General features: G+C 63.1%; 78 protein-coding genes (2 of these 78 only partly in view). 47 read left to right on the top strand and 31 right to left on the bottom strand.

Features of this window, described 5'->3' with window-relative positions; all coding sequences use genetic code 11:
• Window positions 1–525 carry the final stretch of an ABC transporter ATP-binding protein gene (locus tag L0U84_RS26895; RefSeq protein WP_233854320.1) on the top strand. The gene continues 813 nt to the left of window position 1, outside the view, so 525 of the gene's 1338 nt are visible here — the last part of the coding sequence; its start codon lies off the left edge, out of view; the stop codon is at window positions 523–525.
• 125 nt (window positions 526–650) lie between these two features.
• Here L0U84_RS26895 and L0U84_RS26890 read toward each other — a convergent pair whose 3' ends face one another.
• The 3 genes from L0U84_RS26890 to L0U84_RS26880 form a co-directional block, all read right to left on the bottom strand.
• Window positions 651–1658 (bottom strand): sterol desaturase family protein, encoded by a 1008-nt coding sequence (locus L0U84_RS26890; protein ID WP_233854318.1) that lies wholly within the window; start codon window positions 1656–1658, stop codon window positions 651–653.
• Window positions 1659–1678: 20 nt separating this feature from the next.
• Complete coding sequence (locus L0U84_RS26885) at window positions 1679–2725, bottom strand: YncE family protein (RefSeq protein ID WP_233854310.1); 1047 nt, start codon at window positions 2723–2725, stop codon at window positions 1679–1681.
• 214 nt (window positions 2726–2939) lie between these two features.
• Window positions 2940–3827 (bottom strand): aldo/keto reductase, encoded by an 888-nt coding sequence (locus L0U84_RS26880; RefSeq protein WP_233854308.1) that lies wholly within the window; start codon window positions 3825–3827, stop codon window positions 2940–2942.
• A 55-nt stretch (window positions 3828–3882) separates the two neighbouring features.
• Here L0U84_RS26880 and L0U84_RS26875 point away from each other — a divergent pair, with 55 nt between their 5' ends.
• Window positions 3883–5640, top strand: a complete 1758-nt coding sequence (locus L0U84_RS26875; RefSeq protein ID WP_233854306.1) for a recombinase family protein — start codon at window positions 3883–3885, stop codon at window positions 5638–5640.
• An 18-nt stretch (window positions 5641–5658) separates the two neighbouring features.
• Here L0U84_RS26875 and L0U84_RS26870 read toward each other — a convergent pair whose 3' ends face one another.
• From L0U84_RS26870 to L0U84_RS26820, 11 genes are all read right to left on the bottom strand, one after another.
• On the bottom strand, window positions 5659–5937 hold the full coding sequence (locus tag L0U84_RS26870) for a hypothetical protein (RefSeq protein ID WP_233854304.1): 279 nt from the start codon (window positions 5935–5937) through the stop codon (window positions 5659–5661).
• A gap of 99 nt (window positions 5938–6036) precedes the next feature.
• Window positions 6037–6345, bottom strand: coding sequence for a helix-turn-helix transcriptional regulator (locus L0U84_RS26865; protein WP_233854301.1), 309 nt, complete (start codon window positions 6343–6345; stop codon window positions 6037–6039).
• A gap of 150 nt (window positions 6346–6495) precedes the next feature.
• Window positions 6496–6654, bottom strand: coding sequence for a hypothetical protein (locus tag L0U84_RS26860; protein ID WP_233854299.1), 159 nt, complete (start codon window positions 6652–6654; stop codon window positions 6496–6498).
• The gene (locus L0U84_RS26855) at window positions 6641–7138 is read right to left on the bottom strand and encodes a hypothetical protein (RefSeq protein ID WP_233854297.1); all 498 of its coding nucleotides are present in this window, start codon (window positions 7136–7138) and stop codon (window positions 6641–6643) included. The genes L0U84_RS26860 and L0U84_RS26855 overlap by 14 nt, the downstream gene beginning before the upstream one ends.
• 3 nt (window positions 7139–7141) lie before the next feature.
• Window positions 7142–7471 (bottom strand): hypothetical protein, encoded by a 330-nt coding sequence (locus tag L0U84_RS26850; protein ID WP_233854295.1) that lies wholly within the window; start codon window positions 7469–7471, stop codon window positions 7142–7144.
• Between the two features lie 15 nt (window positions 7472–7486).
• On the bottom strand, window positions 7487–7705 hold the full coding sequence (locus L0U84_RS26845) for a hypothetical protein (protein WP_233854293.1): 219 nt from the start codon (window positions 7703–7705) through the stop codon (window positions 7487–7489).
• Entirely contained in the window at window positions 7705–7917 is a 213-nt protein-coding gene (locus L0U84_RS26840; protein WP_233854291.1) for a hypothetical protein, read from the bottom strand. Before L0U84_RS26840 ends, L0U84_RS26845 begins: the two co-directional genes overlap by 1 nt.
• A gap of 253 nt (window positions 7918–8170) precedes the next feature.
• Window positions 8171–9262 carry a hypothetical protein gene (locus tag L0U84_RS26835; RefSeq protein ID WP_233854282.1) on the bottom strand — a complete coding sequence of 364 codons (1092 nt, stop codon included), beginning with the start codon at window positions 9260–9262 and terminating at the stop codon, window positions 8171–8173.
• Entirely contained in the window at window positions 9255–10142 is an 888-nt protein-coding gene (locus L0U84_RS26830) for a YqaJ viral recombinase family nuclease (protein ID WP_233854279.1), read from the bottom strand. Before L0U84_RS26830 ends, L0U84_RS26835 begins: the two co-directional genes overlap by 8 nt.
• Window positions 10143–10228: 86 nt before the next feature.
• Window positions 10229–10567, bottom strand: a complete 339-nt coding sequence (locus tag L0U84_RS26825; RefSeq protein ID WP_233854277.1) for a hypothetical protein — start codon at window positions 10565–10567, stop codon at window positions 10229–10231.
• 179 nt (window positions 10568–10746) lie between these two features.
• Window positions 10747–10983 carry a hypothetical protein gene (locus L0U84_RS26820; RefSeq protein WP_233854275.1) on the bottom strand — a complete coding sequence of 79 codons (237 nt, stop codon included), beginning with the start codon at window positions 10981–10983 and terminating at the stop codon, window positions 10747–10749.
• Window positions 10984–11643: 660 nt separating this feature from the next.
• On the opposite strand from L0U84_RS26820, the gene L0U84_RS26815 reads away from it, so the two are divergent.
• The 20 genes from L0U84_RS26815 to L0U84_RS26720 all read left to right on the top strand — a co-directional run bounded on the left by L0U84_RS26815 (window position 11644) and on the right by L0U84_RS26720 (window position 22224).
• Window positions 11644–12057 (top strand): YdaS family helix-turn-helix protein, encoded by a 414-nt coding sequence (locus L0U84_RS26815; RefSeq protein ID WP_233854273.1) that lies wholly within the window; start codon window positions 11644–11646, stop codon window positions 12055–12057.
• 12 nt (window positions 12058–12069) lie between these two features.
• Window positions 12070–13086 carry a hypothetical protein gene (locus L0U84_RS26810; protein ID WP_233854271.1) on the top strand — a complete coding sequence of 339 codons (1017 nt, stop codon included), beginning with the start codon at window positions 12070–12072 and terminating at the stop codon, window positions 13084–13086.
• Window positions 13067–13738 carry a hypothetical protein gene (locus L0U84_RS26805; protein WP_233854269.1) on the top strand — a complete coding sequence of 224 codons (672 nt, stop codon included), beginning with the start codon at window positions 13067–13069 and terminating at the stop codon, window positions 13736–13738. Before L0U84_RS26810 ends, L0U84_RS26805 begins: the two co-directional genes overlap by 20 nt.
• Window positions 13735–14064 carry a DnaB-like helicase N-terminal domain-containing protein gene (locus tag L0U84_RS26800; protein WP_233854267.1) on the top strand — a complete coding sequence of 110 codons (330 nt, stop codon included), beginning with the start codon at window positions 13735–13737 and terminating at the stop codon, window positions 14062–14064. The genes L0U84_RS26805 and L0U84_RS26800 overlap by 4 nt, the downstream gene beginning before the upstream one ends.
• Window positions 14061–14552, top strand: a complete 492-nt coding sequence (locus tag L0U84_RS26795) for a RusA family crossover junction endodeoxyribonuclease (RefSeq protein ID WP_233854265.1) — start codon at window positions 14061–14063, stop codon at window positions 14550–14552. The genes L0U84_RS26800 and L0U84_RS26795 overlap by 4 nt, the downstream gene beginning before the upstream one ends.
• Window positions 14549–14797, top strand: a complete 249-nt coding sequence (locus tag L0U84_RS26790) for a hypothetical protein (protein WP_233854263.1) — start codon at window positions 14549–14551, stop codon at window positions 14795–14797. The genes L0U84_RS26795 and L0U84_RS26790 overlap by 4 nt, the downstream gene beginning before the upstream one ends.
• A complete protein-coding gene (locus tag L0U84_RS26785) occupies window positions 14769–14984 on the top strand; it encodes a hypothetical protein (RefSeq protein WP_233854260.1) in 216 nt (71 codons plus the stop codon). Before L0U84_RS26790 ends, L0U84_RS26785 begins: the two co-directional genes overlap by 29 nt.
• Entirely contained in the window at window positions 14981–15193 is a 213-nt protein-coding gene (locus tag L0U84_RS26780; RefSeq protein WP_233854258.1) for a hypothetical protein, read from the top strand. The genes L0U84_RS26785 and L0U84_RS26780 overlap by 4 nt, the downstream gene beginning before the upstream one ends.
• 22 nt (window positions 15194–15215) lie before the next feature.
• On the top strand, window positions 15216–15452 hold the full coding sequence (locus tag L0U84_RS26775; RefSeq protein ID WP_233854248.1) for a hypothetical protein: 237 nt from the start codon (window positions 15216–15218) through the stop codon (window positions 15450–15452).
• Window positions 15449–15907 carry a hypothetical protein gene (locus tag L0U84_RS26770; protein ID WP_233854246.1) on the top strand — a complete coding sequence of 153 codons (459 nt, stop codon included), beginning with the start codon at window positions 15449–15451 and terminating at the stop codon, window positions 15905–15907. Before L0U84_RS26775 ends, L0U84_RS26770 begins: the two co-directional genes overlap by 4 nt.
• Window positions 15904–16650: a hypothetical protein gene (locus L0U84_RS26765; RefSeq protein ID WP_233854244.1), complete on the top strand. Its 747-nt coding sequence runs from the start codon at window positions 15904–15906 to the stop codon at window positions 16648–16650. The genes L0U84_RS26770 and L0U84_RS26765 overlap by 4 nt, the downstream gene beginning before the upstream one ends.
• Window positions 16651–16807: 157 nt before the next feature.
• Window positions 16808–17410 (top strand): hypothetical protein, encoded by a 603-nt coding sequence (locus tag L0U84_RS26760; RefSeq protein WP_233854242.1) that lies wholly within the window; start codon window positions 16808–16810, stop codon window positions 17408–17410.
• A complete protein-coding gene (locus L0U84_RS26755) occupies window positions 17407–18009 on the top strand; it encodes a ParB/Srx family N-terminal domain-containing protein (RefSeq protein WP_233854240.1) in 603 nt (200 codons plus the stop codon). The genes L0U84_RS26760 and L0U84_RS26755 overlap by 4 nt, the downstream gene beginning before the upstream one ends.
• The gene (locus L0U84_RS26750) at window positions 18002–18847 is read left to right on the top strand and encodes a hypothetical protein (protein ID WP_233854232.1); all 846 of its coding nucleotides are present in this window, start codon (window positions 18002–18004) and stop codon (window positions 18845–18847) included. The genes L0U84_RS26755 and L0U84_RS26750 overlap by 8 nt, the downstream gene beginning before the upstream one ends.
• A gap of 13 nt (window positions 18848–18860) precedes the next feature.
• Window positions 18861–19631 carry a 7-cyano-7-deazaguanine synthase gene (locus L0U84_RS26745; RefSeq protein WP_233854230.1) on the top strand — a complete coding sequence of 257 codons (771 nt, stop codon included), beginning with the start codon at window positions 18861–18863 and terminating at the stop codon, window positions 19629–19631.
• Window positions 19628–20302, top strand: coding sequence for a GTP cyclohydrolase I (gene folE / locus L0U84_RS26740; protein WP_233854223.1), 675 nt, complete (start codon window positions 19628–19630; stop codon window positions 20300–20302). The genes L0U84_RS26745 and folE overlap by 4 nt, the downstream gene beginning before the upstream one ends.
• Window positions 20296–20712, top strand: a complete 417-nt coding sequence (locus L0U84_RS26735; RefSeq protein ID WP_233854221.1) for a 6-pyruvoyl trahydropterin synthase family protein — start codon at window positions 20296–20298, stop codon at window positions 20710–20712. The genes folE and L0U84_RS26735 overlap by 7 nt, the downstream gene beginning before the upstream one ends.
• Before the next feature lie 17 nt (window positions 20713–20729).
• The gene (gene queE / locus L0U84_RS26730) at window positions 20730–21380 is read left to right on the top strand and encodes a 7-carboxy-7-deazaguanine synthase QueE (protein ID WP_326491202.1); all 651 of its coding nucleotides are present in this window, start codon (window positions 20730–20732) and stop codon (window positions 21378–21380) included.
• Between the two features lie 2 nt (window positions 21381–21382).
• Window positions 21383–22054: a hypothetical protein gene (locus tag L0U84_RS26725; protein WP_233854219.1), complete on the top strand. Its 672-nt coding sequence runs from the start codon at window positions 21383–21385 to the stop codon at window positions 22052–22054.
• 23 nt (window positions 22055–22077) lie between these two features.
• Complete coding sequence (locus tag L0U84_RS26720; protein ID WP_233854217.1) at window positions 22078–22224, top strand: hypothetical protein; 147 nt, start codon at window positions 22078–22080, stop codon at window positions 22222–22224.
• A 124-nt stretch (window positions 22225–22348) separates the two neighbouring features.
• Here the strand turns inward: L0U84_RS26720 and L0U84_RS26715 are convergent, their stop codons facing one another.
• Entirely contained in the window at window positions 22349–22648 is a 300-nt protein-coding gene (locus tag L0U84_RS26715) for a hypothetical protein (protein ID WP_233854214.1), read from the bottom strand.
• A gap of 270 nt (window positions 22649–22918) precedes the next feature.
• Here L0U84_RS26715 and L0U84_RS26710 point away from each other — a divergent pair, with 270 nt between their 5' ends.
• The 25 genes from L0U84_RS26710 to L0U84_RS26595 all read left to right on the top strand — a co-directional run bounded on the left by L0U84_RS26710 (window position 22919) and on the right by L0U84_RS26595 (window position 45097).
• A complete protein-coding gene (locus L0U84_RS26710; protein ID WP_233854212.1) occupies window positions 22919–23431 on the top strand; it encodes a hypothetical protein in 513 nt (170 codons plus the stop codon).
• A gap of 27 nt (window positions 23432–23458) precedes the next feature.
• Window positions 23459–25534, top strand: a complete 2076-nt coding sequence (locus L0U84_RS26705; protein WP_233854204.1) for a phage terminase large subunit family protein — start codon at window positions 23459–23461, stop codon at window positions 25532–25534.
• A gap of 57 nt (window positions 25535–25591) precedes the next feature.
• On the top strand, window positions 25592–25831 hold the full coding sequence (gene gpW, locus L0U84_RS26700) for a gpW family protein (RefSeq protein WP_233854202.1): 240 nt from the start codon (window positions 25592–25594) through the stop codon (window positions 25829–25831).
• 12 nt (window positions 25832–25843) lie between these two features.
• The gene (locus tag L0U84_RS26695; RefSeq protein ID WP_233854200.1) at window positions 25844–27574 is read left to right on the top strand and encodes a phage portal protein; all 1731 of its coding nucleotides are present in this window, start codon (window positions 25844–25846) and stop codon (window positions 27572–27574) included.
• A gap of 46 nt (window positions 27575–27620) precedes the next feature.
• Window positions 27621–28523, top strand: a complete 903-nt coding sequence (locus tag L0U84_RS26690; protein ID WP_233854198.1) for a S49 family peptidase — start codon at window positions 27621–27623, stop codon at window positions 28521–28523.
• Complete coding sequence (locus L0U84_RS26685) at window positions 28511–29197, top strand: hypothetical protein (protein WP_233854197.1); 687 nt, start codon at window positions 28511–28513, stop codon at window positions 29195–29197. Before L0U84_RS26690 ends, L0U84_RS26685 begins: the two co-directional genes overlap by 13 nt.
• 34 nt (window positions 29198–29231) lie before the next feature.
• Entirely contained in the window at window positions 29232–29609 is a 378-nt protein-coding gene (locus L0U84_RS26680; protein ID WP_233854196.1) for a head decoration protein, read from the top strand.
• 98 nt (window positions 29610–29707) lie between these two features.
• The gene (locus tag L0U84_RS26675) at window positions 29708–30919 is read left to right on the top strand and encodes a major capsid protein (RefSeq protein WP_233854195.1); all 1212 of its coding nucleotides are present in this window, start codon (window positions 29708–29710) and stop codon (window positions 30917–30919) included.
• A complete protein-coding gene (locus tag L0U84_RS26670; protein ID WP_233854194.1) occupies window positions 30916–31251 on the top strand; it encodes a head-tail joining protein in 336 nt (111 codons plus the stop codon). The genes L0U84_RS26675 and L0U84_RS26670 overlap by 4 nt, the downstream gene beginning before the upstream one ends.
• A 9-nt stretch (window positions 31252–31260) precedes the next feature.
• On the top strand, window positions 31261–31959 hold the full coding sequence (locus L0U84_RS26665; protein ID WP_233854193.1) for a hypothetical protein: 699 nt from the start codon (window positions 31261–31263) through the stop codon (window positions 31957–31959).
• 23 nt (window positions 31960–31982) lie between these two features.
• Window positions 31983–32234, top strand: coding sequence for a DUF2635 domain-containing protein (locus L0U84_RS44250; protein WP_442794050.1), 252 nt, complete (start codon window positions 31983–31985; stop codon window positions 32232–32234).
• Window positions 32231–33715, top strand: a complete 1485-nt coding sequence (locus L0U84_RS26660; protein WP_233854192.1) for a phage tail sheath subtilisin-like domain-containing protein — start codon at window positions 32231–32233, stop codon at window positions 33713–33715. Before L0U84_RS44250 ends, L0U84_RS26660 begins: the two co-directional genes overlap by 4 nt.
• Window positions 33716–33725: 10 nt before the next feature.
• Window positions 33726–34100, top strand: a complete 375-nt coding sequence (locus L0U84_RS26655; RefSeq protein ID WP_233854188.1) for a phage tail tube protein — start codon at window positions 33726–33728, stop codon at window positions 34098–34100.
• 13 nt (window positions 34101–34113) lie between these two features.
• Window positions 34114–34392 carry a phage tail assembly protein gene (locus L0U84_RS26650; protein ID WP_233854186.1) on the top strand — a complete coding sequence of 93 codons (279 nt, stop codon included), beginning with the start codon at window positions 34114–34116 and terminating at the stop codon, window positions 34390–34392.
• A 156-nt stretch (window positions 34393–34548) separates the two neighbouring features.
• Window positions 34549–36633: a transglycosylase SLT domain-containing protein gene (locus L0U84_RS26645; protein WP_233854185.1), complete on the top strand. Its 2085-nt coding sequence runs from the start codon at window positions 34549–34551 to the stop codon at window positions 36631–36633.
• A gap of 12 nt (window positions 36634–36645) precedes the next feature.
• Entirely contained in the window at window positions 36646–37968 is a 1323-nt protein-coding gene (locus tag L0U84_RS26640) for a DNA circularization protein (protein WP_233854180.1), read from the top strand.
• An 18-nt stretch (window positions 37969–37986) separates the two neighbouring features.
• On the top strand, window positions 37987–39072 hold the full coding sequence (locus L0U84_RS26635; RefSeq protein ID WP_233854178.1) for a phage baseplate assembly protein: 1086 nt from the start codon (window positions 37987–37989) through the stop codon (window positions 39070–39072).
• A 1-nt stretch (window position 39073) separates the two neighbouring features.
• Window positions 39074–39679 carry a phage baseplate assembly protein V gene (locus tag L0U84_RS26630; protein ID WP_233854176.1) on the top strand — a complete coding sequence of 202 codons (606 nt, stop codon included), beginning with the start codon at window positions 39074–39076 and terminating at the stop codon, window positions 39677–39679.
• Complete coding sequence (locus L0U84_RS26625) at window positions 39672–40106, top strand: phage GP46 family protein (RefSeq protein WP_233854174.1); 435 nt, start codon at window positions 39672–39674, stop codon at window positions 40104–40106. Before L0U84_RS26630 ends, L0U84_RS26625 begins: the two co-directional genes overlap by 8 nt.
• 52 nt (window positions 40107–40158) lie before the next feature.
• Entirely contained in the window at window positions 40159–41271 is a 1113-nt protein-coding gene (locus tag L0U84_RS26620; RefSeq protein WP_233854172.1) for a baseplate J/gp47 family protein, read from the top strand.
• A 3-nt stretch (window positions 41272–41274) separates the two neighbouring features.
• Window positions 41275–41871 carry a YmfQ family protein gene (locus L0U84_RS26615; protein WP_233854168.1) on the top strand — a complete coding sequence of 199 codons (597 nt, stop codon included), beginning with the start codon at window positions 41275–41277 and terminating at the stop codon, window positions 41869–41871.
• 12 nt (window positions 41872–41883) lie between these two features.
• On the top strand, window positions 41884–42795 hold the full coding sequence (locus tag L0U84_RS26610; protein ID WP_233854167.1) for a gp53-like domain-containing protein: 912 nt from the start codon (window positions 41884–41886) through the stop codon (window positions 42793–42795).
• Window positions 42796–42798: 3 nt separating this feature from the next.
• Complete coding sequence (locus L0U84_RS26605; RefSeq protein WP_233854166.1) at window positions 42799–43224, top strand: tail fiber assembly protein; 426 nt, start codon at window positions 42799–42801, stop codon at window positions 43222–43224.
• Between the two features lie 322 nt (window positions 43225–43546).
• The gene (locus L0U84_RS26600) at window positions 43547–43738 is read left to right on the top strand and encodes a hypothetical protein (RefSeq protein ID WP_233854165.1); all 192 of its coding nucleotides are present in this window, start codon (window positions 43547–43549) and stop codon (window positions 43736–43738) included.
• A gap of 246 nt (window positions 43739–43984) precedes the next feature.
• Window positions 43985–45097, top strand: coding sequence for a hypothetical protein (locus L0U84_RS26595; RefSeq protein ID WP_233854164.1), 1113 nt, complete (start codon window positions 43985–43987; stop codon window positions 45095–45097).
• A gap of 420 nt (window positions 45098–45517) precedes the next feature.
• Here the strand turns inward: L0U84_RS26595 and L0U84_RS26590 are convergent, their stop codons facing one another.
• The 16 genes from L0U84_RS26590 to L0U84_RS26515 all read right to left on the bottom strand — a co-directional run.
• Window positions 45518–45751, bottom strand: a complete 234-nt coding sequence (locus L0U84_RS26590; RefSeq protein WP_233854163.1) for a hypothetical protein — start codon at window positions 45749–45751, stop codon at window positions 45518–45520.
• Between the two features lie 187 nt (window positions 45752–45938).
• Entirely contained in the window at window positions 45939–46382 is a 444-nt protein-coding gene (locus tag L0U84_RS26585) for a hypothetical protein (protein WP_233854162.1), read from the bottom strand.
• Window positions 46379–46621: a hypothetical protein gene (locus tag L0U84_RS26580; RefSeq protein ID WP_233854160.1), complete on the bottom strand. Its 243-nt coding sequence runs from the start codon at window positions 46619–46621 to the stop codon at window positions 46379–46381. Before L0U84_RS26580 ends, L0U84_RS26585 begins: the two co-directional genes overlap by 4 nt.
• Before the next feature lie 23 nt (window positions 46622–46644).
• Window positions 46645–46917, bottom strand: coding sequence for a hypothetical protein (locus L0U84_RS26575; protein WP_233854158.1), 273 nt, complete (start codon window positions 46915–46917; stop codon window positions 46645–46647).
• Window positions 46917–47204 carry a DUF7249 family protein gene (locus L0U84_RS26570; RefSeq protein WP_233854156.1) on the bottom strand — a complete coding sequence of 96 codons (288 nt, stop codon included), beginning with the start codon at window positions 47202–47204 and terminating at the stop codon, window positions 46917–46919. Before L0U84_RS26570 ends, L0U84_RS26575 begins: the two co-directional genes overlap by 1 nt.
• A 12-nt stretch (window positions 47205–47216) precedes the next feature.
• Window positions 47217–47453 carry a hypothetical protein gene (locus L0U84_RS26565; RefSeq protein ID WP_233854154.1) on the bottom strand — a complete coding sequence of 79 codons (237 nt, stop codon included), beginning with the start codon at window positions 47451–47453 and terminating at the stop codon, window positions 47217–47219.
• Window positions 47453–47701 (bottom strand): hypothetical protein, encoded by a 249-nt coding sequence (locus tag L0U84_RS26560; protein ID WP_233854152.1) that lies wholly within the window; start codon window positions 47699–47701, stop codon window positions 47453–47455. Before L0U84_RS26560 ends, L0U84_RS26565 begins: the two co-directional genes overlap by 1 nt.
• Window positions 47702–47722: 21 nt before the next feature.
• Window positions 47723–47980: a hypothetical protein gene (locus L0U84_RS26555; RefSeq protein WP_233854151.1), complete on the bottom strand. Its 258-nt coding sequence runs from the start codon at window positions 47978–47980 to the stop codon at window positions 47723–47725.
• A 191-nt stretch (window positions 47981–48171) separates the two neighbouring features.
• A complete protein-coding gene (locus tag L0U84_RS26550) occupies window positions 48172–48594 on the bottom strand; it encodes an antirestriction protein (RefSeq protein WP_233854150.1) in 423 nt (140 codons plus the stop codon).
• Window positions 48595–48669: 75 nt separating this feature from the next.
• Window positions 48670–49071: a hypothetical protein gene (locus L0U84_RS26545; protein ID WP_233854149.1), complete on the bottom strand. Its 402-nt coding sequence runs from the start codon at window positions 49069–49071 to the stop codon at window positions 48670–48672.
• The gene (locus L0U84_RS26540) at window positions 49068–49427 is read right to left on the bottom strand and encodes a DUF3846 domain-containing protein (protein ID WP_233854148.1); all 360 of its coding nucleotides are present in this window, start codon (window positions 49425–49427) and stop codon (window positions 49068–49070) included. The genes L0U84_RS26545 and L0U84_RS26540 overlap by 4 nt, the downstream gene beginning before the upstream one ends.
• A 21-nt stretch (window positions 49428–49448) precedes the next feature.
• On the bottom strand, window positions 49449–49754 hold the full coding sequence (locus L0U84_RS26535) for a hypothetical protein (protein WP_233854147.1): 306 nt from the start codon (window positions 49752–49754) through the stop codon (window positions 49449–49451).
• A complete protein-coding gene (locus L0U84_RS26530) occupies window positions 49751–50164 on the bottom strand; it encodes a hypothetical protein (RefSeq protein WP_233854146.1) in 414 nt (137 codons plus the stop codon). The genes L0U84_RS26535 and L0U84_RS26530 overlap by 4 nt, the downstream gene beginning before the upstream one ends.
• Window positions 50161–50856, bottom strand: coding sequence for a YkgJ family cysteine cluster protein (locus L0U84_RS26525; RefSeq protein ID WP_233854145.1), 696 nt, complete (start codon window positions 50854–50856; stop codon window positions 50161–50163). The genes L0U84_RS26530 and L0U84_RS26525 overlap by 4 nt, the downstream gene beginning before the upstream one ends.
• Window positions 50843–51445 (bottom strand): hypothetical protein, encoded by a 603-nt coding sequence (locus L0U84_RS26520; RefSeq protein WP_233854143.1) that lies wholly within the window; start codon window positions 51443–51445, stop codon window positions 50843–50845. Before L0U84_RS26520 ends, L0U84_RS26525 begins: the two co-directional genes overlap by 14 nt.
• Window positions 51442–51596, bottom strand: partial view of a hypothetical protein gene (locus L0U84_RS26515; protein ID WP_233854141.1) — the 3' portion only. 130 nt of this gene lie beyond the right edge of the window; only the last 155 of its 285 coding nucleotides appear in the window; its start codon lies beyond the right edge, outside the window; the stop codon is at window positions 51442–51444. The genes L0U84_RS26520 and L0U84_RS26515 overlap by 4 nt, the downstream gene beginning before the upstream one ends.

The raw sequence follows: 51596 nt of genomic DNA, 5'->3' as shown, positions 1-51596 counted from the left end.
CCCACCGGCACCGCCGCCAAACGCGAACTCGAACCCGGCAGCTGGTTGCCGAACGTGTCGACGAACCTGATGGCCGGTCTGATCGAAACGCTGGCGGCCGCGCCCTACAATGGCCGCGCCGACATGCCCGAGATTGCGCGCACGCTGCAACTGGAAGTCGACGAACTGTTCCCGATCGCGGAAATGCTGCAGTACCTCCGCTTTGCCGAGCTCAGCGAGGGCGACATGCTCCTCACGCCGCCCGCGCATCGATTCGCCGAGGGCAGTACGCAGGAGCGCAAGATCATGTTCGCCGATCATCTGTTGCAGTGCGTGCCGCTCGCCGCGCGGATCCGCAAGGTGCTCAACGAGCGGCCCGGACATCGTGCGCCGCGCGTGCGCTTCGAGCAGGAGCTCGAGGACCTGCTGTCCGACAGCGCGGCGCAGGAAACACTCGATGCGGTGATCGACTGGGGCCGCTACGCGGAAATCTTCTCGTACAACGACAAGACGGAGACCTTCAGTCTCGCGGACGTCGAGACCTGAGCGCGTGCCGAAACGAAATTGGCCGCGGAGAACCCAAGGTACTCCGCGGCCATTTCGAACCACGCGGAACTTGATGGATCGAGCTACCCGCCCATGCCGGGCAGCTTCGCCATCGATTCCTGCTGTTATCGGGCGCCGACTCCGCCCGCACCGTGCCGTGCGCGCAGACGCGCGGCGATGCGCCCGAACGCGTACCACTGCTGCGCGATGAGTCCATCCCCATACGAGCGCGCGGCACCATGCGGCGCGGGCAACTGATCGCGGATACCGGTCGGCTCGACGGCGCGGTCCCACGACGCGGTCCTGAATAGCATGTCCCACCACGGAAACAGCACGCCAAAATTGCAGCCGTAGCGGGTGCCTTCGTGGCCATAGCCGATCGCATGATGACGCCGATGAAACGCGGGGCTCACGATCAGGCGTTCGAGCAGCCAGCCATAAGTGAGGCGCGCGTTCACGTGCTGCACGCTCTGCATGAAATTGCCGAGCGCCACCAGCACGACGAACTGGCTCGGCTGCACGCCGATGAACAGCGAAATGGCCGCAAAAAAAGCCGCCTGCAAGACGTCGTCGAGAAAGTGGTTGCGGTCGTCGGCCCACAGCGACATCTGCCGCTGGCTGTGATGAACCGCATGCAACTCCCACCACACGCCGAACCGATGTTGCCAGCGGTGATACCAGTAGCCGGCGAAATCGAGCACGACCAGATAGATCAGAAACGACACGAGCGGTTGATCGGTGACGCCCGGCCACAAATCATCGACGTCGATGTTGGGCACGTCGTGGATCGCCATCAGGCTCTGCCAATGGTTGAAGAACGGCTGCAGCACAAAGAAGAACGCGATGTTGATGATGCCGAGCTTGGCGATCCATGTGTAGATCACGTCCGCGCGCAACGCCTTGCGGTCCGTCCAGGTCTCCACCGGGCGAAGCGCTTCGAGCGGCCGCAACAACAGATACGACACGACTATCTGCAACGCGCCAACGATCACCCAGTAGAGTGCGTCGTAAGTGTCTTCGTCATAGCCCATCAGATTGAAGCGGTAAAAGATCGGCTGGACGACATCGACGTACAGCAGCGTCTGCAGCGCTGAGATGCCGTTGTCGAGTTGAGCGACGAGTTCGTGGATCATGTAAAGCCTTTCGGGTTGCCTCAGTCCGGATTGGGCGCGTAGACCGGCGCGCGGTTGGCGAAATACAGGCCGTGCGGCGAGCGCCCCACCGCGATCGTATCGACCAGCCGATGCGTGCTCAGGTCGATGACGCCGACGTGCCTCGCGAAGCGGAACGTCACCCATAGATAGCGCCGGTCCGCCGATAGTTCCATGTCGTCGGGACCGGGCATCAGGCCGGTGATGTCGGCCACTTTGGTCAGGGTGTTGTAGTCGAGGATGCTGATCGTGCTCTCCACGCGATTCGACACGGCGATGTGCTGGCCATCGTCGAGATTGCGGAAGTTGTGCGCGCCGCGGCCTGTGTGGATTTTCTTCACGAGTTGGCGGTTCCTCCAGTCGACCACTGCGACATTGTCTTCGCCCGTCATGCCGACGAGCAGATAACGATCGCCCGGCGTCATCCAGAGTCCGGCTGGCGTCTTGCCTACATGCAGCTTCCACGAGACCGACTGGGTGGGCAGATCGATCGCCGCGACTTCGCCGGTGTCCTGCAGCGTGACGAACACGGTGCGGTTATCGGATGCAAAGGTCAGGTGGCTCGGTGTTTTCGCAAGCGCAATCCGCTTCGCGAGCGTCACGTTCGTGCCATCGTAGTGATAGATATCGACGCGATCGAGCCTCAGGCCCGCGGTCACGAACCACTTGTGGTCAGGCGAAAAGCCAAGCTGATACGGATCTTCGATGTCCTCGACGCGGCGTTGCACACGCCCGCTGTGAGGGTCGACGAACATCAGGTCGTTCGAAATCGAATCCGCGACGATCAGCGAATTGCCGTCGGGCGTGATCATCAGATGGTGGGGTTCCTTGCCGGTCGGCTCGGTGCCGATCACTTTGCGCGTGGCGGGATCGATCAGCGTGAGCTGCGCTTCGCCCGAGTCGAGCACGATCACGTTGTCGGCCGCGTGGGCGAAATGCGGCAATGTCAGCGAACAGCAAGCCAACGCCACGAAAGCGCCGGCTTTTGTAATTGAATCGAATGAAAATGTCACGAACTGGATAGGAGTCTGAAATAAAACGCGAGACATCGGCATAGCCGATGCGAAAAAGACCTGCAGTGTGAAGTCTACGCGCAATCGCGTGACAGATGTGAGGTTCGTCGCGGCCACGCGAGCATGAAACTGGCGCGGCGCGACGATGACGATTCAGGCCTCTTCGAGCGATGCGATGCGACGCCGTTTCCTGCGCCGGGCGCCGGCCCTCGCCGCACGTCCGGTCGGCGTTCGCCAGTACGCGGTGGCGCTACCGCGGCACGCCGTTGCGCGCGTCAGCCAGTTGCTGCCGACGTTGCTCCCCCTGCCGCTCCAGCATCCAGCCCGGATACTCGGCGGGCAGCGTGCTGACCTCGGCGAGCTTCGCGAGCTCATCGGCGGATAGCGCGACGTTGGTCGCCGCGATGTTGTCGTCGAGCTGCTCGATCTTCTTCGCGCCGACGATCACCGTGCTGACGACACGCTGATGCAGCAGCCACGCCAGCGCGATCTGCGCGACCGACACGTTTTTCACCGCGGCAATCTCGCGCATCACGTCGATGCAGTCATACGCGCGCTCGCGATCGACCGGCGGAAAATCGAAGCTGGTGCGGCGGCTGCCCGCCTCGGCCTGCTGCTCGCGTCCATATTTGCCGCTCAGCAAGCCGCCCGCGAGCGGACTCCACACCATCAGGCCGAGGCCTTCGCTTTGCAGCATCGGTACGAGTTCGCGTTCGAGATCGCGGCCCGCTAACGTGTAGTACGCCTGCAGCGTTTCGAAGCGCGCGGTGCCGAGCCGCTCGGCGATGCCGAGCGCCTTCGCGATCTGCCAGGCGGCCCAGTTCGACACGCCGACGTAGCGCACATGACCGTGCTGCACGAGCGTATCGAGGGCGCGCACGGTTTCCTCGATCGGCGTGGCCGGATCGAACCCGTGGATCTGATACAGGTCGACGTGATCGAGCTGCAGACGCTTCAGGCTCGCCTTGATGCCGTCGAGGATGTGATAGCGCGACGCGCCGCGCGCGTTCGCGAACTCGCCGGTCTGGCCGAACACCTTGGTCGCGATCACGACCTTGTCGCGCGGCACTTGCAGATTCTTCAGCGCCTGGCCCGTGATCTGCTCGGACAGGCCGCCCGCGTAGACGTCGGCCGTCACCTAGACTACTCAATAGTTACCCACGTATCCCCCACTTTTTGCAAGGTTACACCCGATGAAAAAAACCAACCCTATGAAGGCCGCAGCCAGCGCTGGCGCGGTTCCCCGGCTGTTCGTGTATGGCCGATTCTCCAGCGCCCGGCAGGAGAAGGGCGACAGCTTTGAGCGTCAGATGAACTACGCGCACAAGTGGGCAGCGGATCACGGCTACACCGTGGACGAAAAGCTGACCATGTTCGATCCGGGTCTCAGCGCCTACAAGAACGAGCACATCACCAAGGGGGCGCTTGGCGTTTTTTTGGCCGCGCTGCGTGACCCGAAGCTAAACGTGGTCCAACCCGGCGACGTGCTGCTGGTCGAGTCGCTGGACCGCTTGAGCCGCGCCGAACCGATCGACGCACAGGACCAGTTCAACGACATCGTTCGCGCGGGTGTCACCATCGTGACCTCGAACGATAATCAGATTTACAGCCGCGACGGCCTTGCGCGTGACCCGAACCGCCTGTTTCTCGCGCTCGCCGTGATGATCCGCGCGCACGAGGAAAGCGCATCGAAAGCCAAGCGTATCCGCAGCGCGTACCACGCGAAGTGCGCGAACTGGCAGAAGAAGCCCTGTCGCATCAAGTTGGGCAGCGACCCGGATTGGGTAAGGTGGAACGAGGAGACCCAAGCCTTCGACCTGATACCCGACCGCGCGTTCGGTATTCGAGCGCTGTTCGATCTCTACCGCGACGGTTACGGTCCGCGCCGCGCCTTTGAGCTGATGCGCGAACGGAACATCCCGATTCCCAAGGGCATCTCCGACACGTACCGCCTCTATGCGGTGATGAGCAAGCGAGCGCTCATTGGCGAGAAGACAGCCACCGTTCAAGGGGTCGAGGACCAGGGGATCGAGACAACGACCTACACCCTCCCCGGCTATTACCCCGCGCTGCTCACCGAGGCAGAGTTCGCGTCGCTCCAGTTCCTGCGCGGACAGCGGGGTCGGCGCATCACCAAAGGTGACACAGTCAACATCCTGAGCGGCCTCGGCATCACCTTCTGCGCGCATTGTGGTTTCGCGATGGCGGGACAGAATGTGCAGCCATATGTGCGCATCAGATCACCCGGAAGCAAACCATCACCGCACGCCGGTTTCCGGCGCATCATGTGTAGCGGATTGCAGAAGCGAGGCAACGCGTGTCCTGCGGGGGGCTGCAAGGTCGATATGCTTGAGCGCGCGGTGATGAAGTTCTGCAGCGATCAGATGAACCTCTCAGCGCTGTTCCGGGATACCGACGCGAAACAGCGCGACATGGCGGAGCGGCTGGTGATCGCCCGTCAGACCGTCGCCGAGACCGAGGCGGCGATCAGAAAGTTCATGGACGCAGCGGGAATCGATGACCAGGAGACACCCGAGCTGCTGGTGGCGCATACGCGCAAACTACAAGCACAACTAGGCGCTGAACGGAACAGGGTCACCGAGTGCGAACACGAACTCGAAGCGCTCCAGCGGCTGTCGCATCCCGCCGTGGCTCAGGTATGGGCAGAACTGCGCGAGGGTGTGGAAGCGCTCAACACGGATGCGCGGATGAAGGTGCGCCGGATGATTAGTGACACGTTCAAGCGCATCGAGATCGCGCTGCCCGCAGACCGGACGCGGATCGGTGTGCGCTTTGTCTCCAAGCACGACATTCAGGCGATTGTGTGGCTGGACCGCAAGACCGGTGAATACCTCACCGATCCGGTGTGTGAACCTGTGGAAGTGGACGACCGCAACCACGCCGCGCTCGAAAACGATCCGCGTCCGCGGCGAACCCGGCGCGCTGCCTAACGATACATGGCGCGAGACCTACTCGCGCTCCTCAAAAAGCCCTGACGGTTCGGACCAGACCTTCAGGGCTTTTTCCTTGATGAGAAAACGCCGGTACGACATCACCGCCACCGCCCACAACTCGGACACCAGTTCGGGGCCGCTCTCGATAATCTGCCCGCGTTCGTCGACCACCGCCAGCGTCGCCGGGTGACCGTCATCGGTGGTGATCGTAAAACCTTCCCACCCCTGAGCCGCGATAACCGCGTGCTCCAGCACGCCGCCGTCCAGCTTTTCACCACCCTTCGCTGTCGCCATGCTCCTCTCCCTGTCACCCTGCGGCCCCGTGGCGGCTACGCGCGCACGGGCTCGCTACCAGTGCATTCACCAGCCGGTGCCAGCCGCCTGTAGCCGTTTCTACCTGCCCGCCGTGCTTATCATCGCCCGGATACTGTCCGCGCGCCAGTAGCGGGTCTTGCGCGTCAGCGACGCTGAAGGTGCGGGGAAGCGGCCCGCGCGCACCCCATCGGTCCAGACGCGGCGACTGATGTCCCACGGTAGCAGCGCGAGCACCTGTTCGACATTCAGCAGCCTTTCCCCCGGCATGTTCTCCAGCGTCTCGCCGACCGCGAGCGCCGGGGCCATCATGTCAGGGGGCAATGACGCGCGGTGACGCGCCAGGTGCTCACGCGTGCCCACGCTAATCACCCTCGGGATGGTCTGCATTATCGTTCACCGGCATCTCACCGTAGGTATCAAAGCAAACCTCGCACAGACCCGAAATCTGCGTTTCCAGCCAGCCCGCATCGCTGAACACGTTCGCGTCGCTGAACGGCAGACCACAGCAGCGGCAGTGGAAACGGCGCGGCTGTTGCTCTACCCAGTAATCCACGTCGCGAACTGACGCGCGAGATAAACGATGCCCGCGAGACATGCCAGAACCTGTATCAGAAACAGCATGAAGGAAAGAAGCAACGCCAGCGGAACGACCGCGCGCACTGCCGCGCTGATCGCCACCAGTTCACTCGTCTCCATCACCCTCATGTGTGGTCGCCGCGGACATGTCCTGCGTGATGCGTACCTCGGCGTGCATAAGCCCGAACAGGCGGCCCGCGTCCGCTTCGTTGGGTTGGACTCGGATATTCCACACGAACGCACAGGTGCCTCCTTCCTTCGGTTCAAAGGCGATTTTCGAGAGTCGCGTCTCGCGAAACACCATGTCGTCTTTCGCGGAGCGGCCACTACCGTGAATCTGCAACACCACCGGGCGAAACTCACCGGCCCAGTGCTGCACACCCAGTTCGGGATGCTTCAGGTGTTTCAGGTGCCCGTGCATGTCGGGCTGCGGACCCGCGCAGAACAACGCCTCGCGCAGCGTCGGCGAGAAGCTGTCGAGGATGGTGTTCGACAGGTCGGCCTTGAGCTTGATGTCGATGAACTTCACTTCCTCGGCACCGTGCATTTCAGGCTTCGGGTTCAGGTTGTCCACCCGTGCGGTCTGTTTGGTCAGGTCGAACATGGTCTACTCCTCGCGCCGCCGAAGCAATACGAACACGCCGCCAACACCATCGCCACCCAGCACACGTCCCGACACCAGTGCATCACCGAGCAGCGCGGCGATACGTTCACGCTCGTAAAGCCGGTATTCGTCGTTCAGGTTCTCCAGCGCCAGCAACCCCACGGCGGGCGTGTCGGCTGTGCGCTTCACCTTGTCCACCATCCAGAGCGTCGAACCCACGCCCTGATAGAACGCATTACGCAACACCGCCACCGCCTCCGGTGACATCTCCTCGGGTAACTCGGTGGCGCGGTATCGCTCGAAGTTCTCGGCAATGCTCGGCAGGGAATCCATGTCGTGTTTCTCCTGTTAGCTGTTACGCCCGAAGGTGCGCACCTCGTGGTAGTACGAAGCGAGGTACACGGATTCAGCGTGATCGTCCAGCGCGCGCAGTTGCGAGATAGCGTCGAGCATGGCACCGACCCCGCAATAGAACGCGAGATGGACTTCGGCGACCTGCACCGGAGAGGCGACCGGAGACAGCCGGTTCTGTCTGAACTCCGTCCAGTAGTCCTGTATGCTTCTCATCACCAGGCCCCCTCCGGCTCAATCCGTGATTCAACGATGTAGCGCACCAGCGCCGCTTCGAGCGAAGCAACATGGTCACCGGCTGCGCACGGCAGATCGAAGTCGCGGAGCGCCGCGAGCGTTTCTTCGAGTGCGCCGTCCAGTGCATTGTTCTCGTCCGTCACGAGCAGTTCGCGTGCTGCAAACCACTTGTGGTCCTGATCGGTGAGCATGGTTATCCCCCCACCAGCATTCTGTGACCGAACACCAGCGCCATCTGCGCACGTCTGCAAAGCGGGCTGGCGCGTATCCATCTGGTCTCGTCAGCGTTCGGCCTGCGCAGCGTGAGTTCATCCGTGAAGACGGAAAAGAGCGCACAGTACGCGCACAGTGACACGTCACCCGGTTCTGGCGAGGCGTCACCCTCGATTGGCGTGTTGCCGCTGTTATTCCTGCCGCAGTGCGAGCATTCCTGAGCGGTGAGCATCACTGGCTCCCTTCGTCGTCGAACTTCGCGGCGAGCGTCGAATACAGTTCGGACAGTTCGCGCCGCTGCTCCTCGTTGGCGACCGAGCGGATCAGGTCACCCGCGAGATTCAGCGCTTCCATGCTGCCCGCCATCTTGAGCGCGTCGGCCACGTCCGCATACGTGCTGACAGGTGTCGCCTTATCACGTGGTTCATCGGCGCGCGGGGCGGCGGACGGCTTCGATACCGGTTCGCGTTTCTTCGCGTTCGCCTTCATCCGGCTCTTGACCGATGCGGTGCGCGACGAACCCACGGGCTCGGCCACGTTCGCGGCGGGGTCGTCGGCGGGCATTTCAAACCACTCTGCGGGCGTGCTCATACCGTCGCGCAGTGATGTATAGATACGGCGCAGCGAACCCACGTTCGCGGGTGTGATTGCGTCGATACGGCGCTGAATGCGCTTCTCCACCATCTCACGTGTGACCCCGAAGGCGGCGAGCCGGTTGAGCATGTCCGCCACCAGTTCGGGCGTCAGTTCAATCTTCGTGTTGACCGTGTACTCACACTGGCGCACCGCCGCGTCGGTCACGTCCCCAGGTATCAGCGCGAGGATGCAGGCGCGCTTGCGGCGGGAGCCGATGTTTAGCTCCAGCTCGCTGATGTCGCGCTCGTCGCGCAGCGGGTAGCCGCCCTGCTTGGTGTCGCGCCAGTGGCGCACCGTGAAACCGCGCTCCTCGCGCACGTTCGATTCGAGATCCCAGCAGAACGCGAGGCATTCGGAGACACCATCGCGCCGCGACAGTACCTTGACGCCCGCGACCATGTTCCGCCAGTTGCGCGCAATCGTCTCGGCGAGCCGGATCGACGGCCCCGTGACCTCGGTACCACCACGGACATACGAGTATGTGGCTTCCTCGGCGAGCGTTGCACGCTGGCACTCGGTGAGGATCGCGTCCATACACCTGCGCGGGTCGCGCGGCGAGGTGCGCGCAAAGACGAGCGCGGCCTGCACCTCGGCAATCGCGCGCTGCTGCTCGGCGGCGACTAGCGCACCCACGACCGACGGCGGTCCCTCGTTGCCGAACGGGTTCGACGCAAGAACTTCACTCATTGCCGCCTCCCTTCTTCGAATAGCGGAAGTCAACGTAAGTCGTGTCCTCCACCACATAACCGCCGCGCTTCACCAGCTTGCGCCGGTACGCACCGCCGTTCGGTAACAGCCCGATACTGGCGTCGCCCATCATGTCCATGAGCCGCGCCTTCGCCGCGTCGGAGCCTTTCTCCATCAGCTTCGCGTGCTCATCGAAATCGAGCCGCGCATAGTGCAGCGCTTCCGCTTCGGGGGGAAGGTTGACCGTCTGACCGTTCGTGTTGCGGTAGAGCCTTTTCATCAGGCCGAGCGCCGTGGGGTGCTGGTAGTCGAGAGGTGGTGGTGTACCGCGCTCGATGTGATGCCAGAAGTCGAGTTCGCCTTCGCGCAGAAGGTCGATAGCTTCCTCGTCGCGCTCGATGACATAACACACCAGGCGTGAACCACCGACACAGGCACCGAGATGCCAGCGCTCGTAGCCCGACACCATCAGGTAATGAACGCATTGCAGGTAGTACTCAGTGGGCACCATATCGGTTCCGGGCTCGCCCCACTCGCCGAGCCGGAACGCCATCGAATCGACGTTCTTTGCTTCAAACCCTTCGGGCCTGCCGATCAGCGTGCGGTCGTAGTGCGCACAAAGTTGCGGGTGTGTCGCGTCATGCGCGAGCTGGTGATGGCGGCGCAGTTTCACCCTGTAGCGCTCGGCGAACATGTCGGCAATGACCGGCTCGATAGCCTGTCCGAATGCCATGCGCTCGCGCGCCGTGTCATCGAACAGGCTTTCCGGGTCGAGTAGCCCGAGCTTTTCAAGCCCGAGCTGGTACGCCGTCTTGAAGCGTGACTGACCGCACGCAGCCGCGGCGTCAGAACCACCCACGTACTGCTGCCGCTCGTTCACCGCGAGCGCTGTGTCGTTCTCCATTTGATGTTCTCCCTGAAGCCTGCCCTGACGCCCTGCCTGACAGTGCAACTGCTGGTGCTGCCTTAGTGCCTTGTTCTCGTGTACTGCGACAGCAGCGCAACGCGGGTTAATGCCGTAAGCCGGGGCGTCATCGGCAAACGGGCTTCCAGACGTTCAATGTCACGCATCATCTGGTCGTGATCCGGGTGAACGCGCAAGACGATCCCGAAGTGGCGGCATACTTCCCGCAGGTTCGCGTGGACGCTGGTAATGAACTCGCGCATCTGCTGGATTGACGGGTCCGCCGTATGCAGCACGAGGCGCAGTATCACGTCGTGCTCGGTGGGACGGGTCTCACGGTTCGCAATCGCATCGCATAAAACCTGTCGCCATTCTTCCTTGCTCTGCGGCGGCTCTTGCATCGGTGTTGTCCTCGTGTCTGTTATTGTGGGGAATAGCTTGCACGCGCATCCAATCATGATGCGCGGTGCGTCGTACCGATAACGCAACGTCAACCACTGTCGCCGCAACGGTTTAGGTAGCGACCGCAGTACCCGCCGGTACGACATCGGCGTGCGCCCGGTGAAGTGGTAGGCAGCGCTCATGCTGTGCGTCTCGTGCGCACGGTCACGCTCCACATGTCACGCCGCGTGTTGTAGCGTGCGCGGGTGATTTCGGGAGTGCGCTCTACCGGAATAACGTTCTTGACCGCAATCGCTGCTTCAAGCAGCGAATCAATATCGCGTGCCTGAAGCGTGACGCGAGTGAGATAAGGCGCACCGCTTTTTAAAGTCAGCGGCAACAGCAACGTATCAAACGGGTCATGGACGCGCTTCATGATTAAGCACTCTCGGCTTTCGAGTAACGGAGTTTATGAAATTAAACAACCGGTATCAATTGCCGCAAAATGCGTTTTATATAGATCGCTATCTCATATAGATATGACTTTAAGTTATAAGTCGGATTTGGCGGGTTGCGCCCTACCAGCGCCATCCCGAAAAGTCCGATGAAATAGGGATTTGAAGGGCATCTTTAATTTCGAGAGCCACTATGTGGGAGCGGTTACATGTGAGGGTTTTTCCTATGCAAGAACAATCGGTGCCAGTTTGAGTAAGGGAATATCCTTAGAGTCGCTGGCAAACGCCGTGCACTACCGCGCGAAGTTGGTGCATCAGTTCATCCGGCTACAGGTGCAACCCTGTGACAACCCTGTGACACGAACCCGTAACGCTACTGAAAGAAAAGGCGTCGCAGATAGCCCGATAAACTGGCGGTGAGCGTTATGCGGTGGGTTTTACAACGAATTTAATTACGTAACTTGAAATTACAACTTTTACACGTTTTCGCCGCATTAGACGCATTCGAGGTATTGCACATTTTCGACTTTTAATCCGTTTTAAACGCATTCGACGTTTTATACGTTTTCAACGTTTCGCACGTTATTTGATTGCTGTCTTATTGCGGATTATTGTTATTCCCGTTAAGGGAGATAACGAACATGGCACCTGTCCGTCCATCGGCCACGCAGCGCCGTCAGGCGCGTCGTGGCCTCGAAGCGCTCGACCTCGCGTGCGATCTCGCGGGCACGCAGTTCGTGCTCGCCGAAGCCATCGGGGTGAGCAGCGCCACCATCAGTTCTTGGCGCAACCGCTATGAGCGCGTGCCCCTCACCCACGTGCCGCACATCGTGGAGTTCGCCAACGATCCGCGCGTCACGCCGATGACGCTGAGACCCGATTACCAGCGCGGCTGGCTACTGCTCTCGAAGCAGCTCGCGACCCTTCGACCACCCCTGCCACGCACCCGGTTGCGCAAGCCGCTCCCGAGCGGTGAGACGGGTGACGTGGACGAGACCGGTGATACGCCACCGGCACGAACCCACGCCGACGAGACAACTGGCCTGCCCGTCTGAACGGTGACGGCCATGACCCAGCGCTCGCGAACCGTCAAGGGCAAGTTCTTTTCGAACGAAAGCCTCGGCATGATGCCGCCTATCGGACGGCTTCTTTTCATCGGCCTGTGGACGCTCGCGGATCGGGCCGGACGACTGGAGGACCGCCCCGCGCGTATCGCTGCGGAACTGTTCGCGTATGACCACGACGTGGACGGTACGACGGTCGATATGCTGCTCGCGACGCTCGACCGCGAGGGGTTGATCGTGCGCTACGAGGTGAACGGCGCGCGGTTCATCGAGGTGGTGAAGTGGACGGACCACCAGCACCCGCACCCGCGCGAGGTTGAGAGCGTTATCCCGCCGTCCGGCGGACAGCGCCGACATACCCCAACCCATGTCGCGGGCGCACCAGGGCAGAACCTGAGCAATGGTGCAGCCGCGCCCACGCAACACGTAGGCAATGCCAAGGACATGCCCAAGGACATACCTGAGCCTGTCCCAGGCAATACCAAGGACATGCCCAAGGACATGCCTGGGCATGACCAAGGTATGGTCGAGCCGGGCAGTGTCCTTCTGGGACCTTCTGTGCCTTCTGGGGCCTTCTGGGACCTTCAGTGTCCTTCTGGGCCTTCTGAGGCTCCGCCACTCCGTTCAACCTTATCGCCAGCGCATAGCTTGGAGCCGCGCACAAAAAAAAATGCGCGCGGCGAACGACTCGCGGACGGGTGGCAATTGCCGCCCGACTGGGGGCAATGGGCGATGCGCGAGTGCGGCATGACGCGCGATCAGGTGGCGGACCAGGCGCTTCGCTTTGCCGACTACTGGCATGCAAAACCCGGACAGCTTGCCAGCAAGCTCGACTGGCTGGCGACGTGGCGCAACTGGTGTCGCAAGGCGCGTGATGAAGGCGCATACCGCGTTACACCCCGTGCCGCTGCGCTGGGTGATGCGCGCCGCCGCACCGCGCGAGCGTTCGGCGTTGGTCCGCGTGACCGCGACGTGATCGACCTGCCCGAGGAGGACTGCCATGTCGTCCCAAAGCACTGAAAGCCGGGGCGCGTGGCTCTGGCACAAGCAGGCCGCGATCTTTGGCGCGAGGTTCCTCGACATGTGGGCAGACATCGACGCGCAGGACGTGCAGGCCGAATGGACGCACGCCTTGCAGGGGCTATCGCGTGAGGCGCTGCTACACGGTGTTGCTGCGTGCTACCACATGCGCCACGTACCCACGTTGCCCGAATTCCTCGACGCGTGCCGCATTGAACCCATGTATCGACCCTTCACCGGGTTGACCGACCAGCGGCAGGCAACGCCCGAGGTGGTGGAGCCACAGCTCGCGAACATGCGCGCGGTTCTCGCCGGGGCGGGTCTACCGAAACGCGGGGTCTCCGGCGCACAGACGGGCATCGAGTGGGCGGTGAGGATCGAGCAGCAGGCCGACAGCGACACGCAGGTGCCGTTGCTCAAGCTCGCGCTCGCACGCGAAGCAATCGACCTGTGGTGCGCTTCGCAGCACTGCACGCGCGAAGACCTCGACGAGCACGGTGGCTGGCGCGGTGGTTCGCGCGCAGCGGCGGCTCGCGAACGCGTGGGCGTGGGCGTGATGGCGCTACCGCCACGCGTACCGAGTCCGCACATCGTGGGCGACGACGCGCCCGTGCGTGAACCGGGTTGCGATGACGAGGAGGTGTCGCAATGATCCGCTTCGAGAATGATCTCACCACCGTCGCCGAGCGCCGACTGCTCGCGGTACTGCTGCGCGAGCCGGATAGCATCCGGCACGTGCAGAAGCTCGCACCCGGCGAGTTCTCCCATGCGCTGCATGGTGAGCTGTGTCGCGCCATTCTCGCGGTGATCGACGCGGGCGAAACGATGAACTATGCGAACGTCGTGAAGCACCTGCATCACCGCATGAAGCGAGTACCAGCGGGCTGGCTGTCGTACCTGCTCGATCTCGGCCTGTGCTATTGCGACCCGATCAATGTGGGCTACTACGCGGCGGTGATGCGCTGGGGCACGAAGTGAAGATCGCCTTCGTCATCCTCGGCGAGCCCGCGAGCAAAGCCAACAGCCGCGAGATCGTCACGCGCCGTTTTCGCAGCACGCCCGATGGTCCGCTGAAGACGCGTCCGGTGTCGATCAAAAGCGACAAGGCACTCGCGTATGAACGCGACGCGCTGCGACAGGTGCCACCGAAAGCACGCGTGCGGCTCGAAGGCCCGGTGCGCGTCACGCTGCGCATCTGGTACGCCACCGAGCGCCCCGACCTTGACGAGAGCGTGATTCTCGACGTGTTGCAGGACCGCTATGAACGCAAGCCGGATGGCAAGCGTGTGCTGGTGCATCGCGGGGTCTATCGCAACGACCGGCAGGTGCGGCAGAAGTTTGTATTCCACGGCATCGACCGCGCGAACCCGCGCGCCGAAGTCGTGGTTGAACCGTTGCAGGCGCAACAGATTGCGCTGGCGCTCGACAACCCCGAATACGATCCGTTCGAAGAAGTGAGCACATGAACCACCTGCATATCTCGAAGACCACGCTTCAGATGCGCGCGCACCTTGCGCACGAAAACGAACGCATGCGCGAAGCGCTTCGCCTGATCGCGACAATGGCTGAAACCGGTGGTAGTGCCATTGCGATGATCGACATCGCACGTATCGCGCGCAATGCACTCATCAGCGTACCCGCCGAGAACGTGGCATTGCGCCCAGTACCCGAGGGAGAGAACCATGAACACGCAAAAGGCTCCGAAGCCTGACCCGCGCACTGTCCACGAGGTGATGGTGCGCAACCGGCGCTGCGAACGCTTCACGCTCACCAGCGGGAAATTCGTCTACATGGCGGCGGTCGATAACGGCTTCGGCACCATGCGCAAGGTTCCCTCGCGCGAGCAGCGCCTGCGCGATGCCATCGACGCGGCCATTGCAGCGAGCAAGCATTCATGAGCCATCGGATACGGTTTTATGACGAAGCCGAGCCAATGCCGGGGGCCTGGGGAATACATGTGCTGTCGTTTGAATACGATGCCGATGGCGAGCGACAAGCGATTGATGAAGTGATGATAAATGGGCATATCACGGCAGTACCTTGCGTCGTGATTGCACAGCCGGGCCGAGAACGACAGTGGGAATACTTTGGTCCTTTGTATCTCTGATTCTCTCTACGGAGCCGCAACCATGAATCACCGTTGTCCGTGGCCGGGATGCACCGAACAGGTCAGCGAAACGAACTGGGGTTGTCGCGCGCACTGGTATCGCTTGCCGAACAACCTGCGCGCGTGGATCGGTCGCGCGTATCGCATTGGCATCGAGAACGGTACGCACCCGACCCAGAGCTGGCGACGCGCACACACGGCAGCGCTCGCGTGGGCCGCGCATGAGGAGCATGGCGACCACACCGGGGAAGCTCCATGAGGATCGACCTCACGTGGCCGGAAATGCTCAACGCGGCAATAACCGGTGTCATCCGCCGCATGTCGAGCATGGACAAGGGACTCAACAAGAACCGCCATGCAAGCAAGAGCGACTACCAGACCGATGTGACCGGGGCAATCGCTGAAGCCTGTTTCGCGAAGTTCATGGACCACTACTGGTCATGCTCGGTGAACACGTTCAAGGCTCCCGACGTGGGCGACTGGCAGGTGCGGTCCACTGAATACCGTGATGGTCACCTCATCGTGCGGCCCAATGATCGCGACGGCGAACGCGTGGCGTTTCTTGTCGTCGATGGCTTCGGCGCAACGCTCATTGGCTGGATCAGCGTGGCCGACGCGAAGGTTAAATGCTTCTGGCGGGAGGAGTGCAATAGCTGGTGGGTGCCGCAGGATGCGCTCGCCCCATTCGACGAGCAGATTGCACACCCGGCATGATCCATTACCACGGTCTGCGGATCAACCCATGCACTGCCGCCGCGCGTGCGATCAACGCGGGGCACGCGTTCATTTCCATCATCGACGTGGCGCAGTTCTCTCTCGCGCTCGACGTGTGCCAGAGCTTTGCCGTTGACAATGGCGCGTTCAGCGCATGGATAGCAGGTAACCCGGTCGCCGACTGGGAACGCTTTTATGCGTGGGTACAGATGATTCACCGCTTCCCGTCGTTTGACTTCGCCGTGATACCCGATGTCATCAACGGCAGCGAAGCGGATAACGATGCACTGCTCGAAGCGTGGCCCTGGTGTCATCACGCGCCGTGGGTCGGTGCGCCCGTGTGGCACCTGCACGAATCGCTGGAGAGGCTGGAACGCCTCGCCACCCGGTTCCCTCGGGTGTGCCTCGGCTCAAGTGGCAACTACCGCACACCGGGGACACCGGGCTGGTTTAACCGCATGGCCGAGGCGATGGACGTGGTATGCGACCGCGAGGGACGACCCGCGTGCAAGCTCCACGGACTGCGCATGCTCAACCCCGACATCTTCACGCGGTTCCCGTTCGCGAGCGCCGACAGCACAAACATCGCGCGCAACATCGGCATTGACTCAAAGTGGCGCGGCCCGCTCAGTCCGCCGAACAAGGAAGCTCGCGCGCAGGTACTGCGCGAGCGCATCGAATCGCAACAGAGCCCGACCCTGTGGCACCGCGAACATGCGCCGATACAGGTGGCGCTGATATAGCCGTCCCTAATTCCGAAAATGCGAAAAACCTTGACAAGTGACAAAACGTGGCTATTTTGGACTATTAACGAGGACACTCCCTCGGTGCCCCCTCAGTCCGAAAGCCCGCCACGCGCGGGCTTTTTCACGTCTGTCTCCCCTCCCGGAAAAGCTCACCATGCGTGACTGTTACGCAGCCACAGGCGCGGCCCTGCGCGACGCCCTGCGCTATTCGGTCGAACGCGGTGGCGGCTGCTCGCTCTCGGTACTTCACCAGGGCGTGCCGTCAATGGCGACCCTTTTGGGCGACTCGGCCACCGCACAGGTGGGACGCATCCGCCGCCAGCTTGACCGCCTGCCCACCGTGCAGCGCGCGCTCATCATCCTCGCGCATGCACCACGCGATCTCGACTGCAACTGCCGCGCGCCCTGCTGCGCGGGGCGCTACCCGAACCCCGAATGGCGCGAAGCGCTCGACGTGATCCTCCTGCATACCGCGCCACTGCTGGTGGGCCATGCGCCCAATATCCGGCTACGTTCGGCGATCATTGCCAACCTCCTGACGCACACCCACGAGACCGCCGTAAGCCTCGCCGCGCGCTGCGGCGTGCATCGTAAGACCATCGCCGAGCACACCACCATTCTCGAAGCGGCGTTGCTCGGTACGCGCCAGAAGGCGGGTGAACTGGACGCGGCATTCTCGCGCATCGACAGTCTGCTGCGCGCGGCGCATATCGTGGGCACCACCCGCGACGAAGTGGCGAACGAGGTGGCGGCATGATGGTCAATGCGAACCCGCTGATACCAGCGACGCTCACCGACAAGCTGGAGCGCTGGCCGCTCTCGCGACTGCGCGAAGCCGAGCACAACCCGCGCACGCACTCACCCGCACAGGTGGAGCAGATTGCCGCGTCGATGCGCGAGTTCGGCTGGACCATCCCGGTACTGGTCGACGAACATGGTGAACTGATCGCGGGTCACGGGCGGCTCGCCGCCGCGCGTCTGCTCGGGCTCGCCGAAGCGCCGGTTCTGGTGGCAAAGGGTTGGACTGAGGTACAGAAGCGGGCCTATCGCATCGCCGACAATCGCCTCGCGCTCAATGCGGGGTGGGACGACGAACTGCTCAGTGCGGAACTGACGGGGTTGCGCGACGCGGATTTCAACCTCGACCTGCTGGGCTTCAGCGCGCCGGAAATGAGCGTGATTATCGAAGGCTGGACCGCTGACCTCGGGCTTCTGCAGAAGTACTCGAACCGCGACACGGTGGAGACACCCGGTTTCGAAATCACCGTTCACGGTGTGGACGTGGCGAAGAAGGCCGATGTGCTCGCCGTGCTTCGCGACGCGCTCGCCGACGTTGAGGGGGTGGAGATTGAGTGACAAGCCCTCGCTCCAGATTCTCTGCTCGTATGCGTACCTGCAAACCAAGCCGCCGATGCTCCAGCACCTGTGGCGCTTTGACCGCGAGTATCCCGGCAAGCTCGACCTGCTGGTGGACAGTGGCGCATTCACCGCGTGGAACAAGGGCTTTGAACTAACGCTCGGCGGCTACTGCAAGTTCCTCACGACGCTACCCGTGAAGCCGTGGCGCTACATTGCACTCGACGTGATCGAGAACCCGGAGCGCACGCGGGAGAACCTGAAGCGCATGCGCGATGCGGGCTTTGACCCGATACCGGTGTTCACCCCTGGCGAATCATTCGATCACATCGAGGAACTGTACGACGGCACCGACCTGATCGCGTGCGGTGGTGTGGCGGGCAAGTATTCGAGCTATGGTCAGAGCTATCTCGGTCGCGTCATGCGTCAGGTGGGCGCGCGGAAGATCCACCTTCTCGGCGTCACCCACACGGACATCATCAAGCGCTTCCGACCGTACTCGTCGGACTCCTCCTCATGGGAGGTGGCGCGTCGCTTCGGTCGCGTGAACTTCTATGCGGGATACGGGCGCATGAACATCATGGACCGCGAGGACTTTCTCAAGGCACCCTCGGATGCCATCTTCGCGCAGGCGGGGCGCGCGGGACTCGACCTGTCGGGGCTCACCCGCGAGAAGTGCTGGCGCGGTCGCAAAAGCCTCACTTCGCAACTCACCGCGGCGAGTTGGGTGAGCATGCAGCGCGACACGCGCAAAAACATCGGCACGCAGATTTTTCTTGCGGCGGTGGACCCTCATGCGGTCAACCTGCTCATCGAAGCGTGGAAGGCCGTCCCCTGATGGACACGACACCATGACGCAGATGATTACCCACCAGCGCGAGCAGTGGCGCGGAAAGTCGGTGCTGCTCTTTTCGGGCGGCATGGACAGCCTGTGCATGTCGCGGCTACTCACTCCCGACATCCTGCTGTGCGTCGATAGCGACACACCTTACTCGCGCCGCGAGCGGCAGTGCATTGAGCAACTGATCGACACCGGGGACATTGACGGCGCGCGGGTCATCAAGCTCGACGGCGTGTTGCGACTCTCGCGCTTTGAACGCGACGATGCGATTGTGCCGAACCGCAATGCGCACCTCGTACTGCTCGCGAGCCACTACGGCGAAACGGTCTTCATCGGAGCGGTATCGGGTGACCGCAGCACAGACAAGGACGACGCGTTCTGCGCGCTCATGAGCACGCTGCTCGACCACATGTGGCAGGAACAGCACTGGACCGAGCGGCGGACGTTTAACGTGGCGGTGCCGTTCAAGCGCATCACCAAGACGCGAATGGTCGCACAGTACCTCGCGCGCGGCGGTACGCCAGCGTCCCTGCTGCGCTCGTTCTCCTGCTATGAGGGTGGCGTCCATCACTGCGGGCAGTGCAAGCCGTGTTTTCGCAAGTGGGTCGCGCTCACGAACAACGACATAGAACTGTCGGCGGGCTACTTCACTCATAACCCGTGGGAAGCCGGGTGGCTACCTGAGACGATGAACGCACTGCGTGCCGGTACATGGCGCGGGGCCGAGGATCGCGAAATTCTGAATGCGCTGGAGCACGTGCGCGCGCGAGGTCTGGCATGAGCGTATCCGAGCGACTGGTGCGCGAACTGGCGAGCATCCGTGCCCCCTTCAGCGCCAATGACAACATCGCGCCATATCTGCGCGACGGTGACCTTGAGGCAATACAGGCGGAAGCCGAGCAGCACGTGCGGGCGCTGCTGCGCTCGCTGGTGATCGACACGGACCACAACACCACCGACACACCCGCACGCGTGGCGCGCATGCTGGTGCAGGAAGCATTCGCGGGTCGCTACCAACACCCGCCAATGGCGACCGCCTTTCCGAACGTGCGCGAACTGGACGAGCTGTACACCGTTGGCCCCGTCACCGTGCGCTCCACCTGTGCGCACCACCTCGTGCCAATCATGGGTGAGGCGTGGATCGGTGTCATACCGGGCGCGCGCGTCATCGGCCTGTCCAAGTTCGCACGGCTCACGCGCTGGGTCATGGCGCGCCCGCAGATGCAGGAGGAGGCGGTCGTACAACTGGCCGACGCCATCGAGCAGGCGATCGAACCACAGGGTCTGGGCGTGGTGATCCGCGCGACGCATATGTGCATGGTGACGCGCGGGGTGTGCGACCACGCGAGCAGCATGACCACCAGCGTCATGCGTGGGGCGCTGCGCGACAACCACGCGGCGCGCGACGAGTTTCTGCGCCTGATCGGCGCGCAGGGGTTCGGACCATGCTAACCGTCACGCGCTATCACGACATTTCCTGTGGTCATCGCGTCCACGGGCACGAAGGCAAGTGCGCACACCTTCACGGGCACAACTACCGCATTCACTTCACGTGCGAAACCGCCGAGGTGGATGCGCTGGGGCGCGTGATCGACTTCGGGGCCATCAAGCTGCGGCTGTGCGAGTGGCTGGAGCGCCACTGGGACCACCGCTTTCTCATCAGTTCGCGTGATCCGTGGTCGGGCTCGCTCGGGCTGATGGACGAGAGCGTGGTGAAGCTGCCGTTCAACCCCACCGCCGAGAACATGGCGCACCACCTCGTCACGGTGGTCGGTCCCGAGGTGCTGGCGGGCACAGGGGTGCGACTGGTCGGTGTGACGGTTGAGGAGACGCGCAAGTGCTCCGCCACATTCACTCTCTAGGGACCGACGTGTATCCCGTGAACGAGCTTTTCGAGAGCATTCAGGGCGAAGCCTCGTTCACCGGCACACCCGCGTTCTTCGTGCGGCTGCAAGGCTGTCCCGTGGGGTGCCCGTGGTGCGACACGAAACACACGTGGGAGATTGAGTCGCGGCACGAAGTCGCGCCCGCGCAGATGCAGGCGAAAACGGTGGACGCACCCACGTTCGCGGTGATGGACGTACACGGTCTCGTTGACGCCGCCAGCGGCTCGCGCGCGGCTCATGTAGTCATCACGGGGGGTGAACCCTGTGTGCATGACCTGGAGCCGCTGACGGCGGCGCTGCTCGCCACAGGCCGCACGGTGCAGGTGGAGACCAGCGGCACATTCGACGTGCGGGTCGCGGACGGTACATGGGTCACTGTCTCACCCAAGTTCGCCATGCCCGGCGGACTGGCGGTGCGCGGTGACGCGCTGTATCGGGCCGACGAGGCGAAATGCGTCGTGGGCCGCGCGCGGGACATCGACACCGTACTGGAGAGCGTCCTGCCGCACCTGCGGCCACACGTACCGGTGTGGTTGCAGCCCGTGAGCCAGTCACGCACCGCGACCACGCTGTGCATCACCGAGGCAGCGCGCCACGGCTGGCGGCTCTCGCTACAGACTCACAAGTTCATCGGGGTGCGCTGACCATGCTCGCGATCTCGGTGGAGTCGAACCTCGCGGCGGTTTCGCTGGCGCTGTCTGACCTCGCGGTTCGACAGCTCCCGTTCGCTACGGCGCGCACGGTCACGGCGCTGGCGAAACTCGCTGGCGAGGCTGAGAAAAAGGCCATGCCACAGGTGTTCGACACCCCTACACCGTTCACCGTCAATTCGGTGGCGGTGCAAAGCGCGAAGAAGGCGTATCCCGAGGCGCGCGTCTATATCCGCGACATTGCCGCGCAGTACCTGTCCCCGTATGAGTTCGGCGGTATGCAGTTTCTCGGCAAGAAACCGGGTGACCTCGTACCGGTCAATGCCGCGACGAATGCGTATGGCAACCTGCCGCGCAACCTGATCCGCCGCTACATGGGTCGGCCTGACGTGTTCATGGGGAAGGTGAAAACGAAGCACGGCGAAACCTATGGGCTGTGGCAACGCCCCACGGTATCGCCCGCGAAACCGGTCAAGGGTGCGAAGCGCACACGCGGCGGCAAGCTCGCCAACAAAACCGGACACCTGAAGCTGCTGGTGTCGTTCGCTGCACCGGTTGAGACGAAAACGCGGCTCGAGTTCGGTGACCGCGCTCAGGCGGTGGTGTCGGCGAACTTCGACAGTGTGTTCGATGCGGAAATGGCGAATGCTCTCGCCACCGCGAAGTAATGCTCTTTTACAGGAGAAGCGCCATGCTCTCGCTCGCCCTGCTGGTCGCTGCGTTCGTTCTGTTTCTCATGGCTGCGCTGTCGGTGCCGGTGCCGCGCATCAACCTCGTGGGCGCGGGGCTGGCCGTGCTGACACTGGTGCAGATCGTCGCGGTCTTCGTGTCGAAGTGACGCGCGAGCAGCACCTGCGTTGCGCCCGTGTGTTCCTCGCGGAGGCACGTCGCCGCCGCGATCAACCCGCGTTTCATGCGGTGCTGCTCAGGTGGGCCGCGCATCAGCGCCGCATGGCGATGGATCAGACACCGGGCCTGCACCACCACGACTGACCATAGGCCACGTCGCCGATGAATTCGATACCGGTCAGGACAAAGCCAAGCGGACCCATCCACGACACCTCGACATCGTGCAGTGGCGGGAGTGGTTGCGCATCCGCTGCGCCCGATTGCTGGAAGCTCGCGACCTTCGTCATGCGCCCGTACTGCTCGGACTGCTGCTGACTGATGGTCATGTCACCGCGTACCGGGATGGCCGCTTCAATGTCGCGCTTCGGGCGTGGTTTGCCGCGCTCGCGCATCGGCACTACTTGAACGTTCATCGGCTGGCGTGGGGTGAGGTGAGGAAACCCGTAGCCTACCAGCCCGCGCAGGCGGCTCCCACCATCACCGACCCGCGTGAGACCCCGGCGAAGCGGCACGAGGCGCGCCACGGGGCTCCTGCGGGGTCTCCCCACCGTTCCCGTGGGACTCCGGGACGACCCCGGCACCGGGGGGGGTGTGGGGCGGGTCCTTCCGGGGGGGTGCAAGGCACACGGGGATTGCGCGCCGCGATTCTTCTCTAGCTCTGACCCCCAAAAGGTCTACGCATCATGGCCGACACAATCTCGATCCGCGAGTTCGCGCGGCGTGAAGGTGTATCCGACACGCTCGTTCATTTCGCGCTGAAGGAGGGACGGCTTACCCGAGCGGGCGACGGGCGCATGGACCCGGCGCTCGTCGGCACGCGCTGGCGCGCGAGCGCGACCTCAAACGACGATGCAAAGCTCCCTTTGCAGGCCGCCACCGAACCGGCCAAGGGTGTCGCCTACGGTGAAGCGCTGCGACTCAAGGAGAACTGGCTCGCGCTGCTGCGCCGCATCGAGTACGAACAGAAGTCCGGTTCGCTGGTGGAACTGGCGGTCGCGCAGGACGTGCTCTTTGACGTGTTCCGCTCACAGCGCGATGCGTGGTTGAGTTGGTCCGAACGGGTGGCCCCGCTGATCGCGAGCGAACTGGGCGTCGATGACACCGAGCGCCTGACGCGAATATTGCACGCGCACGTGTTGACACAGGTGCGCTCGTTCGGCGAGCCGTCTTCCGACATTTTTGTGCGTCACCCCTAGCCACCGGGTTCGAAGTCATGGGCCGCAATGCTCTCCCTCGCCGACAAGATCAGAAGCCTTCGCCAAGCCGTTCGACGCGCATGGACACCACCGCCGCAACTGAGCCTGCCGGACTGGGCCGATCAGTACCGCGGACTCGCGCGCGCCGCTGGCAGTCTTTCCGGTCGCTGGCAGACCTCGACCGTGGAGGTGGCACGCGGTGCAATGCTCGCGGTCACCGAGCCCGGCGTCCATGTCATCACCACGATGGTCTGCACCCAGCTTCTCAAGACCGCGCTACTGGAGAACATTTTCGGCTATCACGCGCACCTCGACGGCTGTCCAATCCTGTTGCTGGAGCCGAAGGACGACGCAAGCGCCCAGTTCTCCAAGGAGCGGCTAACACCGATGATCCGCGCGACCCCGGTGCTGCGCGAACTGCTGGGTCCAGCGCGCACGCGTGACGCCGATGACACGCTCTCTTACAAGTCATTCCCCGGTGGCTTCATCGCGCTCGCGGGTGCGGGGAGCCCCGACAACCTTGCGCGCCGACCCATCCGCATCGTGCTCGCGGACGAGATCGACAAATATCCGGTGACGCGGGAAGGTGACCCGATCCTTCTCGCCGAGGAGCGTACCGCGAGTTTCGTGAACTGGCTGTCGGTGCGGGCATGCTCTCCCACCATCGCCGAGGAGAGCCGCATCGAGGACAGCTATGAGCTATCGGACCAGCGCCGCGCGTCGTTCGCATGTCCTCATTGCGGGCATCGGCTCTTTCCCGATTTCTTCAAGCACGTGGAGTGGACGAAGACGCGCGACGAAGCGGGTAACGTCACGGCGCACGAAACCGCGACGGCGCGAATTTACTGCGAGCGCTGTGGCACCGCGTGGAGTGAGGCCGACCGGCTTAATGCGCTGAAGACGATTCGCTGGCACCAGACCCGCCCCTTCGACTGCTGTGGTGCCCGCCACGCGCCGATCATCGACTACGACAAGGGGTGGCGCGAGACCGGGGACGACGCGGCGCTCGCCGCCGTGTGGGACTGGTGGGAAGACGCAGTAGAGGGACGCTATGCGGTGTATCGCGCCCGGTGTCCCACGTGTGGTGACTGGGGTGTCGATAACGCTCACGCGGGCTTTCAGGCGTCCAAGCTGTACAGCCCGTGGATGCGCGACCGCCCACCAGAGATAGCGAAGAAGTGGATCGAAGCACAGGGTGACGAGGAAAAGCTGCAAGCCTGGTGGAATACGCAGATGGGACTACCGTACCGCGCACACACCGGCAGACGCGTTCAGGTGGAGGTGCTTCTCTCACGCGGTGAGAAGTGGGCCGCTGAGTTACCCGACGGCGTTGCGGTGGTCACGGTGGGCATCGACGTGCAGGACTACCGCGTGGAGTGCGAGACGGTGGGCTGGGGGCGCAACGAGGAGAGCTGGTCACTCGACTACGAGATTATCGAAGGCGAGTTCGCCGACACCCCGGTGCAAGACCTCGTTGACGAGTACCTGCAACGCACGTGGACGCGCGCCGATGGACGGCCATTCGAAGTCATGGCGGCGTGCATCGACTCGGGCGGTCACCACACCCAGTCCGTCTACGAGTTCTGCAAAGCGCGGCTCGGGCGACGCGTATGGGCCATCAAGGGCGAGAGCGCACGCGGCGGTGAGCGCAACCCGGTATGGCCCGCCAAGCGACCCTCGCCACGCACGAAGAAAACCTTTCGCCCGATCATCCTCGGCGTGAACGCAGCGAAGGACACCATTCGCCAGCGCCTGCTACTCGCGGAGCCGGGACCGGGCTACATGCACTTTCCCGGTGACCGTGACCTCGGCTACTACTCGCAACTGACCGCCGAGCGGCTGGTGATTCGCGAAGTGGGTGGCAAGCGCTTCCGTGTGTGGGAGCTACCCGCAGGGCGCGCGAACGAGGCGCTGGACTGTCGTGTGTACGCCTACGCCGCTCTATGTGGACTGCTCTATTTCGGACTCAAGCTGAACGCGCGCGCCGATGCGGTGGGCGCGACCTCGACCCTTCTCACCACCCCGGCACGCGCGCTGCAATCGGTTCCCCCACCAGTGGCACGCGCTGCGGTGGTTCGCTCACTCGTCAACCGTCTCGCCTAACACACCATGTCCGTCTGTCGAACCCCACCCTGTGGATGCAACAGCATCCTCGCCGGGATGGACCCGGCTACGCTGGCGCAGCAGTTACAGAGCATGCAACTCGCGTATCTCCAGCTTATCAGCGGCGGCAAGACGCAATCCGCGTCGTACACGCAAGCTGACGGCTCGCGCTCGATCACCTACACACAGGGCAACATCGGTGCGCTCGTGCAGGGGATTCTCCTCGTGCAGAAGCAGCTCGCGGCGCTCAACGGCTCCTGCTGCAACATCCGCCCGCCTATTACCCCGTTCTTCTGAGAGCACGCCATCATGGGTCTGATCGTTGATCCGTCGGGACGCCCGATGGAGCCGGACGCGCACGCGGGTATGGGTGAGGTGTTGCCACCCGCCACGGGTGGTGCAATCACGCCCCGTGTGCGGATGCGCGCCGAGCAGTTGACCGAGGGACCGCCCCCCGGCTCGCCGCTCGGTCTCGCGCCGTACCAGTTCCCCTACGAGGCTGCGAACTGGATGTCGCAGGAGTTCGGCAACTGGTTGCCGTGGATCCGTTCCCCCGACTCCGAAATCAACCTGTTCCGCGACCGCATGGTGGCGCGGGCGCGCGACCTCTCGCGCAATGACGGCTGGATCAATGGCGCGGTCAACCGCATTCTCGACAACACGGTCGGCACCGCGCTCAAGCTCTCCGCCAATCCCGACTATCGTGCGCTCGCGCTGCGCACCGGTATCACCGCGTTCGACGCCACGTGGGCCGATGAATTCCGGCGCACCGCCGAGGCTCTGTGGCGGGGCTTTGCGGAGAACGTGGACCACTACAACGACGTGGCGCGACAACTCACGGTCGGTCAGCAGTTTCGCCTCGCGATGCGGCACAAGCTGATCGACGGCGAAGGGCTCGGCGTCAACTACTGGCTACCCGATCAGCGCGGCTACGGTGCGGCCGACTACGCGACCTCGCTGCTACTGGTGGACCCCGACCGGCTCTCCAACCCGTACCAGATGATTGACTCGACGTACATGCGCGGCGGGGTGGAGATCGACGACAACGGTGCGCCCGTGGCGTACCACATTCGCGAGGCGGAACAGAACGACTGGTATCTCGCCATCGAGGCCAACACGTGGGAGCGCATCGAGCGCTATGACGACGACGGGTGGCTGCGCGTGATCCACGACTTCGACCGTGACCGCGCGGGACAGCACCGGGGACTCGGCGTGTTCACCCCGGTCCTGTCGCACGCGAAGATGCTCGCGCGCTATTACGGCGTGGAGCTTCAGGCGGCGGCGGTCTCTGCCATCTTCGGCACATACGTCACCAGCCCCTACGACCCGGCGCTGGTGCAGGACGCGCTCGGTGCGGGTGAAGGTGACGAGTTGCCGCTCTACCAGACGTTGCGCGCGCAGTGGGCCAATGAGCGCCCCGCGTATCTGAACGGTGTGCGCATCGCCACGCTCGCACCGGGTGAGTCGCTGGAGAGCGTTCAGGCGGGACACCCGAATAGCAATTTCGAGATGTTCGCGCACGAGATGCAGCGCGTTATCGCCTCCGCGCTCGGGCTCTCTGCCGAGCAGATCACGCAGGACTGGAGCAAGACCAACTACTCCAGCGCGCGCGCCGCGCTGCTCGAAGCGTGGAAGACGCTTCAGCGCCGCCGCGACGAGTTCACGCTGAACTTTGCCACCCCGTTCTACGGCACGTGGCTGTGGGAGGCGTTTGATCTTGGCGAGTTGCCACTGCCAGCGGGCGCACCGAGCTTTGCCGAAATGCGCTCCGCTTACTCGCGCTGTTCGTGGATGGGTGTCGCGCGCGGCTGGATCGACCCGACCAAGGAGAAAGCCGGGGCGGTGATGGGTATGGACGCCGCGCTCTCCACGCTCAAGCGTGAATGCGCCGAGCAGGGACTCGACTACGAGGAAGTGCTCCACCAGCGCGCAATGGAAATCAAGCTCATGAAGGAGCTTGACCTGACGCTCCCCGACTGGGCCGGTGAGGTAGCGGCAGCAGAACTGGGCCGCCCGGAAGTGGCTCCACAGGCGCAATAGGCTTAACGGGGCTTATCGGTCCCTTGACTATTGAGGACGGTCGTATATGAAGCCCAACTACCCACACCTCGCCACGCGCCTGTTTAACGTGCCGCTCGCGATCACACCGGGGAAGATCGAAGTCGTCATGGCGGCGCTTGCTGACCGCTTCGGCCTCGCGCGGCTCTTTCGCGCGGACGGCGACATGGTGATGCTGCTCGATGACGACGAAGACGACTTCGACATGGGCGATGCAGCCGACGAGCGTCCCTATCGCGTGGTCGAAGGGATTGCGGTGATTCCGGTGCTCGGCACGCTGGTGCAGAAGCTAGGCTGTCTCCACCCGTACTCGGGCATGACCGGCTATGACGGCATCCGCGCGAACCTCTCAATGGCACTCGCCGACAGCACGGTGCGCGCGATTGTGCTCGACATCGACAGCCCCGGTGGAGAAGTCGCCGGGTGCTTCGACCTGGTGGATGCGATCTACGACGCGCGTGGTACGAAACCCGTGTGGGCCATTCTTTCCGAGTGCGCCTACTCCGCGGCCTACGCGCTCGCAAGCGCGTGCGACATGGTGACGGTGCCACGCACCGGGGGCACCGGTAGCGTGGGCGTGATCGTCGCGCATGTGGACTTCTCACAGGCGCTCGCGAGCCAGGGCATCACCGTCACGCTCATTACTTCGGGTGTGCGCAAGGGGGACGGCAACGAGTTTCAGCCGCTCGCCGACGAGGCGCGCGCCGCGATACAGGCCGATGTGAACGAGGTGGCCGAACTGTTTTTCGCAACCGTCGCACGCAACCGGGGTCTCCCCGCGTCGAAGCTACGCGCCGCACAGGGCGCAACCTTTCTTGGCGGCGCAGGTGTCGCGGCGGGACTTGCCGATGCCGTCATGTCACCCGATGAAGCGCTCTATACGCTCTACTCATCACTACAGCAGGAGGCTGAAACATCATGGGCTACGTAATGCAAGGCATGCAGAAGCGTGTTCAGAAGGCACTCTCATTTGCGCATCTGTCGGGTATGAGCGCGCGGCGCATGCGCGCACAGGACGATGACAGCGACCGCGAGGAGCGGGATGACGAGCGGGAGAGTGACCGCGACGAGCGGGATCGCGAACGGGAGCAGGACCGCGAGGAGCGGGACAACGAACGCGATGATGACCGCGACGAACGCGACGAGGCGGACACCACCACCGCCAGCGCGCGGGCCGCGAGCGACGACGGTGACGATGACGCGAACCCCGATGACGACAGTGGCAAGGGCAAGCGGGCCCGCAGCCGTCGCGCGCAGGGAGAGGACGAGGAAGCCGAGGACGACGAGGACGACGAGACCGAGATGCGCGGCAAGACCGCTATCGCACAGGCGCGTCGTCGCGAGCAGGCCCGCTGCGCGACGATCTTTGCGTCGAAAGCCGCTGCGCACAACCCGCTGCTCGCCGCCCACCTCGCGTTCAAGACGCGCATGCCGCGTCGCGAAGCGGTGGCGATGCTCGAAGCTACGCCCGCCCCGGTCTCCGGCGAACGGGTGGCACGCAACCCGCGCGTCGGTCCCGGTGGTACGCGCGAGCTAAACAGTCGCCAGGCGATTGCATCGGGTTGGGACGCTGCGTTCAAACGGGCCAACCCGCGCGCGCGCTGAGTCACCTTCTTTCACTTCCTCGGGAGAACCGAACATGAGCAGCACTCCAATGGTCGTCTATGAGCAGTGGCACGACGGCGGGTTCATGGTGTCCGAAGCAAACGGCCACCGCTCGCGCGATCAGGTCACGCTATCCGGTGGCACGAAAGTCCTTGCGGGCACCGTGCTCGGCATGGTCACGGCGGGCGGTGCGTTCGCGCCACTCAACCCCGCCGGTTCTGATGGTACGCAAAACGCAGCGGGCATCCTGTGGGGCACCAAGGACGTGACCGCCGCACCGGCACCCGCCACGGTGGTGACGCGCTCCTGCGAGGTGAACGCGAGCGAGCTTATCTGGCCCGCTGGTGCTACGCCCGCACAGATTACCGCCGCGACCCAGCAGCTCACCGCGCTCGGCATCATCCTCCGCTAAGTCACCACCGCCACACCACCACCGTTCACCACTTCCAACGAAGGCCGCCACCGCTTCACTGCGGTGCGCGGCCTTCGGCTTTTTTGGGGAGACCTGTCATGTCAGGCGAAATCCTTGACGTATTCCACCAGGACCCGTTCACGGCCATCGCCCTGACGGACGCGGTGCAGCGCAACCCGTTCCAGCCGGTCGGGCTCGGTGCGCTGAATGTTTTCGAACCGAACCCGATCCGCACGAAGGCGCTGGCGGTGGAGGAACGCACCGGCAAGCTCGTGCTGATCCCGTTCTCCGAACGCGGCGCAGAAGGCACCGAGCGCACCACCGAGAAGCGCGACATGCGGTATTTCACGGTGCCGCGCCTGATGCACGATGACACCGTGTACGCCGAAGAGGTGCAGGGCATCCGCGAATTCGGTACGGAGTCCGTGCTGATGCAGATCGAGACCGAGGTCGCGCGGCGGCTCTCAGGGCCGACCGGGTTGCTCGCGTCGGTCGAGTACACGAAAGAGTACTTGCGTCTCGCGGCGCTTCAGGGTCTCGTGCTCAACCCGAAGGACGGAAGCATCTACTACAACTGGTTCACCCAGTTCGGCATCACACAGGCCCCCGTCGTGCCATTCAACCTCGCGGCAGGAACCGCCAACACGTTGCGCCCCATCTGCAACGGCATCATCCGCACGATGGCCCGCAAGGCGCAGGGCGCGTTCACCGCCACCACCCGCGTCTATGGCATGTGCGGCGATGCGTTCTACGACGAGTTCGTCAACCACCCGGACGTGATCCGCACGTTCGTGAACTGGTCAGACGCGCGCGCGCTGCGCGATAACTCACAGGGTGCCGCATTCGACGCGTTCGATTTCTCGGGCATCACGTGGTTCAACTATCGCGGCTCGGACGACAACACCACCATCAAGGTGCCGGACAACGAGGTGCTGTTCTTCCCTGTGGGCGCACCGGGCATCTTCCGCGAAGCGAATGCACCGGGCGAGACGGTGGACTGGGTGAACACGCCCGGAAAGCCCGTGTATGTGCTGCCGATCTTCGATCTCTACCGGCGCATGTGGTGGAAGATGGAGACGTATGCGTATCCGCTATTCATCTGCACGCGACCCGAGGTGCTGCTCTCCGGCACCGGGCTCGCCTCGGTGCAGGCTGCGCAGGAAGCACGCGACGCGGCACGCAAGGCACGCGAGGAGCAGGACGCCGAAGAAGCGAAGGAGATCGCCAGCGAACGTGCCGCCAGCGAACGCGGGAGCGCCGGGTCAGGTCACCACGGCAGCGGTGGCGGCGGCAAGGGTAGCAAGCCGTGATCGACTGGGACACGGTGTTGCTCTCGCCCGTTGAAGGCATCTTCGGGCAGGCCGCGAACTACATTGCAGCCGATGGCACCACCACGCCCATCAACGGCGTGTTCGATGAAGCCGTGACCGACGTGGACGTGACCGACGGCATACCGGTGACCACGAAGCTCCCCTGCTATGGCTTCCGCGTGATCCAGCTCGCGACACCCGCCGCACAGGGCGACACGCTGCTGGTGTTCGCAGCATCCCCCGCGCCGCTGGTGGACACGACCTATGTCGTGCGCGAGGTGCGCGTCGATGGTCACGGCTGGTGCTTCCTGCTGCTGAACAACGCAAGCTGACACCCCACCATGCGACGCGACCTGACACCCGTGGCGCTGCCAATGATCGGGCGGCGACAGCTTCGTCTCGCGGCCATTGGCGCGCTGACGAACGCGGCGCTGACCGACCGTGGCACACCGGTCACCATCCAGTCGCCCGGTGACTGGTCGGTGCCCGACACGAAGGTGCCGGTGGTGATCGTCCGCACCACGGGCGAGACCAAGACATCGGCCACGAAGGGTATGGCGCAGTTCACCACCGGTTGCACGCTGGAGGTCAAGGCGGTGGTGGTGGCACTCACAGGCGCGGACGCACAGGACGCCATTGAGGCGCTTTGGTACAGCGTCGAGCAGGCGCTGTTCACCGACTGGTCACTGGTGCGCATCGTGCAGCAGTTCGCCACCGTGGACAGCGCGCTGGAGATCAGGGCGGACGGCTCGCGCCACCTCGCGGGCATCGCCGCCGCGATCCAGTGCGAGTTCTACGAAGCGTTCGACCCGCTCGCGGTCGCGCCTTCTCCCGGTACATGGCCCGCCGATCCGAACGCGACCGCGCCCTTCGAGAGCATCGACATTCACGTTGACATGACCCGACCGTTCGACCCGAACGGCACCTACCCGAACCCACCGTTCCCCGACGCCGTAACGCCCGCCCCGCGCACCCAGGGGCCGGACGGTCGCGACGAAGGTTTCATCGACATCACCCTACCGCAGCCGGACAGCAAATAACTGTTCCGGCGCTGCTCCCCGCCATGAAGACACTCCGCATCTCACCCGTGGAGGGTCGCGTCGTGCGCGACCCCGCCCTGCGCGACCTCGTGACCGCACCCCGCAATGTGCCCGACACGCCGTTCTGGCGCCGCCGCATCCGGGACGGCGACGTGAGCGTTGAGGCAGTGGGAGAAACCGCGCCTGCGCCCGCTACGCCAGCCACAGAGGTATCGGCGCACACCCACCGATCAGCCGCGAAGGGTGGCGGCAAGGCTGAAGGGGAAGCGTCATGATTCCGTTCAAACAGATTCCGCAAAACATCCGCGTCCCGCTCTTTTACGCGGAGGTCGATAACAGCCAGGCGAACACCGGGCAGACCACGCAGCGCGCGCTCATCCTCGGACAGATTCTCCCCACCGGCACCGCGAAGCCCGACGTGCCAGCGATCAGCCAGGGCGCTGACGACGCGATCACCGCAGGTGGTGCGGGTTCCATGCTCGCGCTGATGCTTGACATGTACCGGCGCAACGACTCGTTCGGCGAGGTGTGGTATCTGCCGCTCGCCGACAATCCCGCTGCGCTCGCCGCGACGGGGACCGTGACGTTCAACACACCACCGACCGCACCGGGCACGGTCTACCTGTATATCGCGGGTGTGCGTATCGCGCAGCCGGTGATGCCGACGCAGACCGTCGCGGACATTGCGACCGCGCTGGTGTCGATCATCGGAACCACGCCGAACCTCCCCGTCTCCGCCGCCGCTGCGGCGGGCGTCGTGACCTTCACGGCACTCAACAAGGGACCGGGCGGTAACGACATTGACCTGCGGATGAACTACCTCGGCACACCGGGGGGTGAGGTAACCCCTGCGGGTCTCACCTACACCATTGCCGCGATGGCGGGTGGTGCGACAGCACCGGACCTCACCAATGCGCTCGCGGCGCTGGGTGACATGACGTTCGACTTCATCGTCTCACCCTACACCGACACCACCTCGCTCGATGCACTCAAGGAGTTTCTTGACGACATCACCGGGCGCTGGAGTTGGCAACAACTCCTCTACGGTCACTTCTTCGCGGCGGCTCCCGGCACCCTCGGCACGCTGGTCGCACTGGGGACCGCGCGCAATGACCAGCACGGCTCGATCATGGGCTTCAACGGCAGTCCGACACCCGCGTGGCTGTGGGCGGCGGCTGAAGCGGGAGCCTCCGCGAACAGTCTGCGCGCCGATCCGGCATTGCCATTGCAGACGCTGCCACTCGTCGGTGTGCTTGCCCCGCCAGTCGATTCCCGCTTCTCGCTCTCCGAGCGTAACTCACTGCTCTATGACGGCATCTCCACCTTCACGGTGGCGGATGACGGGACGGTGCAGATCGAGAACTTCATCACCACGTATCAGGAGAACCCGTACGGCCAGCCCGACGACAGCTATCTCGAAGTGGAGACGCTGTTCACGCTCATGGCGCTGCTGCGACACCTTGAGTCGGTGGTCACCAGCAAGTACGGGCGCGTAAAGCTCGCGGACGATGGCACCCGGTTCGCACCGGGCTCGGCAGTGGTGACGCCGAACATCATCCGCGGTGACCTGATCGCGGCCTATCAGGAGGACGAATACGACGGTCTCGTGCAGGGTAGCGACGTGTTCGCGAAGGCGCTCATTGTCGAGCGCAACTCAAACAACCCGAACCGGGTTGACGTGCTGTGGCCGGGCATCCTGATCGACCAGTTGCGCATCTTCGCGCTGCTCGCCCAGTTCCGGTTGACGGCATCTTAAGGGGGCGATCATGGCAGACAACACAAACCGCCTCGCCGGGATTGCCTACGTCTCGGTCGATGGTCAGAGCTACATGCTGGCGGGCGAACTGTCGTACTCGCCCGGTGTGGTGGAGCGCGAATCGCTGATCGGTCAGGATCAGGTTCACGGCTACGGTGAGAAACCGCGCGCGCCGTTTATCTCCGGCTCCTTCCGTGACGCGGGCACGCTCACGGTGGCGGACTTCAACTCGATGACCAATGTCACCGTCACGTGCGAACTGGCAAACGGCAAGACGGTCGTCGGTCGCAACATGTGGACCGTTGAAGCGCAGGAAGTGAAGACCCCGGACGCCACCTTTGAAGCCAAGTGGGAAGGCTTCAGCGGTTGCGTGACCGAACAGTAATGGAGGCGCAATCATGAATGCACCCGACGACGGCATGGGTCGCCACCCCTACCTTGCGGCGCAGACCATCCAGTTGCTTGCACCGCTCGACGGCATGATGGAGATCACCTTGCGCGAGCCTACCGTGGACGAGATCGCGAAGGTGAACGACGACTCGCAGAAACACGGCTCGGTGCGCGCGATGAAGAACCTGATCGCGACAATGGCGCACATCGAGGTCGCGGTCGTGGGCCGCATGGGCGCGCGCGACTTCAACGCGTGCAACAAGTATCTCGCGACTTTTTTCGAGTAGTCCCGCCGAACCTGCGCGACGTGGTGGCTGACGTGACGTGGTTCTATCGCTGGGGACCGCGCGACGCGGGCGCGCTCACTTGGACTGAACTGTCCTACTGGTACGAGCAGGCGAAGCGCATCCAGAGGCAGTTGCATCCGCAGGAAGGTTGAGAACATGGCCGACAAGAAAATACAGTTCACCATCACGGCGGTGGACAAGGCGACGGCCACCATCGCCCAGGTGAACCGCAACGTCGAAAAGATGATGAAGCCTTATGCGCAGTTTGCGAAAAGCGCGAAGGCGATGGCCGACACCTCGGGACTAACCAAGGTTGCAAAGAACCTTGGCAATGTCGCCAGCGAAGCGGAGAAAGCCGCGCGCAGCATCCTGAAAATCGGTGCACCACTGCTCGCGATTGTGGGCGGTGGGACGCTCGCGGGGCTCTCGGAGATGGTGACGCACTGGGAGCGCATCGGGATGGAGACCGAGCGCACCTCGCGACTGCTCGGTATCACCGCAAACGAGCTTACTGCCATGCGCAGCGCCGCGACACTAATGGGTGTATCTACCGACGCGATGACCAGCGGCTTCCAGTCCCTTCAGGACGTGTTGCAGGACGCGCGCTGGGGTCGCAATCAGGCCGCGTATATGGCGTTGCAGGGATTGGGTATTCACCTCAAAACAACCAAGACGGGTGCAATCGACACGCAGGCCGCAATGTATGACCTCGCGGACGTGATCCAGAAGGTACAGAAGCGCGACCCGGCGGCGGCACGCAACCTCGCGCGCCAGTTCGGTGTCGAGCAGCTTCTGCCGATGCTCATCCTCGGGCGCAAGGGTATGCAGGCATACGAGGCGCAGGCGAAACGCTTGCGCGGTGAGTTCACACCGCAGATGGCGGATCGCGCCACGGCTTTCACCCAGGCGGTGTCGGGTCTCGGTCTCGCGTTCGAAGGTCTCAAGGTCTCCATCTCCGACAAGCTCGCCCCCGTGCTCGGTCCAATGATCCAGCAGTTCGCCGACTGGATTGCGGTGAACCGCGAGTGGATCTCGCAGAAGATCGCGACCATCATCGAGAACCTTGCGAACGGGTTCAAGCGTCTGTTTGAGAGCGTGGACTGGCCGACCTTTCTCGATAACGTGGGCAAGGCCGCCGACAAGGTGGCGGACTTTCTTCAGGAACTGCTCAAGGCGGTTGACGCTATCGGTGGGTTCAAGACGGTCGCAATGGGTCTTGCGCTGTACATGGCCGGTGGTTTCGTGACCTCGATGCTCGGTGCAGTCGGGAGCATCATCGCGCTGATTACGCGCGTGGGCATGCTCGCGACCGCCTTCGGTGGTATGGAGACCGCCGCAGCAGCGGCGACGACTGCCGCCGAGGGTGCAACGGCTGCGGCTGCTGTTGCCGAGGGTGGTGGTGCGGCGGCGGCAACGGCGGGGACGGCGGCGACAGCGGCGACGGCGGCTGAAGCGGCGGGTGGTGGTGGTCTGCTCGCGGGTCTCGGTTCACGGCTCCTCGGGCTAATCAATCCGGTCACCGCCGGTATCGGCGCGATGCTCTACAGCCCGAACCTGAACACCGGCGAGGACAAGCAGCTCGCGGGCATTCGCGCAGCCGAAGCGGCGAGCGGCGGCAAGTGGAGCGGCGACAAGACACAGGTCGCGAATTGGGCGAAGAAGCTGAATTTCGCCGGACTGGAGAAGCAGTACGGACTCCCGCCCGGTCTGCTCTCAGGCGTCGCACAGACCGAATCAGGTGGTGATGCGGCGGCGGTCAGCAAGGCGGGCGCGGCGGGTCTGTTCCAGTTCATGCCCGCGACCGCGAAAGAGTACGGCATCAACCCGATGGACCCTGCCGCCGAGGCGGGTGCGGCGGCGAAGAAGCTCGGTGGGCTGATGAAGCGTTATCACGGTAACGTGCCGATGGCGCTCGCTGCCTATAACTGGGGTGAAGGGAACCTTGACCGCAAGGGGCTCGCCAATGCACCGCTTGAGACGCAGCAGTATGCGCCGAAGGTGATGGCGGCAATGGGCTACGGTGGTGATGCTGCCAATGAGGGTCTTGCCGACACAGGTACACCCGCCGCCGAACCGATGCCACCCCTGCTGAACGCGCCAGCGCCCGCTATGGCACAACAGGCGGCTCCCGTGGTCAACGTGAGTACGCAGGTCCATGTCGAGCGCGACGGGCGCACCAGCGTGCGCACCACGACGCCCAATGGCCTTCACGTGGCCTACCCGATGACCGACGCCGCATAGGTGCCCCGCATCATGAGCGCAATCAACCGTCCGTTCTTCCAGACGCTACAGACCGCAAGCTGGCGCGGCATACCGTTCGCGACGCGCGGGGGCACGCTGCGCGTCGGGCGGCGTGTGGTGATGCACGAGTACCCCTACCGCGACGACGTGTGGGTGGAGGACTTAGGACGTGCGGGGCGGCGCATCTCGGTCACCGGCTTTCTGCTACAGGACGCGGCTTATGGTGGCGGTGATGTGATCGCGCAGCGCGCGGCGATGATCGCGGCGTGCGAGACTCCCGACACGGGGGACGGTGAACTGGTGCATCCGTCACTCGGGCGCGTCACCGCGTCGCTTCTGGAGTTCGAATGCGAGGAAACCACCGAGCGCGGTCGCAGCTTCGAACTGCGGTTCACCTTCGTTGAGGGTGGTGCTCAACAGTTCCCCTCATTGCTGATTGCTACGCAGGCCGCAACGGGCCTCTCTGCTGTGGCCGCGTTCGCCGCGACTGCGCAGGACTTCACCAACCGCATCACCGCGCTACTTCAGACACCTTCGCTGGTGGCGGAGATCGAGCGCACCGCGCAGGCGTTCGTCAACAATGCCGTCACCATCACGCGGCTCGGCACGTCGCTGGTGGCGATGGTGGCGAACCTGCCGGGTCAGTTCGGGCGTTACGTGGGTGAGTTCACCGCGTCGGTGGGTACTACTCCGGCGAGCAGTATCGAGCAACTGATCGGCGCGGGCGCACAGGCGCGCGAGTCGGTCACGCTCACCGGTAACACGCTCACCGCGTGCGCGGCAGCGGGTGACTATCCGGGCATGGCGAGCGCGGCGCAGGCGCTGGTCACGGCGGTACAGGACAGCAACCCCGATCCGCAGACGGCGGTGCAATCGCTCCTCGGGCTGCAGAACAACACCACCCCGGCCACGCGCGCCAATGCGACGCTGACGGCGGGAAATGCGATCACCACGGACATGCTGCGCAGAAGCACCGTGTGCGGGCTCGCTGACAGCACGACGAACTATGCGCTGAGTTCGTACGATGACGCGCAGCAGCTTAGAAGCACCGTGTCACAGGCGCTCGACACCGAGATCGTCAACGCGTCCGCAGCGGGTGACGACGCCACGTATCAGGCGCTTCAGGCGCTACAGACGGCGGTGGTGCAAGACCTTGTGACGCGCGGCAATACGCTCGCCACCATGCAGACGGTGACCTTCGGTGCGTCGCTGCCGGTGTTGGTGCTATCGCAACGGCTCTATCAGGACGTGTCGCGTTATGACGAGCTGGTGCATGAAATCAACCCGGTGAACCCGGCCTTTGCACCCGCCTCGTTCAGTGTGCCGGTGAACTGAGCCGCACGCGCGCCCATCATGGCCGACGACCTCTCGCTCACTATCGGTGGGCAGAGCATCCTCGGGTGGACGAACATACGTGTCACGCGGGGCATGGAGCGCATTCCCGCCGACTTCGACATCAGCCTCACCGAGCGCTATCCACACGTCTCCGACGTGGTGGTCACCGAGGGTGATCCGTGCGTGGTGACGATCGGTGGTGACGCGGTGATTACCGGCTACGTTGACCGGGTGAACGAACAGGTGGACGCGCACAATCACATGCTCTCGGTCGCGGGGCGTGGCAGGTGCGAAGACCTCGTGGACTGCTCGGCGCAGTTCGATTCATACCAGTTCCAGAACATCGCCACCGCCGACATCGCGGCCAAACTGTGCGAGCCATTCGGTATCAGGGTCAAGGCGCTCTCCCAGGGTATCGTCCACCCGCAGGTGTGTCTCAATGTAGGTGAGTCACCTTTCGCGCTGATCGACCGGCTGTGCAAGGTCGCGCAGATGCTGTGCTATGAGGATGCGGATGGTGACCTCGTGATTGGACCGCTCTCCACCACCGAGGCGGTGGGCGGTTTTGCGCTGGGTGTGAATGTGGAGCGCGCGGGCTATCTGCGCGATATGTCGCAGCGCTTCAGTCAGTACCGGGTCTATCCCGTGGGCACCGGCATCATGAACGACATAGGCTCACAGGGACTCATCGAATACGCGGTGAATGACTCGCTGGTGTCCCGGTTCCGGCTGAAGTCGTTTGTGGCGGAAACGGGGGACGCCGACGACACGGTATCGAAAGCGCATGCGCTATGGGAATGCAACCGGCGTATCGGCCACGGCAACGTCATTACGATCACAACCTCAAGCTGGCGCGATGCAGCGGGCACGCTGTACGCACCGAACACCCTCGCGGCGCTGTCGCTGCCGCAACTGAAGCTGCTACCGGGTCAGAAGTTCACCATTGGCGAGGTGACGTACCGGCGCGACATGAAAGGCTCGGGCTGTGACCTCATCCTGATGCTGCCGCAGGCATTCCAGCCCGAACCGATTCTCTACATTCCGGTGCCGCAGGACGTGGCGGCGGCGCTCGGTCCCGACACCGGCCCCAGCGGCGGTCAGTGAAATGTCCCCAACGTTCTGGTCGCTGGTGCGCTCGCTCGGGCGCGGTCGGCTTACGCGCGTCGATGACGGTGGGCCATGCCAGCTCGTGCAGATGCAACTCTCGCAGACCGAGACACGGGACGCGACACCACGCATGGCCGAGTACGGGTTCGAATCCAATCCACCGGCAGGAGCCGACGCGGTGGCGGTGTTTCTCGCGGGTAATCGTACCAATGGCGTCGTCATCGCGTGCGGTCACCAGCAGTACCGCATGCGCGGGCTCACCACCGGCGAGGTGGCGATCAGCGATAACAAGGGGCAGTCCGTGTACCTGTCGGCGGCGGGCATCGTGGTGAACGGTGGTGGCCTACCGATGAAGTTCACCAACACACCACAGGTCACCGTCGATACGCCGCTCATGCACTGCACCGGCAACATCACGGCGGACGGTGACATTACGGACAACATCAAGACGCAATCGCACAGCATGGCGCAAGGACGCGCGATCTATAACGGGCACACGCACCCGGTGAAGCAGGTGCAGAGCGGCGGTAGCACCGTGACGAGCGATCCGCCGAACCAGCCGCAGAAGATCGGCGACGACGACGGGAGCGGCGGCGATGCCTGACGTGACGACAGTCTGGTCAATACCGGACATGCGCGGTGACTGGGCAATGGATGGACCGTCGCTGCTCGCGGGCGATGACCTCGCGACCGCGACGCTCATCTCACTCTTTACCGACCGGCTGGCACTACCCAGTGACCCGACGCCCGATGGTGACCGGCGCGGCTGGTGGGGTGACACGAGCGCGAAGTATCCGATTGGTTCGCGCCTGTGGCTGCTCGACCGCGCGAAGGGACCGATGGACCTCGTACAGCGCGCCGAGGACTACGCCGCCGAGGCGCTGCAATGGATGATCGACGACGGCGTGGTGGCGACGTGGGACATTGCCGCGCAGTGGGTGAACCCGAACCAGCTTGACCTGACGGTGATCGCGAACCGGCAGGACGGCACCAAAGTCGCGATGAACTTCCCGCAGGTCTGGACGCGCTGACCTCTCCATACCCGTGCGCCACCCGGCGCGCACCTCGCTGTCTCTCCCCACCATGCCATTCACGCGACCGACGCTTGCGCAGTTGCGCAACGCGAGCGCGCAGCAGCTTAATGCGTCGCTACCCGGTGCCGACGCGCTGCTGCGCTTCTCGAACCTTGCGGTGATTGCCGATGTCGATGCGGGCCTCGCCTGCATGCTCTACGGCTATCTCGACTGGATTGCCCTGCAATGCACGCCATTCACCGCGACCGATGAATACCTCGAAGGCTGGGGGGCGCTGAAGAACATTACGCGCAAGCCGTGCGCACAGGCCACCGGCTCCATTACCTTCACGGGCACGAGCGGCTACACCATTATCGAAGGCGTGCCGATCAACCGCAGCGACGGCGTGGCGTATGTCTCCACCAGCGCGGGTGAAGTCGTCAATGGTTCGGTCACGATCACCGCGCAGGCAGTGGCCGACCCGGCTGGACTGGTGGGTGCGAACGGTAACTGTCCAGCGGGCACGCAGTTCACGCTCGCCAATGCTATCGCCGGAATCGACTCCACGGGCACCGCCGCCACCGACTTCACTGGTGGCGCGGACATCGAGGAGAACGACGCCTACCGAGCCCGTGTGCTGCTTGCCTATCAGAACCAGCCACAGGGCGGGGACAGCACCGACTATGTGGAGTGGGCACTCGGTGTGCCGGGTGTGACGCGCGCGTGGAGCACGCCGAATGGCATGGGTGCGGGGACGGTGGTGGTCTACATCATGCTCGACGTGGCCAATGCCGCCGAAGGTGGATTCCCGCAAGGCACCAATGGGTGTGCCGCCGAGGAGACCCGTGCGCCACCCGCCACGGGTGACCAGCTCACCGTCGCGAATGCAATCTGGCCGGTACAGCCCGTGACCGCGCTCGTGTACGTGTGTGCGCCCACCTCGCAGAAAATAAACGTGGCGATCACCGGCATTGCCGTTGAGTATCAGGCCGAGGTGAACGCCGCGCTCGCGGCACAGCTTCAGGCCGATGGCGCACCGGGTGGCGAGGTGATCGTCGCGCACCTGTGGAGTGCGGTGCTTTCGGTGCCGGGTGTCAACGACTTCATCATCACCGCACCCACCGTAGACATCAAGCTACCAACCGGCGCGCTGCCCGTGCTCGGCACCGTCACCTATTCCTGAGTCATGGCGCACACACCGAACAGCGCCGCGGACTACGCGCACGTGCTGCGCACGCTGTTACCGCGTGGTCGTGTGTGGACGCGCGAGGACGACGGCACGCAGGCGGGGGTGCTCGATGCGCTGGGTGTCACCGCGCAGACCACCGATAACGCGGCAGTCAACCTGATCGTCGCCGCGTTCCCCGCCACCGCCACCGATCTGCTACCCGAGTGGGAAGCCTCGCTCGGACTGCCCGACCCGTGTGTGGGTGAAGCAGGTTCCACCCAGCAGCGACGCCAGCAGGTGGTCGCGCGCCTCACCAACTCGGGTGGCGCGTCGGCCCAGTACTTCATCGACCTCGCCGCATCGCTCGGCTACACGATCACCGTCGAGAACTGTGCGCCGTTCCGCTGCGGACAGAGCACATGCGGTGACCCACTGGGGAATCAGGACTGGTCGCACACGTGGGTCATCAATGCGCCGGTCAACACGGTTACCTATTTCCAGACCGGGCTATCCACGGCAGGCGATCCACTCGCGTCGTGGGGCAATGACGTACTGGAGTGCGAGATGAACGCGCTCAAGCCCGCTCACACGATCCTCCAGTTTCACTATTCATAAGGGAAACTGACCATGTATCAGATCGACAACTCTACGGCGGTGGCATCGCAACCACCGTCAACGGCCCAGGGTACGGCGGGCTTTTTTACGGACGGTAACCCTGCGAGCAATCTCCCCGCCACCATTGTTCCGGCTGAGTACATGAACATGCTCATGCTGGAGGTGATGAATGCAATCACGGGCAGCGGGCAGTCATTGAACAAGGCTGCATTTAATCAGCTATGGACTGCGATGCAGACCATTGCAAAGAACCCCGGTGTCACCCCACCCCAATTCGATAACACCACAAAGACCTCAACCACTGCATTCGTACAACGTGCGCTAGGCAATCTTTCGAATTTGACAGGCTTACCAACGGGCACAACCGCACTCACTGCTTCACAGGTCGGGCAGGCGTTCAATGTCTCTGCCGGGTCAACAGTCACGATGCCACCTGGTGCGGGCTTACCGCTCGGTGCAGCAGTGACCTTTATCTGCGGTGGCAATTTCACGATAAACACCTCAGACGGCAGCAAGATTTTTGTTGGCAAGACGGGACAGGATGGAGTGTCGGTCAGCGTTGCCGGTGGGATCAAGCTCCTATGGTCGGGCGCAAACGGATGGCAGTCTTCTAGCTATGTCGTGAGCTATTCGAACGCGGGCGGTTTTCAGAGATTTCAAAGCGGCATTATTTTGCAGTGGGTTACATCAACAGCCAATAGCGCAGGACAGGTCGGGTGTGTCTATCCGATGGTGTTTCCGAATGCGTTTTATGCAGCCTTTGGTGTCTATCTCGCGGCGGCAATCACACCCCCACCGAGTGCAGTCCAGGTATCGGAAATATCGGGCAGCGGCACTGGCACCGGCAGTCTTACCTTCCTTGCATCGCAAGCAGGCGCAGGCCTTCCCAATGCGAATATCCGGGTCTTTCTGATCGGGAGCTAAACCATGAGCCAGAAATACGCACACTTCGATGCCGATTATTTTGTGATCGGTTTCTATGATGATGAAATTCACGGTGATGCGATCCCTGAACGCGCGGTGAAGATCAGTGACGAGACCTATGCGGCATTGCTCGACGGACAAGCCAGCGGCAAGCGTATGAAGGTGACCGCAGATGGCTCACCTGAACTCGTGGATCACCCGCCACCACCTGATGACGTACTCGCCGCACAGGTGCGTGCGCAGCGGAACGCGGCACTCGCCGAAACAGACTGGACGGTAGCGCAGCAGCAGGAGCACATACTGAACGGCACCACACCGGACAACCCCGAACGCTTCAAGGCGTATGCAACCTACCGGCAGGCACTGCGCGACGTGCCGCAGCAGGTGGGGTTCCCGCGTGAGATCGACTGGCCCGCCAAACCACAGTAACGGGGCATGCCGTGAACGTGCGCACCGCGCGGCTGTTATTCGGCCTCGGACTGGTGATCTTTATTTGTGTAGCCGTGCTGACTATCATCCTCACCTCATGCGCCGCGCCCGATGACCGGGTGAGCGGTGGACACACCACCACGCTTCCACCATTACCCGCGTGCCTGCTCTTTTGTAGCGCCACGGTCACCTCTACGGTCACCTCGTCGGCGGAACTGAGCCGCGTGCCGAAGGCGAAGAAGAATCCCGCTGGAGCCGCGAGCGGAGCGAGCCCGGCGAGCGCACCACCATCACCACCCACCACCACAAGGAGTCGCAAGCCATGAACCTGACCATCATCAACACAGGCGTGCATGCCGTGCGCGTCATCATCGACCACGACACCGTGAACGACTCGCAGCTTGATGCGGGTGAGGAAACCACCGTTGACGCGCCCGGTGGTGTGGTGGAGCTGCGCGAACTGGAGATGAATGGCGAGGGGGATGACGCGGAGGAGCACACCTCCGGGCGGTAGCATTCGCTGCTAGAGGCAGATGACGTATCATGAGCGGTCCTCACGCGTAGAGACCGACCTTAAATGCTGATCGACTTGGATGAATTAGTAGCGGAATGCCCCGACCCGCGTTCCAGAAAGTATATTCGCGAGTCCGTCCAGTGTTACAAAGCGGGCGCGTATAGATCCGCTGTGGTTGCATGCTGGATAGCTGTCGTTTTCGACCTGGTAGACAAAATTCGCGGATTGGCTGCGTCTGGAGACGCGATGGCAGCCGAGACGATTGGTAGGTTCGACCGGGCCAGACAGGACGGCGACATTGCCGTATCGCTCGCATTCGAGAAGGAGTTGCTGTCGCTTGCTCGCGATCAGTTCCAGTTCATATCACCTATCGAGTTTGTCGATCTACGGCGCCTGATAGAAGACCGAAACAGATGTGCGCATCCGTCTCAAGTCTCCGACACGGAGGTGTTCGAAGCTTCGCCAGAACTCGCCCGCCTTCATATAGTCAACGCCACCCGTTATGTGCTGTCCCAGCCAGCTGCACAGGGCAAGCAGGCGCTCGAACGGCTTATATCAGAGCTGGATTCAAATTTCTTCCCGTCGAAACGGAAAGACATTGTCGTGTTCTTGCGGGCGGGTGCGCTCGCAAGACCGCGAGACTCGCTGCTAAGGAACTATCTCAGCATTCTCCTGAAGCGACTCATGAAAGGCGAATTGGCTTGGGAGGCATCCGCACGAGCTTCCAATGCACTGTTTGCCTTGGCGGAAATCCATCCCGAGCCATGGAAGCGGTTGATCCCGGAATTGCTCGGTGCACTTATACCGAACCTTCAGGAAAACGCCCACCTGCTTCGCACGGTTAGGTTCCTTGGACACGGCGATGGAGCAAAGCTCTGGGACTTTGTTCAGCAAGCGGATCGATTGCGTCTAAACACGTTCGTGGAAAACCTGCCCTCGGAGAACTTCGATTCGGTAGAACGCTTGCTCGGCGATGAAGCAGTACCTTTTCATGCGCCCGCGACGAAGCGCGTAAAAAAGGCATCTGCGGAGGAGGTATTCGATGCTCCGTGGTTCGACGTGCCCACGCCTGTGATAGATCGCATGCTTGCTTTCTACTTGGGCTCTTCGAGTTTCGCCGAAGCGAATGACCTAGCTCACAAATTGCGGTTTGCGCTCCCTGATTCTACAAAGCCCGTTGAGCATTTGGGCCTCATGGCGCGAATTGCGGCCCAAAACGACCAGGTTAGATACAGCAACCAGTTTCCACGGTTGGTTAAAGAGTTTGTTGAAACGAAAGAAATAGACAAGGAGCGCGTTCAGCTAATACTGCGCGAAGCGAAGCTTGATGATCTCGCCGATGAGCTGCAAGCGTCCTGAATCACTCTTGCGGAAGTAACCGGTGTCGAGTGGCCTTACTAGGTCAAAACACTAGTGGACCCACCCGCGCGACGAACCCAAAAAAAGAACCCGCGCTGCGGGGCGCGGGCATTAACCCATACAAGGGTAACGAGGTTTGTGCCGGACAGTCAGGGAGGAGACCATCAAGGGTGGCACAGCGCTGATTCTAGCGCTCTGGCGGCTCCGTTGCATAGTGTCCGCCACAACCCCACACGCACACCCGCGCGAGCCGCCTGTAGACACCGCCTGATGAAGCGCGCAGGCGTAAAAAAACCCGCCGAAGCGGGTTGATTGGTGGATCATGAGCGCCGGTCAAGGTACTCCCATAGCGCGGCTGCGCTGACACCGATGACGACGCCGAGCGGGACCATCGCGAGCATGGTCAGACACGGGTGAACGTCACCCATAGATGTACACCTGACAGACGCGGTTGGCCGCGAAAATGACGTTATCCACCAGAAAGGGATAGTCGTTCCCGAACCCCTGGCGCAGATGGGTCACCAGCGCCGCCGCCGCGTCAATCGCGCTGGCGCAGTCCGCACCGCACGGTGAGTCCACGGGCATTTCATCCCCCATCAGGTCGTCCATCGGGTCGCGCCCGAGTTTCTCGACAAAGTACTCGTGAACGTTCATTGCGCGTCCTCCCTCACCGGGTAACGTGACAGGTTCGCGTCCACATAGGCGCGTACCTCCTCCGCTGTCCCCCGGTACGTCTGTGCCACGTACTCGTGGACCGTGCCGTCAACACGCCGCACCACCTGTGTCAGGTGCGCTTGCGTACCATCCGCGCTGAAGCGGATGAAAACCTCTCCAACCTCGTTCACTGTACTTCTCCCTTGATGTCGCGCCTGAGCATCCACCCGTCAGTCGCGGTGACCCGCTTTTTCCCCAGGTACTCCCCCTCTGCCGAGTAGTTGTCCTCCTGATGCGTGAGCGGTTGCCCGAACAGGACATGCACCAGCGTGACCACCCCGGTCTTCAGGTGAAATGGTCGAACCTCCAGAATGGCCCCCTGCGGGAGCACCCGTTCGGGACCAGTGGTAATGATTGCGCACCCCGCCACATTGAGCAGGTGAACAAGCTCTGGCGTCGCGCCCTGTCCAGCGGACGTGTACGCGTTATACAGAGCCGGTTCCATGTTCACCAGCGCGCCCGGTGTGGTGCAGTACATGGACACACCACCGCGCAGTGTGACCGTGGCGCACGCGGGTGCCGCCGCCAGCGCGAGCGCCAGCGACACCACCGCCGTCCTGAGCTTGTTCATTGCTCCTCCTTCGGGTGGTTGCGCGCGTAGTCCTGCGCCTCTGTGAGCAGGCGAAACGCGTACCCTGTGTTACCTACCGTGAACAGCCGACCGAAGCGGCTACCGACCGGACGGATCGCGTGACCCGCCACCCATTCCACAATCGACGCGTCCAAGTGCTCGCTGAATAGCCGGTTGTACTCGGTGGGGCCAACACGTTCAGCGAGCGCCGCGCGCTCTGCGGGATCATCCCAATTCATCAATTCACCTCGTCAATAAACCATTACTTCGTGCGCCGGATACGGTAGAACCGCACCGGCATCTCATCCCCCTTGACCGCGACGCCAAGGTGCAATTTCATGTCGTACTCGCGCGCCGGGTCGTGCTTGGTGACCGCGCGCATCGAGCGCTTGCAGTTATCGAGCACCAGCGTGCCGTCGCGGTCCTCCTCCAGTACGCTTTGACCCACCTCCAGTTCGAACAGGCGCGACGCGAGCGAACCCGCGTGAAAGGTGCCAGTGGGACGCCCACGTGATTTCGTTTCAGTCGTCATCATCAGTTCTCCAGTAGTTTTTCCGCGATCTCTCGCCAGTCCACGTCGCCAAGCGAGCGGGTTATCAGGTCGCGCCACACACCCGTGACCTGTTCGGGGACCGACTCCATGTGGTCCGCCTTCAGGTAGTCCGCCAGTTCATCCACCAGCGCAGCACCCGTACTGTTACCGAGCGCGCGCATGTCCGCGATGGTTTCCAGCGTGTAGCGCCACGTGCCCTGGTCCCCCGTCATCCACCGGTGGACGCACCACGTCGCGTAGTTGGTCCACCCGTTGTATTGCCCCGTCATTTCCCGTACCTCTCAACACCCAAAAAACAACCTGATTTCCGCGAGGGTCATCTGACCGTCGTAGTCAAGTTCAAACACGTCCAGCACCAGCGCGGGGTCATCCCGCCGCGCGACGCGCTCTGCGGTCTCGCGATCCGCTTCGATAGCGGTTACCTCCGGTACTTCGCCTTCCTCAATAAAACCCTCCAGCAAAAAGGCTTCCGCCTCGATCAGGTCGAACCCCTCATCCGCCACAAAGTAGACTTTCATCAGCGCCACCCCAGTTCGCTTGACACCGCACCGGGGAGGTAACCCAGTTGCGTCCCTTCCGCGAGGTACACCACCGGTTCGCGGTAGTCGTCGCGCATGTCGTCGTCTTCCTCGTCGCGCCCCAGGTCCACACACACCACACCCGCAATCGCGTACTCAAACGGCCAGTTCGGCTGTTGCGCGATACGCACCTCCGCGTCCTCGGGCATCCCTTCCAGCAACTCCATCAGTTCACAGACCTTCATCATTAACCCCTCGTTACCCTTTGCTCAGTTTGTCGGGAGCGACTTGAGAAAAAACTCGCGCTCGACCTGTTTGGTGCCACATACCGCGACCACGCGGAACACGATGTATTTCGTCCGCGCCGTGTGCCCGAACCGGTGGGGTTCGGCGGACCTGATCACACCCTCGGTGACCACGTTCTTGTCGGTGCGCACGCGTACCGTGTTGCCAATCGACCGGGCGGCGATCTCGCGCGCCCTGGCGATCAGCGCGGCGTCGCGCGGGTCATTCGATTCCAGCGTCATGTTCAAACCCTCATTACCGTTAAACCAACCACCCAACCAACACAACACAACCAACCACAAGACAAATATTACACCCCTCACGAGGGTGCCGTAAATAAGAATTCGTCGGGACTTACCCGTCCCATCTGAAGGGGGTCAAAAAAAACCCCGCCGAGGCGGGGTGGTGACGCGCTGTATATATAGGGGGCACCTCAGTCGATGGCGGCGAGCACCGCGCCCGCCTCCGGTTGGTCGAGGACGTACTGACGCAACTGGTGGTAGTTGTCGGTGAACCGCTCGCGCAGCGCTTCGTTCTCGATCCAGCACAGGGAACCAAGCACGAACAGGGTGACGGTCATGCCAAACGCCAGCGCGCTGACCTCGCCCTCGTAGCCGTTGCCCGCGACGCTGATGGTGTAGCGCTTGTCGTTGTCTGGGGCCACGAAAAACCCGCCGTTGGACAGGCGGTAGAACGCCCACAAACCACCGTTGTAGTCGGCGGAGAGTTGGTCGGCCTGCCGGTAGATCATCGCCTCGCCCTGCATCATCAGGCGCGGGGTGAAGACATCGGGAAGGAACGCGAGGCGTTGCCGGGTGGGAACCACGGTCGCCGTGATGGGTTGCTGCTCAGTCATTTGTGAAGTCATCCTGATCGTTTAAAAACCGGCGCAGCGACGCGCCGGACAACCATTTTAACTTCGCCATCCGAACTAATTTTTTTGAGGGGCAAGGCTGATGCCGGTCAACAGCGCGCGCCGCAGCGCCTCGACAAAGTGCTCACCGTGCAGACGCGCGGCGTCGGGGTACATGCCAACGAGGTGCGGGCTATAGGTCTCATACGCGCCGGGCTCGTTACCGTAGCGGGCGATCAGGGTTGGAGGTAGCGGTGGCTGGAGACCTATATAGAGGTCGTAGCCGCCGAACCCACCGAGGGGGATACAGGTCGGCGCGCCTTGCGGCGCATAGCGCATCGACGCGTGCGCGCGGTCATCGTGGAAGACATGACAGGCACCACAATAGCGCTGCTCCACGTCGTTCGGGTTCCACGATATGCGGCCGCAAAGCCGACAGCGGATTCCGCGAACCGGTGTTTCGATGATCTCGAATGTCATACCTTGCTCGCCCACACAATATGCGCGCGCACATAGTCGAGCGCGCTTACGGGACTGGCAATGTCCCCCTCGTCATTGCGGCCCACCCATAACGCTCTGCCCGTGAGCGGTTCATGCGGCCACAGGCGGCACAGGAAAAACGCCTGCTCGGACGGCTTGCGGTACTTGCCGTCCTCGTCGACAAACAGCAGGTCGCCACCCGCGTTCACCGGGTTGACCGCTTCGATGGTGGTGCAGTCGAGTAGCGCGTATATCTCGTGCAACTCCTCGGGGCTGCTCACCGCCGAGTGCAGGGTGACGTGTGTCACGGTGCGCGCAAACGGATCGACCAGCCACGCATGGCGTAATTCCGTCATGACCGTTCCTGCGAGAAGGGGTTAGCCGCTATGCCGCTCCAGCGGACCAGCAGCGGGGGCGAAGTCGGCATCAGGTGCGATCACCACGTCACCGAGAATCGGCCACGTCGTGCCGGGGACGCAGCGCGCGTGATACATGGCCGTTGCCGTGGCGTTGACGGGTAGACCCCGTTCGCAACCGAGATCATCAAGGATCATCACCTCACCGTGCGCGAGGTTCACACTGTCCAGCGTAGTCGCACCGATCAGGTCCGCGACCTCCCTGATGGTCATCGGGAGCGGGATCGGCGTTTCAGTACCATCGGCGCGGATCAGTCTGCGGCTCATGCGTGACCTCCCTCGTTCATCAGGGGTTGCACGATGTTCACGGCGTCGCCATGACCTTGCAGAGTTTCGAGCCACTGCGTGCAGTGCTCCAGCGCGCCAGTGAAACCCAGTTCGGTCGCAACGCTCCACACCGCCTCCGGGCTCGGTACTCGACCCGCCTTGCCGACACTCATGCTCAGGTGGCGACATGTACCGACCGGGTGCCCGGTCTCGATACTGAAGGTCACAAGGAAGTCCGCGGGCAGGTTCACACTCTGTGTCGTCATCTGCGCGCGATGTGCCTGCTTGTTCGCAGGCACCTTGAGCCGGTCACTCAAACCCCGCATGTCAACCGGGTGCGCATTGGCCCGCTTGCGCAGTGCCGCCAGCTGTCGGCGCTGGTCGGGTCCGATCAGTAACGGTGTGGTCATCCTTTACCCCTCGGAAAGAACTCACGGATGTCGCCCACCACGGGCGCACTCTCAACAGTACGCGGCTGCATGCGCCCGGTGCGCGGGTTGCGCTCCACGCTCTCGCGCCGGTCTATGGCCGTCATCGCGAGCGCCGTCTGATAGTCGAACATGTTCATGTAGGGCACCTTGCTCGCGGTTTCACCCACCAGTTCGCACAGCAGCGCGTCGCGGTCCATATTGAATAGCTGTCGGCACGCGAGCGGACGCGAGCTGTAGATCGAGCACGCGCCGTGTGCGTCGAGAAAGGTGCACGGGTTGTGATAACCCGCTTCGATGTCGTCGCGCCCGCTGATCCCCGTGAGCTTCACCGGCTTGACACCGATGCGCCGACCGATCAGTTCGGCTTCCTGCACCGGCACCAGCACGGGCGTATGACAGCAGTGCGAGCAACCCTTGCGACACGCCGTATGCGGCTTGGCAATCTCACCGATCTCGTCCACCGCTTCCCATAGCGCCTCGATCTTCGCGCCGGTCGTCATGGTGGTATGGTTGATTACCCGGTTCACGCGTTCATCGTGGCGCACCTTCAGCGGTATCGCGCGCTCGTTGATGATGGCGACGACGCGCTGGAGCCGTCCGTCGCTTTCAATCAGGGTCCAGCGCTCGCGCACCGCCACATCGTGCGCGGTCACGTCTTCAGTGATCGGCATGGAGTCGCACCTCGCGCGCAGTAGCAATGGCCTGTTTCGCCGCTTGAATGTGCGGTATGTGCTCGGTCCAGTCCGCGATCTGCTGCGCCAGCGTCGCGCACTCGCCGCGCACATAGTCGAAGGTCCGGTAGACGAAGTGATCGAGCGCGAACTGCGCGTCTCCACCTATGAGTCGCAGGCTTTCGACCAGTTGCGGTTGAAGGTCACCCGCATGTCCGCAATCGAATCCGAACCACCACCCGGTGTGATCGTGCATGCGCTTCGACCACGTGAGTCCACCGTGTGCGCCTATCAGCATATTGAGCGGCGCAAACCCCTGGGGAACCTTCTCACCCGCCGACTGCTCCAGCGCGAACGCGAAGACGTCGAGAACGCCGTGCTCGTTCATGTCGAACGTGCGTGTCAGCCACGTGTCCGGTGCGGGCACCAGGTCGAGCCGGTCCACACCGTAGAGCGGGTGTGAAGCGGGCACGCCAACATAGCCGCACAGGTGACCGAGCCCGTCCGAGCGCCGGATGACACACGTGAGACCCGCCGCGCTGAACATCGCATAGTCGGGTTCGCTCTCCCACGGCTTCGTGTTGCTCATTGGTTTAGCGCGAGGCTAATCGCGTCCGTGCAGGAAGTCGCGCCAAGGGAGCGGAAGTCAACGAAGCGACACGCACTGTCGATCACCGCCTCGTCCCACACGCCCATCGTGTCGCGGTAGATAAAGCGATCACCTGAATTGAGCATGCCGG

The sequence above is a fragment of the Paraburkholderia sp. HD33-4 genome (assembly GCF_021390635.1).
Classification (GTDB): Bacteria; Pseudomonadota; Gammaproteobacteria; order Burkholderiales; family Burkholderiaceae; genus Paraburkholderia.
Note: the sequence above shows the minus strand (reverse complement) of the source record. Positions and strands in the feature narration are given on the sequence as shown.

Bases quoted from the DNA above. Each gene is read 5' to 3' on its own strand.
- L0U84_RS26590 (WP_233854163.1), bottom strand. From the start codon at position 45,751: ATGAACGTTCACGAGTACTTTGTCGAGAAACTCGGGCGCGACCCGATG.
- L0U84_RS26755 (WP_233854240.1), top strand. From the start codon at position 17,407: ATGATGGTCAATGCGAACCCGCTGATACCAGCGACGCTCACCGACAAG.
- L0U84_RS26580 (WP_233854160.1), bottom strand. From the start codon at position 46,621: ATGAATTGGGATGATCCCGCAGAGCGCGCGGCGCTCGCTGAACGTGTT.
- L0U84_RS26530 (WP_233854146.1), bottom strand. From the start codon at position 50,164: ATGACCACACCGTTACTGATCGGACCCGACCAGCGCCGACAGCTGGCG.
- L0U84_RS26635 (WP_233854178.1), top strand. From the start codon at position 37,987: ATGGCCGACGACCTCTCGCTCACTATCGGTGGGCAGAGCATCCTCGGG.
- L0U84_RS26840 (WP_233854291.1), bottom strand. From the start codon at position 7,917: ATGCTCACCGATCAGGACCACAAGTGGTTTGCAGCACGCGAACTGCTC.
- L0U84_RS26625 (WP_233854174.1), top strand. From the start codon at position 39,672: ATGCCTGACGTGACGACAGTCTGGTCAATACCGGACATGCGCGGTGAC.
- L0U84_RS26665 (WP_233854193.1), top strand. From the start codon at position 31,261: ATGCGACGCGACCTGACACCCGTGGCGCTGCCAATGATCGGGCGGCGA.
- L0U84_RS26790 (WP_233854263.1), top strand. From the start codon at position 14,549: ATGAACCACCTGCATATCTCGAAGACCACGCTTCAGATGCGCGCGCAC.
- L0U84_RS26780 (WP_233854258.1), top strand. From the start codon at position 14,981: ATGAGCCATCGGATACGGTTTTATGACGAAGCCGAGCCAATGCCGGGG.
- L0U84_RS26565 (WP_233854154.1), bottom strand. From the start codon at position 47,453: ATGAAAGTCTACTTTGTGGCGGATGAGGGGTTCGACCTGATCGAGGCG.
- L0U84_RS26745 (WP_233854230.1), top strand. From the start codon at position 18,861: ATGACGCAGATGATTACCCACCAGCGCGAGCAGTGGCGCGGAAAGTCG.
- L0U84_RS26695 (WP_233854200.1), top strand. From the start codon at position 25,844: ATGGGTCTGATCGTTGATCCGTCGGGACGCCCGATGGAGCCGGACGCG.
- L0U84_RS26760 (WP_233854242.1), top strand. From the start codon at position 16,808: ATGCGTGACTGTTACGCAGCCACAGGCGCGGCCCTGCGCGACGCCCTG.
- L0U84_RS26615 (WP_233854168.1), top strand. From the start codon at position 41,275: ATGGCGCACACACCGAACAGCGCCGCGGACTACGCGCACGTGCTGCGC.
- L0U84_RS26735 (WP_233854221.1), top strand. From the start codon at position 20,296: ATGCTAACCGTCACGCGCTATCACGACATTTCCTGTGGTCATCGCGTC.
- L0U84_RS26560 (WP_233854152.1), bottom strand. From the start codon at position 47,701: ATGATGAAGGTCTGTGAACTGATGGAGTTGCTGGAAGGGATGCCCGAG.
- L0U84_RS26860 (WP_233854299.1), bottom strand. From the start codon at position 6,654: ATGGAGACGAGTGAACTGGTGGCGATCAGCGCGGCAGTGCGCGCGGTC.
- L0U84_RS26865 (WP_233854301.1), bottom strand. From the start codon at position 6,345: ATGCAGACCATCCCGAGGGTGATTAGCGTGGGCACGCGTGAGCACCTG.
- L0U84_RS26540 (WP_233854148.1), bottom strand. From the start codon at position 49,427: ATGACGGAATTACGCCATGCGTGGCTGGTCGATCCGTTTGCGCGCACC.
- L0U84_RS26610 (WP_233854167.1), top strand. From the start codon at position 41,884: ATGTATCAGATCGACAACTCTACGGCGGTGGCATCGCAACCACCGTCA.
- L0U84_RS26600 (WP_233854165.1), top strand. From the start codon at position 43,547: ATGAACCTGACCATCATCAACACAGGCGTGCATGCCGTGCGCGTCATC.
- L0U84_RS26535 (WP_233854147.1), bottom strand. From the start codon at position 49,754: ATGAGCCGCAGACTGATCCGCGCCGATGGTACTGAAACGCCGATCCCG.
- L0U84_RS26685 (WP_233854197.1), top strand. From the start codon at position 28,511: ATGGGCTACGTAATGCAAGGCATGCAGAAGCGTGTTCAGAAGGCACTC.
- L0U84_RS26680 (WP_233854196.1), top strand. From the start codon at position 29,232: ATGAGCAGCACTCCAATGGTCGTCTATGAGCAGTGGCACGACGGCGGG.
- L0U84_RS26800 (WP_233854267.1), top strand. From the start codon at position 13,735: ATGATCCGCTTCGAGAATGATCTCACCACCGTCGCCGAGCGCCGACTG.
- L0U84_RS26855 (WP_233854297.1), bottom strand. From the start codon at position 7,138: ATGTTCGACCTGACCAAACAGACCGCACGGGTGGACAACCTGAACCCG.
- L0U84_RS26630 (WP_233854176.1), top strand. From the start codon at position 39,074: ATGTCCCCAACGTTCTGGTCGCTGGTGCGCTCGCTCGGGCGCGGTCGG.
- L0U84_RS26805 (WP_233854269.1), top strand. From the start codon at position 13,067: ATGTCGTCCCAAAGCACTGAAAGCCGGGGCGCGTGGCTCTGGCACAAG.
- L0U84_RS26870 (WP_233854304.1), bottom strand. From the start codon at position 5,937: ATGGCGACAGCGAAGGGTGGTGAAAAGCTGGACGGCGGCGTGCTGGAG.
- L0U84_RS26725 (WP_233854219.1), top strand. From the start codon at position 21,383: ATGCTCGCGATCTCGGTGGAGTCGAACCTCGCGGCGGTTTCGCTGGCG.
- L0U84_RS26720 (WP_233854217.1), top strand. From the start codon at position 22,078: ATGCTCTCGCTCGCCCTGCTGGTCGCTGCGTTCGTTCTGTTTCTCATG.
- gpW (WP_233854202.1), top strand. From the start codon at position 25,592: ATGGACCCGGCTACGCTGGCGCAGCAGTTACAGAGCATGCAACTCGCG.
- L0U84_RS26575 (WP_233854158.1), bottom strand. From the start codon at position 46,917: ATGATGACGACTGAAACGAAATCACGTGGGCGTCCCACTGGCACCTTT.
- L0U84_RS26785 (WP_233854260.1), top strand. From the start codon at position 14,769: ATGAACACGCAAAAGGCTCCGAAGCCTGACCCGCGCACTGTCCACGAG.
- L0U84_RS26555 (WP_233854151.1), bottom strand. From the start codon at position 47,980: ATGACGCTGGAATCGAATGACCCGCGCGACGCCGCGCTGATCGCCAGG.
- L0U84_RS26520 (WP_233854143.1), bottom strand. From the start codon at position 51,445: ATGAGCAACACGAAGCCGTGGGAGAGCGAACCCGACTATGCGATGTTC.
- L0U84_RS26620 (WP_233854172.1), top strand. From the start codon at position 40,159: ATGCCATTCACGCGACCGACGCTTGCGCAGTTGCGCAACGCGAGCGCG.
- L0U84_RS26595 (WP_233854164.1), top strand. From the start codon at position 43,985: ATGGCAGCCGAGACGATTGGTAGGTTCGACCGGGCCAGACAGGACGGC.
- L0U84_RS26705 (WP_233854204.1), top strand. From the start codon at position 23,459: ATGCTCTCCCTCGCCGACAAGATCAGAAGCCTTCGCCAAGCCGTTCGA.
- L0U84_RS26645 (WP_233854185.1), top strand. From the start codon at position 34,549: ATGGCCGACAAGAAAATACAGTTCACCATCACGGCGGTGGACAAGGCG.
- L0U84_RS26605 (WP_233854166.1), top strand. From the start codon at position 42,799: ATGAGCCAGAAATACGCACACTTCGATGCCGATTATTTTGTGATCGGT.
- L0U84_RS26765 (WP_233854244.1), top strand. From the start codon at position 15,904: ATGATCCATTACCACGGTCTGCGGATCAACCCATGCACTGCCGCCGCG.
- L0U84_RS44250 (WP_442794050.1), top strand. From the start codon at position 31,983: ATGAAGACACTCCGCATCTCACCCGTGGAGGGTCGCGTCGTGCGCGAC.
- L0U84_RS26650 (WP_233854186.1), top strand. From the start codon at position 34,114: ATGAATGCACCCGACGACGGCATGGGTCGCCACCCCTACCTTGCGGCG.
- L0U84_RS26885 (WP_233854310.1), bottom strand. From the start codon at position 2,725: ATGTCTCGCGTTTTATTTCAGACTCCTATCCAGTTCGTGACATTTTCA.
- L0U84_RS26775 (WP_233854248.1), top strand. From the start codon at position 15,216: ATGAATCACCGTTGTCCGTGGCCGGGATGCACCGAACAGGTCAGCGAA.
- L0U84_RS26845 (WP_233854293.1), bottom strand. From the start codon at position 7,705: ATGAGAAGCATACAGGACTACTGGACGGAGTTCAGACAGAACCGGCTG.
- L0U84_RS26585 (WP_233854162.1), bottom strand. From the start codon at position 46,382: ATGAACAAGCTCAGGACGGCGGTGGTGTCGCTGGCGCTCGCGCTGGCG.
- L0U84_RS26660 (WP_233854192.1), top strand. From the start codon at position 32,231: ATGATTCCGTTCAAACAGATTCCGCAAAACATCCGCGTCCCGCTCTTT.
- L0U84_RS26815 (WP_233854273.1), top strand. From the start codon at position 11,644: ATGGCACCTGTCCGTCCATCGGCCACGCAGCGCCGTCAGGCGCGTCGT.
- L0U84_RS26550 (WP_233854150.1), bottom strand. From the start codon at position 48,594: ATGACTGAGCAGCAACCCATCACGGCGACCGTGGTTCCCACCCGGCAA.
- L0U84_RS26570 (WP_233854156.1), bottom strand. From the start codon at position 47,204: ATGACGGGGCAATACAACGGGTGGACCAACTACGCGACGTGGTGCGTC.
- L0U84_RS26655 (WP_233854188.1), top strand. From the start codon at position 33,726: ATGGCAGACAACACAAACCGCCTCGCCGGGATTGCCTACGTCTCGGTC.
- L0U84_RS26875 (WP_233854306.1), top strand. From the start codon at position 3,883: ATGAAAAAAACCAACCCTATGAAGGCCGCAGCCAGCGCTGGCGCGGTT.
- L0U84_RS26835 (WP_233854282.1), bottom strand. From the start codon at position 9,262: ATGAGTGAAGTTCTTGCGTCGAACCCGTTCGGCAACGAGGGACCGCCG.
- L0U84_RS26675 (WP_233854195.1), top strand. From the start codon at position 29,708: ATGTCAGGCGAAATCCTTGACGTATTCCACCAGGACCCGTTCACGGCC.
- L0U84_RS26545 (WP_233854149.1), bottom strand. From the start codon at position 49,071: ATGACATTCGAGATCATCGAAACACCGGTTCGCGGAATCCGCTGTCGG.
- L0U84_RS26820 (WP_233854275.1), bottom strand. From the start codon at position 10,983: ATGAAGCGCGTCCATGACCCGTTTGATACGTTGCTGTTGCCGCTGACT.
- L0U84_RS26810 (WP_233854271.1), top strand. From the start codon at position 12,070: ATGACCCAGCGCTCGCGAACCGTCAAGGGCAAGTTCTTTTCGAACGAA.
- folE (WP_233854223.1), top strand. From the start codon at position 19,628: ATGAGCGTATCCGAGCGACTGGTGCGCGAACTGGCGAGCATCCGTGCC.
- L0U84_RS26640 (WP_233854180.1), top strand. From the start codon at position 36,646: ATGAGCGCAATCAACCGTCCGTTCTTCCAGACGCTACAGACCGCAAGC.
- L0U84_RS26890 (WP_233854318.1), bottom strand. From the start codon at position 1,658: ATGATCCACGAACTCGTCGCTCAACTCGACAACGGCATCTCAGCGCTG.
- L0U84_RS26715 (WP_233854214.1), bottom strand. From the start codon at position 22,648: ATGAACGTTCAAGTAGTGCCGATGCGCGAGCGCGGCAAACCACGCCCG.
- L0U84_RS26850 (WP_233854295.1), bottom strand. From the start codon at position 7,471: ATGGATTCCCTGCCGAGCATTGCCGAGAACTTCGAGCGATACCGCGCC.
- L0U84_RS26525 (WP_233854145.1), bottom strand. From the start codon at position 50,856: ATGCCGATCACTGAAGACGTGACCGCGCACGATGTGGCGGTGCGCGAG.
- L0U84_RS26825 (WP_233854277.1), bottom strand. From the start codon at position 10,567: ATGCAAGAGCCGCCGCAGAGCAAGGAAGAATGGCGACAGGTTTTATGC.
- L0U84_RS26710 (WP_233854212.1), top strand. From the start codon at position 22,919: ATGGCCGACACAATCTCGATCCGCGAGTTCGCGCGGCGTGAAGGTGTA.
- L0U84_RS26690 (WP_233854198.1), top strand. From the start codon at position 27,621: ATGAAGCCCAACTACCCACACCTCGCCACGCGCCTGTTTAACGTGCCG.
- L0U84_RS26770 (WP_233854246.1), top strand. From the start codon at position 15,449: ATGAGGATCGACCTCACGTGGCCGGAAATGCTCAACGCGGCAATAACC.